Source organism: Betaproteobacteria bacterium, assembly GCA_016713305.1.
GTDB lineage: Bacteria > Pseudomonadota > Gammaproteobacteria > Burkholderiales.
Window position 1 is genome coordinate 397,501 of sequence record JADJPK010000007.1, and the last position, 41,518, is coordinate 439,018.

Annotated in this window: 28 protein-coding genes, 2 rRNA genes and 7 pseudogenes (1 of these 37 cut by a window edge); 26 read left to right on the top strand and 11 right to left on the bottom strand. The window is 63.0% G+C overall.

The window, feature by feature from the left end; translation table 11 throughout:
- The 15 genes and pseudogenes from IPK20_09945 to IPK20_10015 form a co-directional block, all read left to right on the top strand.
- Positions 1–1,718: ribosomal RNA gene (locus IPK20_09945) — 23S ribosomal RNA — on the top strand; it begins 1,167 nt to the left of the window's first position.
- Positions 1,719–1,840: 122 nt separating this feature from the next.
- Positions 1,841–1,953 (top strand): 5S ribosomal RNA (rrf, locus tag IPK20_09950).
- 511 nt (positions 1,954–2,464) lie between these two features.
- Entirely contained in the window at positions 2,465–3,553 is a 1,089-nt protein-coding gene (locus tag IPK20_09955) for a glycerol dehydrogenase (GenBank protein MBK8016984.1), read from the top strand.
- A gap of 243 nt (positions 3,554–3,796) precedes the next feature.
- The gene (locus IPK20_09960) at positions 3,797–4,462 is read left to right on the top strand and encodes a GntR family transcriptional regulator (GenBank protein MBK8016985.1); all 666 of its coding nucleotides are present in this window, start codon (positions 3,797–3,799) and stop codon (positions 4,460–4,462) included.
- Between the two features lie 99 nt (positions 4,463–4,561).
- A complete protein-coding gene (locus IPK20_09965; GenBank protein MBK8016986.1) occupies positions 4,562–5,362 on the top strand; it encodes a phytanoyl-CoA dioxygenase family protein in 801 nt (266 codons plus the stop codon).
- A gap of 24 nt (positions 5,363–5,386) precedes the next feature.
- On the top strand, positions 5,387–6,268 hold the full coding sequence (locus tag IPK20_09970; GenBank protein ID MBK8016987.1) for a TauD/TfdA family dioxygenase: 882 nt from the start codon (positions 5,387–5,389) through the stop codon (positions 6,266–6,268).
- A 126-nt stretch (positions 6,269–6,394) separates the two neighbouring features.
- Positions 6,395–7,714: a sensor histidine kinase gene (locus tag IPK20_09975; protein MBK8016988.1), complete on the top strand. Its 1,320-nt coding sequence runs from the start codon at positions 6,395–6,397 to the stop codon at positions 7,712–7,714.
- 19 nt (positions 7,715–7,733) lie between these two features.
- Complete coding sequence (locus tag IPK20_09980; protein MBK8016989.1) at positions 7,734–8,417, top strand: response regulator transcription factor; 684 nt, start codon at positions 7,734–7,736, stop codon at positions 8,415–8,417.
- 381 nt (positions 8,418–8,798) lie between these two features.
- Positions 8,799–9,365, top strand: coding sequence for a TRAP transporter small permease subunit (locus IPK20_09985; GenBank protein ID MBK8016990.1), 567 nt, complete (start codon positions 8,799–8,801; stop codon positions 9,363–9,365).
- A pseudogene (locus IPK20_09990) lies at positions 9,365–10,803 on the top strand (TRAP transporter large permease subunit). The gene IPK20_09985 and the pseudogene IPK20_09990 overlap by 1 nt, the downstream one beginning before the upstream one ends.
- A 4-nt stretch (positions 10,804–10,807) precedes the next feature.
- Complete coding sequence (locus IPK20_09995; GenBank protein ID MBK8016991.1) at positions 10,808–11,914, top strand: TRAP transporter substrate-binding protein; 1,107 nt, start codon at positions 10,808–10,810, stop codon at positions 11,912–11,914.
- A 157-nt stretch (positions 11,915–12,071) separates the two neighbouring features.
- Positions 12,072–12,542: a (2Fe-2S)-binding protein gene (locus tag IPK20_10000; protein MBK8016992.1), complete on the top strand. Its 471-nt coding sequence runs from the start codon at positions 12,072–12,074 to the stop codon at positions 12,540–12,542.
- The gene (locus IPK20_10005; GenBank protein MBK8016993.1) at positions 12,535–12,705 is read left to right on the top strand and encodes a twin-arginine translocation signal domain-containing protein; all 171 of its coding nucleotides are present in this window, start codon (positions 12,535–12,537) and stop codon (positions 12,703–12,705) included. The genes IPK20_10000 and IPK20_10005 overlap by 8 nt, the downstream gene beginning before the upstream one ends.
- A 20-nt stretch (positions 12,706–12,725) precedes the next feature.
- On the top strand, positions 12,726–14,993 hold the full coding sequence (locus tag IPK20_10010) for a xanthine dehydrogenase family protein molybdopterin-binding subunit (GenBank protein MBK8016994.1): 2,268 nt from the start codon (positions 12,726–12,728) through the stop codon (positions 14,991–14,993).
- A gap of 121 nt (positions 14,994–15,114) precedes the next feature.
- On the top strand, positions 15,115–16,551 hold the full coding sequence (locus tag IPK20_10015; protein MBK8016995.1) for an amidase: 1,437 nt from the start codon (positions 15,115–15,117) through the stop codon (positions 16,549–16,551).
- A 41-nt stretch (positions 16,552–16,592) separates the two neighbouring features.
- On the opposite strand, the gene IPK20_10020 is transcribed toward IPK20_10015, so the two are convergent.
- From IPK20_10020 to IPK20_10045, 6 genes and pseudogenes are all read right to left on the bottom strand, one after another.
- Positions 16,593–17,012: a YciI family protein gene (locus IPK20_10020; protein MBK8016996.1), complete on the bottom strand. Its 420-nt coding sequence runs from the start codon at positions 17,010–17,012 to the stop codon at positions 16,593–16,595.
- A gap of 17 nt (positions 17,013–17,029) precedes the next feature.
- Positions 17,030–17,443 (bottom strand): VOC family protein, encoded by a 414-nt coding sequence (locus IPK20_10025; protein MBK8016997.1) that lies wholly within the window; start codon positions 17,441–17,443, stop codon positions 17,030–17,032.
- Between the two features lie 88 nt (positions 17,444–17,531).
- Positions 17,532–17,907, bottom strand: a pseudogene (locus IPK20_10030) (hypothetical protein).
- A gap of 13 nt (positions 17,908–17,920) precedes the next feature.
- Positions 17,921–18,217 (bottom strand): hypothetical protein, encoded by a 297-nt coding sequence (locus IPK20_10035; protein ID MBK8016998.1) that lies wholly within the window; start codon positions 18,215–18,217, stop codon positions 17,921–17,923.
- 137 nt (positions 18,218–18,354) lie between these two features.
- Complete coding sequence (locus tag IPK20_10040; protein MBK8016999.1) at positions 18,355–18,717, bottom strand: YciI family protein; 363 nt, start codon at positions 18,715–18,717, stop codon at positions 18,355–18,357.
- Complete coding sequence (locus tag IPK20_10045) at positions 18,714–19,955, bottom strand: RNA polymerase sigma factor (GenBank protein ID MBK8017000.1); 1,242 nt, start codon at positions 19,953–19,955, stop codon at positions 18,714–18,716. Before IPK20_10045 ends, IPK20_10040 begins: the two co-directional genes overlap by 4 nt.
- A 371-nt stretch (positions 19,956–20,326) precedes the next feature.
- Between IPK20_10045 and IPK20_10050 the strand changes: the two genes are divergently transcribed.
- A complete protein-coding gene (locus tag IPK20_10050) occupies positions 20,327–20,965 on the top strand; it encodes a carbonic anhydrase (protein ID MBK8017001.1) in 639 nt (212 codons plus the stop codon).
- 70 nt (positions 20,966–21,035) lie between these two features.
- Here the strand turns inward: IPK20_10050 and IPK20_10055 are convergent, their stop codons facing one another.
- Positions 21,036–21,599, bottom strand: a complete 564-nt coding sequence (locus IPK20_10055; protein ID MBK8017002.1) for an NAD(P)H-dependent oxidoreductase — start codon at positions 21,597–21,599, stop codon at positions 21,036–21,038.
- A 299-nt stretch (positions 21,600–21,898) separates the two neighbouring features.
- On the bottom strand, positions 21,899–22,162 hold the full coding sequence (infA, locus tag IPK20_10060) for a translation initiation factor IF-1 (GenBank protein MBK8017003.1): 264 nt from the start codon (positions 22,160–22,162) through the stop codon (positions 21,899–21,901).
- 524 nt (positions 22,163–22,686) lie between these two features.
- On the opposite strand from infA, the gene IPK20_10065 reads away from it, so the two are divergent.
- Positions 22,687–23,037: a hypothetical protein gene (locus tag IPK20_10065; GenBank protein MBK8017004.1), complete on the top strand. Its 351-nt coding sequence runs from the start codon at positions 22,687–22,689 to the stop codon at positions 23,035–23,037.
- Between the two features lie 300 nt (positions 23,038–23,337).
- Here IPK20_10065 and IPK20_10070 read toward each other — a convergent pair whose 3' ends face one another.
- Positions 23,338–24,126, bottom strand: a complete 789-nt coding sequence (locus tag IPK20_10070; protein ID MBK8017005.1) for a glutathione S-transferase family protein — start codon at positions 24,124–24,126, stop codon at positions 23,338–23,340.
- A gap of 646 nt (positions 24,127–24,772) precedes the next feature.
- Between IPK20_10070 and IPK20_10075 the strand changes: the two are divergent.
- Positions 24,773–25,964, top strand: a pseudogene (locus IPK20_10075) (Fic family protein).
- A 56-nt stretch (positions 25,965–26,020) separates the two neighbouring features.
- On the opposite strand, the gene IPK20_10080 reads toward IPK20_10075, so the two are convergent.
- Positions 26,021–26,455, bottom strand: a complete 435-nt coding sequence (locus IPK20_10080) for a helix-turn-helix transcriptional regulator (GenBank protein ID MBK8017006.1) — start codon at positions 26,453–26,455, stop codon at positions 26,021–26,023.
- A gap of 104 nt (positions 26,456–26,559) precedes the next feature.
- Here IPK20_10080 and gstA point away from each other — a divergent pair, with 104 nt between their 5' ends.
- Genes gstA through IPK20_10095 form a run of 3 tightly spaced genes read left to right on the top strand, consistent with a single transcriptional unit; the run spans position 26,560 to position 29,060 of the window.
- Complete coding sequence (gene gstA / locus IPK20_10085; GenBank protein ID MBK8017007.1) at positions 26,560–27,177, top strand: glutathione transferase GstA; 618 nt, start codon at positions 26,560–26,562, stop codon at positions 27,175–27,177.
- A 12-nt stretch (positions 27,178–27,189) separates the two neighbouring features.
- On the top strand, positions 27,190–28,254 hold the full coding sequence (locus IPK20_10090) for an alkene reductase (GenBank protein MBK8017008.1): 1,065 nt from the start codon (positions 27,190–27,192) through the stop codon (positions 28,252–28,254).
- Positions 28,254–29,060 carry a dioxygenase gene (locus IPK20_10095; GenBank protein MBK8017009.1) on the top strand — a complete coding sequence of 269 codons (807 nt, stop codon included), beginning with the start codon at positions 28,254–28,256 and terminating at the stop codon, positions 29,058–29,060. Before IPK20_10090 ends, IPK20_10095 begins: the two co-directional genes overlap by 1 nt.
- A 312-nt stretch (positions 29,061–29,372) precedes the next feature.
- On the opposite strand, the pseudogene IPK20_10100 reads toward IPK20_10095, so the two are convergent.
- Positions 29,373–30,354 (bottom strand): annotated as a pseudogene (locus IPK20_10100) (DUF3800 domain-containing protein).
- A gap of 105 nt (positions 30,355–30,459) precedes the next feature.
- Here IPK20_10100 and IPK20_10105 point away from each other — a divergent pair.
- From IPK20_10105 to IPK20_10125, 5 genes and pseudogenes are all read left to right on the top strand, one after another.
- Positions 30,460–31,356: a WYL domain-containing protein gene (locus IPK20_10105; protein ID MBK8017010.1), complete on the top strand. Its 897-nt coding sequence runs from the start codon at positions 30,460–30,462 to the stop codon at positions 31,354–31,356.
- Between the two features lie 2 nt (positions 31,357–31,358).
- Positions 31,359–34,892 (top strand): annotated as a pseudogene (locus IPK20_10110) (DUF3883 domain-containing protein).
- Positions 34,893–35,094: 202 nt separating this feature from the next.
- On the top strand, positions 35,095–35,712 hold the full coding sequence (locus IPK20_10115; protein ID MBK8017011.1) for an NYN domain-containing protein: 618 nt from the start codon (positions 35,095–35,097) through the stop codon (positions 35,710–35,712).
- A 12-nt stretch (positions 35,713–35,724) separates the two neighbouring features.
- Positions 35,725–38,605, top strand: a pseudogene (locus IPK20_10120) (DUF1156 domain-containing protein).
- A 12-nt stretch (positions 38,606–38,617) separates the two neighbouring features.
- A pseudogene (locus tag IPK20_10125) lies at positions 38,618–41,466 on the top strand (ATP-binding protein).
- Positions 41,467–41,518 lie beyond the last annotated feature (52 nt).

Sequence of the window (41,518 nt, forward strand, 5' to 3'; positions counted from 1 at the left end):
ATGTGCGCGGTAGGAGAGCGTTCCGTAGGCCTGTGAAGGTGTTCCGTGAGGGATGCTGGAGGTATCGGAAGTGAGAATGCTGACACGAGTAGCGATAAACAGCGTGAAAAGCGCCTGTCGCCGAAAGCCCAAGGTTTCCTGCGCAACGTTCATCGGCGCAGGGTGAGTCGGCCCCTAAGGTGAGGGCGAAAGCCGTAGCTGATGGGAAACAGGTCAATATTCCTGTACCAACGTGCAATGCGATGGGGGGACGAAGAAGGTTAGGTCAGCCGGGTGTTGGATGTCCCGGTTTAAGCCTGTAGGCATGCTGCGTAGGCAAATCCGCGTGGCTAAGCCGAGAGGTGATGACGAGGTCTCATTGAGACTGAAGTGACTGATACCCCGCTTCCAGGAAAAGCCTCTAAGCTTCAGTTGTACGTTGACCGTACCGCAAACCGACACAGGTGGGCAGGGTGAGAATCCTAAGGCGCTTGAGAGAACTCGGGTGAAGGAACTCGGCAAATTGGCACCGTAACTTCGGGAGAAGGTGCGCCCCGGTAGGTTGTAGTCCCTTGCGGACGAAGGCCGATGGGGTTGCAGTGAACTGGTGGCTGCGACTGTTTAATAAAAACACAGCACTCTGCAAAGATGATGAATCGACGTATAGGGTGTGACGCCTGCCCGGTGCCGGAAGGTTAAGTGATGGGGTGCAAGCTCTTGATCGAAGCCCCGGTAAACGGCGGCCGTAACTATAACGGTCCTAAGGTAGCGAAATTCCTTGTCGGGTAAGTTCCGACCTGCACGAATGGCGTAACGATGGCCACACTGTCTCCACCCGAGACTCAGCGAAGTTGAAATGTTTGTGATGATGCAATCTACCCGCGGCTAGACGGAAAGACCCCGTGCACCTTTACTGTAGCTTTGCATTGGACTGTGATGGGATCTGTGTAGGATAGGTGGGAGGCGTTGAAGGGCGGTTGCTAGATCGCCTGGAGCCGACGTTGAAATACCACCCTGATGTCATTGCGGTTCTAACCTTGGGCCCCTGAATCGGGCTTGGGGACAGTGCATGGTAGGCAGTTTGACTGGGGCGGTCTCCTCCCAAAGTGTAACGGAGGAGTGCGAAGGTACGCTTGGCGCGGTCGGACATCGCGCTGAAAGTGCAATGGCAAAAGCGTGCTTGACTGCGAGACTGACAAGTCGAGCAGCTACGAAAGTAGGTCATAGTGATCCGGTGGTTCTGAATGGAAGGGCCATCGCTCAACGGATAAAAGGTACGCCGGGGATAACAGGCTGATTCCTCCCAAGAGTTCACATCGACGGGGAGTTTGGCACCTCGATGTCGGCTCATCACATCCTGGGGCTGTAGCCGGTCCCAAGGGTATGGCTGTTCGCCATTTAAAGTGGTACGTGAGCTGGGTTTAAAACGTCGTGAGACAGTTTGGTCCCTATCTGCCGTGGGCGTTGGAAGTTTGAGGGGGGCTGCTCCTAGTACGAGAGGACCGGAGTGGACGAGCCTCTGGTGTACCGGTTATGACGCCAGTCGTATTGCCGGGTAGCTAAGCTCGGAAGAGATAACCGCTGAAAGCATCTAAGCGGAAACTTGCCTCAAGATGAGACTTCCCGGAGCCTTGAGCTCCTTGAAGGGTCGTTGAAGACCACAACGTTGATAGGCGCCGTGTGCAAGCGTGGTAACACGTTGAGCTAAGGCGTACTAATTGCCCGTACGGCTTGATCCTATAGCCTTGAATGAAAGGCCCGATCTTGCAGCCACAAGCGAAACACTCTGCAACCCAGACACTTCTTCCCCATCGCATGTCGTGATCCAGCCGCTTGGCGACACCACGACATCCAAGCTTTGCCTTGCGGCCATAGCGTCTTGGTCCCACCCCTTCCCATCCCGAACAGGAGCGTGAAACGAGACTGCGCCGATGATAGTGCGGCAACCCGTGCGAAAGTAGGTCACCGCAAGGCTCCCCAAAACACAATGCCCCGTCGATCCCTTCGACGGGGCATTGGCGTTTCTATTGCCACAACTTCAGCCACCCCTCCACCATCCCACTCCGCCCAAACCTCACCCCATCACACCCCCTATCCAGAACGCCTCTTACCCCACCTTCAACGACACAAGCGCTTAGCAGCACGGTATCGAACGCTGTCTCGGTGTTAGATTCTGCCTGCCGAGCGGGGGCTCGTCGGAACCCGATTCGCCAGTCGTTTTTCTCGGCGGGGCGATGAATGGCCTTCGGTCTCCCAGGAAAGCCGCACTCGATCCACTCCTCTACAGTGGTCGGCAGGTCGAATAGGGTGACTGGTATGAGTGCGACGGAGAACGCTGTGGTGACCGGGGCTTTGACGCAAGTTCCTGCGCGATTCGATCCGTAGTCCCTGTGGGACCGTTCACGTCGGACCTTCCGAAGTCGGACCATCGCCAACTACCGTGTTTCGTCGGACGATCTCGTTCGCATCCACAGGAGACCATCACATGCTTCGCATCTTCGGCGCCCCGAATCGTTATCTCCAGGGAGAGGGTTTGGTGGAACGTCTTGGGACGGAGGTTGCCGCGTACGGCCGGAGTGTCATCGTGGTCGCCGATGATATGGTCCGGTCGCTGCTGGGTGAACGTATCAGGACAACTCTGCGCGCATCGGATCTGGAAATGTCATTCGCTGCGTTCGGTGGAGAGTGCACTGCCGCCGAGATAGATCGATTGAGTGTGGAAGCCTCTGCAGCGAAGGCACAGGTGATTGTGGGTGTGGGTGGGGGAAAGGCGATCGACGCTGCGAAAGGGGCTTGCATCGCAACCGGAGCGCGCTTGGTGATCGTGCCCACGATCGCTTCGAACGACTCGCCGACGAGTCGGCTCTCCATCGTTTACGACGAACATCATGTACTGCGTGAAGTGCGTCGATTGAAGGTCAACCCGGACGTGATTCTGGTTGATACGTCCATCATCCTTCGTGCACCTGAACGATTCTTCGTGTCGGGTATCGGAGATGCCATTTCCAAGAAGTTCGAGGCTGCGCAATGTTTTGCAGCGGGGGGCGAGAACTTTTACGGGGGCCAGCCTCCCTACGTCGCAGCGGTTCTTGCCGACGCTTGTTACGGGGCGATCCGGCAACACGCCGAGGCTGCGCTCCTGGCCATACGCGCAGGGCAAGGCAATGAGGACTTCGAGAGGACGGTAGAGGCAACGATTCTTCTGTCGGGCCTCGCCTTCGAGAATGGAGGGCTCTCGATTTCGCACGCCATGACCAGAGGCTTGTCCGCAGTACCGGAAACGGGTCGCGCGCTGCATGGAGAACAGGTAGCGTTCGGTCTCATGGTCCAGCTGGTTGCGGAAGGTCGTCCAGCGTCTTTCGTCGAGGATATGGCGGAGTTCTACCGCCGGGTGGGACTTCCTCTCTCGCTCCGTGATCTGGGCTACGAGGGCGATCCCGCTTCAGTGATTCCGACGATTGCCCAGGTCTCCTGGGCTCGTGCGGCGTACGTGCAGAACATGGTGCCGCCGAGTAGCGAAAGCGCCTTGGCGGCTGCCATAGAGAAGGCGGATCGATTCGGCAGAGGTGGCTGACAGATCGGCCAGCCCAGCGGGTGGGCAAGCGGCAGGCGAGAATGTGCCCTCCAGCAGTCCTTCGATCCATGGCGCATCACCGCGCCTACCTGAGACTTTTCGGGAGACGTCCTATTCTCGTCCGCATCTTGGTATGGTCGGACTTCACCAGCATTCCCGCGGGACTTGACTACGGAACCTCCGGATCCTCGCGCGACCGAGGCCGGAGTCGTCCGGTAAGGCCGATGGAGGACGACCCCATTCATGAATCTTCTTGACGGCGCAGCGGACGAAGTCACTCTGAACGAACAGGCGCATCGTCGCCTCGAGGAACTCATCGTCACGCTGGAATTGGCACCAGGCAGCGTGGTTTCCGAATCGATCCTGAGTTCGCTGATCGGTATCGGCACCACGCCTATCCGGGAAGCTCTTCAGCGACTTTCGAGAGAGTACTTGGTGCGCATCTTCCCGCGGCGCGGAGTCGTCATCACAGCCATCGACGTCCAGCAGCAACTCCAGGTCCTGGAGACCCGCCGAGAATTGGATCGGCTGATCGCGCGCCTTGCGGCCCGCAGGGCGAGCACGTCCGAGAGGCAGGGGATCGCGCTGCTGGCGGATCGTTTCGACGTCATCGGACCCGGCAACGACGATCTCAAGGCGTTTCTCAGGCTCGACGCCGAAATGAATTCTCTGGTGGCCAGAGCAGCGCATAACGACATTGCCGCGGATGCTGTCCTCTCCCTCCATTCGCTCACACGGCGCTTCTGGTTCTTTCATCATCACGATCGTTTGTCCGGTCAGTCCACGGCGGTACTGCACAGCGCGCTGGCGCGGGCGGTGGCTTCAGGCGACGAAGACAGCGCGGCACGGGCCTGCGATGTTCTGATCGATGAGGGAGTCGCATTCGCAAAGCGGACGCTGCCCGGTTGAGGCATTGAGACTGGAATCGGACTGGCATACTATTCCTGCGCCAGAATCAATCCAGCTTTTCCCAGAGAACACCCGTTTCCAGATCCTTTCGGACGCTCCATGCTCACGCCGGAACAAATTTCACGCTACCGCACCGAGGGTTTCGTTGTCGTTCCGCAGTTGTTCACCGCGCGAGAAATCGATGCGATGAAAGGCGAACTGACGCGTGTCCAATCGATCGATACGGATCACCTGGTGCGAGAACGCCAAGGCGGTACAGCCAAGACGATCTACCGTGTTCACGATGCCGAAAGTCCCACTGCCTCGCCCGTGTTCCACTCTGTTGCCCGGGGGCCGCGCCTCTTGCGGGCGGCGCAGGAGCTGCTGGGCACCGAGGCGCTCTACATCCATCACACGAAGTGCAACCTCAAGTCGGCGATAGACGGGTCCGTGTGGCAGTGGCATCAAGACTACGGCGCATGGAAAAGGGACGGCATCGCTCGTCCGGACATGCTGACGGCTCTGGTCATGCTCGATCCGGCGACCGAATTCAACGGCTGCCTGTATTTCATACCGCGGAGCCAGAACGTGGGCGACATGGCGTCGGAGATGGACGATCGCACCACGTCCTACAAGCTGTGGGTAGTGCCAAAGCCGGATCTGATCCGCGCCATGGAGCGGTATCCGGAACCGGTGCCCATCGTCGGGAAGCCGGGGGATGTGGTGTTCTTTCACTGCAACATCCTGCACGCGTCAGGACACAACCTGTCCCGACACGACCGATGGCACGTGTACTACGTCTACAACCGCTGTGACAACCCGCCGCTTGACGTTCCCAATCCTCGCCCCGAGTACGTGCGTTCCGTTCGGACCACGCCATTGGTTCCGGGCGCCGATACCTTTATGGGCGTCACCTCCTGATACCTGCCTCGGACCGGAGCCTCCATGAATCTGCAGCTCAATCCTCTGCATCCCTTGTTCGGCGCGGAAGTCACCGGGGTGGATCTTCGCCGAGTTCCCAGCGATGCCGTATTGGCGGACATCGAGGAAGCGATGAACGAGTATGCAGTGCTGGTGTTCAGGAACCAGCAGATCGACGACGATCAGCAACTGGCATTTGCCTCGGCGCTGGGTCCGCTCGAGCCGACGCCGGCGGTCGTCAGCTCCCACATTCACCGTCTGAAGCACAAGCAGATGGTCGACATCTCGAATCTCGATGTCGACGGGACGATTCTGGAGCGCAGCGATCGACGGAGGATGTTCAATCTGGGCAATCTGCTGTGGCATAGCGACAGCAGCTTCAAGGCTACGCCCGCGAAGCATTCCATGCTCCATGCGCGCGTGGTTCCGCCTAGCGGCGGCAATACCGAGTTCGCGGCCATGCGCGCAGCCTGGGACGCCTTGCCCGAATCCACGCAGACGCTGATCACGCCGCTCGTCTGCGACCATTCCCTCATCTATTCGCGTGCTTTGCTCGGCTTCGATGACTTCACGGAGGCGGAATTGCACGAGTTCGCACCTGTTCCGCAGCGGCTCGTGCGCCGCCATCCGGGTTCGGGGCGCCGGAGCATCTATCTTTCGTCGCACATCGGCACCATTCACGACTGGCCGCGCCCGGAGGCCATGGTCCTGATTCGTGAACTGACCGAACACGCAACTCAACGTCAATTCGTCTACAGCCACCCGTGGCGCCTGCACGACCTGGTGATGTGGGACAACCGATGCACGATGCACCGTGCGCGGCCGTTCGACGACAGGACGTTCAAGCGGGACATGCGTCGCCTGACGCTCGAGGACTGCGCTCCGACCCTGCAGCAGGCTGCCTGAGCCGACGGCTCTCCGGCCGGGGGAGTCCGGGCCAAGTCGTTCTTCGGTGCACTGCTTTTCCGGCCGCGGAATTCCGGCGCATACTAAATGCGCATCGATGAATCGTGGCAGCGAGGCGAGCACACAATGAACGGCGGGCGCAGGGAGCCTTCATACCGGTTGCGCCGGCAATCGCTGGAAGGCACACGCACCCGGACTGCCGCGTTGCGTTCGCAGGTTCAGGCGCTGGAGGAGGCCAACCGCGTCCTGAAGCAGGATGCCGAACTGCACAGGCGCTCCGAACAGCGGGCCCGCAGCCAGGCCCAGATGCTCATCGAATCCGTGGGATTCCTGGCGACGGAACCTGACATCGACCGGTTCCTGGGCCACGTGCTGAGAGTCACGGTCGAGCAGATCGACGGCGTTGGCGGCACCCTGTGGTTTCCCGATCCGGACACGGGCAATGTCCGCCTCCATCTGGAGTACCTCGACTCCAGGATCATTCCAGCGCACGAGTCGCATCATCCCGCGGTCTTGTGTCCGCTTCCTATCGGAGGACGCGGGGTCTCTACCTTTCCCACCATGCGCGCCGAGACCTACGTGATGCAGCAGCAGGTCGCGGGAATGCCGGAGGTCAATCGCGCCTATATCAACTCGCTTGGGGTGCGTATCCTGCTCACCGTTCCCATGATGTTCGGCAACGAAACGGTCGGGTGGATCTGTGTGCGCAGCACACGTGCCGATCCGAGGGAGGTCGAGAAGACGACCCCTCTGGCGGAAGCCCTGGCGAGCCAGGCCACCTTGGCGGTGCACATGGCGCGCCTGGGGGAGCGTGCGCGGCAGGCGGCCATTCTTCAGGAACGCAATCGCATTGCCCGGGACATCCACGACACGCTCGCCCAGGGATTCACCGGCGTACTGGTCAATCTGGAAGCTGCGAGCCGCGCGCTGCGAAAGGAACGGTCCGATCTGGCCACCAGCCATCTTCACCATGCGCGGAGCCTGGCGCAATCCTGCCTGGACGAAGCGCGGCAGTCGGTGAGTTCGTTGCGGCCCGAATCCTTCACGCGGCTCGACTTCTCACGGGCGCTGGAGCAACAGGTCGAGCGGCTGGAGGCGAGCGGGGCGTCCGGCCGCGCGCTCATTACCGGCGATCGCCTCGTGACGCCCGCGGAAGTGGAGGCGGAACTGCTGCGTATCGCCCAGGAATGCATCACGAATGTACTCAAGCATGCGCGCGCGTCGAGCGTGGAGATCGTGCTGGACTATGGTCCGCGATCGATATCGCTGAGTGTCAACGACGACGGAGCCGGATTCGATTCCTCGACCCGTCGAGATGGATTCGGTCTTGTCGGCATGAGGGAACGCGCGGCCCGCATCGGAGGTGTCCTGACCATCGAGTGCCCACCGTCGGGCGGAACCCATGTCATCACGCGAGTGCCCATCGGTGCGAGCGTCCATTCCTGAGCAGCGGGAGAACGCGCGAATGCCCACCACACGCCAGGTTCGTACCGTGGAGAAATCGACGGATGCGAGGCACGCCACGCCGTCGGATCCAATACGCCTCCTCATCGCGGAGGACCATGTCCTCGTCAGACGAGGCCTCGCGGCCATCCTCGACATGGAGGAAGACATGGCAGTCGTGGGTGAAGCAGACGACGGAGAGGTGGCGGTACGGCTATGGCAGGAACTGCGGCCCGACGTGGTTCTCATGGATCTGCGCATGCCGCGCATGGAAGGCGTGACAGCCATCCGCCAGATTCGGACGGCCGATCCGAAGGCCAACATCATCGTGCTCACCACCTTCGATCACGACGAGGACATCTACTCCGGTCTGAGGGCTGGCGCGAAGGCGTATCTCCTGAAGGACGCCGAGCCGGACGAGCTGTTCCGTTGCATCCGATCGGTGTTCGCGGGAGAAGCCTATCTCCAGCCCAAGATCGCCGCGCGGCTTGTCAATCGGGTCCAGGAAGAGACGCTCACCGAGAGAGAGGAGCAGATTCTCAAGCTCGTTGCCGAAGGGTTGAGCAATCGCGGCGTCGGGTTGTCGCTCGGAATTTCTGAGAGCACCGTGAAGACTCATCTCAAGAGTCTGTTCGCAAAGCTCGACGTCACCAGCCGGGCCGAGGCGATCGCACTTGCGGCCAAGCGAGGCCTCGTGAAGTTCTGACAGGGACTCGAGGCCGTGTTCGAGCGTCCCTCCCTCGAAAGAGGGAGGGCCTTCTGACTCCATCCGGTCACGGGCAATCCTCCTTCTGCGCGATGTGAGCGGAGTTCTCGCGGCGCACAATCCTTTCTGCTTCGGGGGGTGTTCACGCGACGTCATGGCCGGCACTCCTGCACCGTGCCGGCGCAGGACAACCGGCGTTCGCCCTCGAGGAGAGCACCATGTCGATCGTCCTCGGCGGCATCGCGCCTGATGCCAAAGGCCTTTTCCGTTCCGGCGGGAAACCGAGACGCGGGCATCGATGGTGCTGTGCCATTGGCGTGATCCCGTGCGATCGAACGTGGGTGCGCGCGGAATCCTGGACACGGCGGGAGGCGGAAGGCGATGACGTTCTGGCTCGGGTTCGCCCGGATCGTCGATGAGCTCAATGCGCGGGTCGCCCAAGCCGTGAGTTGGCTTGTGTTGGTCATGTCGCTGGTGAGCGCCGGGAACGCAGTTTCGCGGAAGGCCTTCAACTTGAGTTCCAATGCGTTTCTCGAGGCGCAGTGGTACCTCTACGCCGCCGTCTTTCTGCTCGCAGCCGGCGCCACGCTCCAGCGCAACGGGCATGTGCGCATCGACCTCATCACCGCGCGGTTGAGTCTACGGACCCGGCTCCGGCTGGAAGTCATCGGGACAGTGTTCCTCCTGGTTCCGTTCGTATCCCTCGTTCTCTATTACTCCTGGCCATACTTTCTCGACGCGTTCGCCAATCGGGAGGTCTCGCTCAACGCGGGTGGCCTCCCCGTGTGGCCGGTGAAGTTGCTGATCCCGGCAGGCTTTGCGCTCCTCCTGTTGCAGGGGGTGGCCCAAACGATCAAGGCCACCGCAGCCCTGCGTGGACAGTTGTCGGATGACGCGGTCTTCGCGTCTTCGCCCGAGCGGCGCCCCGATGTCGATGCGAAACGGTGATGGCCGAATGGATCGCCGTCTGGGTAGGTCCGCTCATGTTCGGCGGACTGGTGCTGGTCCTGCTGCTCGGCTATCCGGTCGCCTTCGCACTCGCCGCGGTGGGGCTGGCCTTTGGATTCGTGGGCATCGAGGCAGGACTGTTGCGAGTCGAACTGCTGCAGGCGTTGCCCCAGCGCATCTACGGCATCATGCAGAACGAGACTCTGCTGGCGATCCCCTTCTTCACCTTCATGGGTCTCATCCTCGAGCGCAGCGCCATGGCCGAGGACCTGCTGGAAACCATCGGTCAGTTGTTCGGTCCGCTTCGCGGGGGCCTCGCGTACGCCGTCATCTTCGTGGGGGCACTGTTGGCGGCGACAACCGGAATCGTGGCGGCATCCGTCATCTCCATGGGGCTGATCTCGCTTCCGGTCATGATGCGCTACGGGTACGACCGGCGGCTGGCCACCGGCGTGATCGCCGCCTCGGGTACGCTCGCTCAGATCATTCCTCCGTCCCTGGTGCTGATCGTCATGGCCGATCAGCTCGGAAGACCTATCGGAGACCTGTACAGCGGGGCGCTGGTCCCCGGGCTGCTGCTCACCGGCTGCTACGCCCTGCATGTGTTCGTGATGTCTATCGTGCATCCGATGGCCGCGCCCGCACTTCCTCGGGAGGCTCGCCAGAGCGCCGGACGCGCCATGGTCGTGCGGATCCTCAGTTCCCTGATCCCGCCTCTCGTTCTCATCTTTCTGGTGCTCGGCACCATCTTTCTCGGGGTGGCGACGCCTACGGAAGGCGGTGCGATGGGCGCCTGCGGTGCTCTTGTGCTGGCGTTCGCCAGGGGCCGGCTCGACACCACGATGTTGCGTTCCGCGATGGACGGCACCGTCAGGCTGTCGTGCTTCGTGATGTTCATCCTGATCGGGTCCACGGTCTTCGGCCTCGTCTTCCGCGGCGTCAACGGCGACCTCTGGGTCGAGGGAATGCTCACGGCGCTTCCCGGCGGAGCGATCGGATTTCTCGTGGCCGTGAACCTGCTGGTGTTCGTGCTGGCCTTCTTCCTCGACTACTTCGAGCTTGCGTTCATTCTCGTGCCACTGCTGGCACCTGTCGCCGACAAGCTGGGAATCGACCTTGTCTGGTTCGGTGTCCTGCTGGCGGTAAACATGCAGACGTCGTTCATGCATCCTCCGTTCGGATTCGCCCTGTTCTATCTGCGCAGCGTGGCACCGAAGTCTGTGCGCACGAGCGACATCTACCTTGGGGCCATTCCTTCGTGGTCATCCAGATTGCCATGGTGGCGCTCCTCATCGCCTTTCCCGGAATTGCGAAACCGCGCCTGCAGACGTTCGATCCGGTCGAGTCCTCCCAGGGCACGCCCGCTTTCCTGGACAACCCGGAATATCCGCCGACGATCTTCGAGCTGAAGCCGGACGGGAACGGCGGGGGGCAATAGGGTCATGAGTGCGCAATCGCGGGAACGCCGCCGATTTCTCGCCTGCGGGTCCGTGGGAACCGCGGCGCTTGCGCTGAGCGGGTCCGCTCGGGGGGACGGTGAGCCGAGGGTGCGCTGGCGGATGGCGTCGAGTTTCCCGAAGAGCCTGGACAACATCTTCGGCGCAGCAGAGATGCTTGCACAACGCGTTCGCGCTCTGACCAACGGCGGCTTCGAAATCCGCGTCTTCGCGGCAGGCGAGATCGTTCCGGGGCTGCAGGTTCTCGATGCCTGCCAGCAAGGCACGGTGGAGTGCGGTCAGACTCAGGGGTTCTACTACATCGGCAAGAACAAGGCGTTCGCGTTCGATGCCGCGATGCCGTTTGGCCTGAACTCGAGACAGCACAACGCGTGGATGTATCAGGGAGGCGGGCTCCAACTGGTCCGTGAACTGTACCGCGAGCACGGCTGCATCCTGTTTCCTGCCGGAAACTCTGGCGCCCAGATGGGAGGATGGTACCGGCGCGAGATCGGCAGCCTTGCCGACTTCAGGGGCCTCAAGGTGCGTATCCCCGGAATCGCCGGTGAGATCATGGCAAGGCTCGGCGCGGTTCCTCAGACCATTCCGGGCGCGGATATCTATCCTGCCCTGGAAAAGGGAACCATAGACGCCGCGGAATGGGTCGGGCCCTACGATGACGAGAAGCTCGGCTTCTATCGCGTCGCGCCGCACTACTACTTCCCGGGTTGGTGGGAAGGCAGTTCCTGCATCTCGTTCATCGTCAATCTGCAGCATTGGAATGCTCTGCCGGGAGCCTATCGCGAAGCGTTCGAAGTGGCTTCAGCCGAAGCGAATGTGCGCATGGTCGCCGCCTACGATGCGCGGAATCCACAGGCGCTCGCGCGTCTCGTGAGTCACGGCGTTCGTCTGCATCCCTATCCCAAGGACGTCCTGGTCGCTGCGCACGCCGCCGCGGAGGCGCTCTACGACGAGGAAGCGTCGCGCAACCCCGTATTCAAGAAGTTCCTGCTTTCGTGGCGCAAGTTCCGCTATGAGCAGACACAGTGGTATCGGATGTCCGAGGCCACCTTCAATAACTTCATGGCCAGCCAGAAGCTTCCTCCGGCATGAGAACGCATCCCTCAGACCCTTCGTCGAGCCGGATGCCGGGTGTCCGGAAGGAACGATGTCACGGGTGTTTCATCGGGTATTTCATCGTTGGTGGCGGCATTCGGCTCGCGACCGCCGTCATCACCGGTCCCTGGAGTTTTTCAAAGGAGAACCATCCATGATGAACTTGAGCGTCAATGGTCAGAGTCGATTGTCCGACTCGCCGCCCGACACCCCTCTGCTCTGGGTGTTGCGCGAGGAGCTGCGGCTGACAGGTACTCGATACGGCTGCGGCATGGGCCTGTGCGGGTCCTGCACCGTGCACATCAACGGTCAGGCCGTGCGTTCCTGTCAGATCAAGGCAGGAGATGTCGGGGCAGGGGCCGTGACCACCATCGAGGGCCTCCATCCGGCGAATGCGCACCCTGTCCAGCAGGCCTGGGTGGAGATCCAGGTTCCCCAGTGCGGCTACTGCCAGTCGGGACAGATCATGCAGGCGGCAGCGCTGCTCTCGCAGAATCCGAATCCCACGGACAAGGAGATTGTCGAGGGCATGAACGGCAATCTGTGCCGTTGCGCCACCTATCCGCGCATCGTCGGTGCCGTGAAGCGCGCCGCGAAACTCATGAAGGAGAGCCGCAATGCCTGACGACACCCCTGTGACGCCGTCGCGTCGCGACTTCCTTGTGCGATCGGCCACCCTCTCGGGTGCCGCTTTCCTGAGCATCGCCCTGCCGCCTGCGCTCGGGACCCGGGATGCTCAGGCTGCGCTGGCCACCCCGCCTACACACCCGCCATCTGGTTCACGATGACGCCGGATGGTGTGACGACGATGCACATCGTCAAGGCGGAGATGGGTCAACACATCGGAACGGCACTGGCGCAGATCATCGCTGAAGAACTTGAAGTGCCCTGGGACAAGGTCCGGCTGGACATGCCGCTGGAAAGCGCAGAGAACTTCGGCATCTACGGTCTCGCCTACACCGTGAACAGCGGCAGCGTGACCACGGAATTCGACCGCGTCGCTCGCGCTGGCGCGCTGGGCCGCATCGCGCTGACGGAAGCGGGCTGCAAGGTTCTGGGGGCCAGGATTGCCGACTGTTACGCCCTGGAAGGTCGCGTCCATGACAAGGCGAGCGGACGCTCGGTGGGCTATGGGGAGATCCTCCAGAAGGTGAAGCTGGAGCGGAAGTTCTCGTATCCCGATGACTTCCGGAAGGTCAAGCTCAAGGACCGCAGCCAGTACCGCATCATCGGCAAGTCCGTCGCCGCTTTGGACATTCCGGCCAAGACGAACGGTCAGGCCAAGTACGGCATGGATGTCTTCCTGCCGGGCATGGCTTACGGCGCGCTTGCCATTCCGCGATCGCGGTATGGCGCCAAGGTCCTGAAGGTCGACGACACCGAGGCCCGCAAGATCCCCGGCTTCCTCAAGGCCGTGAAGATCGACGACTCCATGGGCAAGTGCACCGGCTGGGTGGTCGCGCTGGCCGAGACCTTCCCCGCGGCGATGAGAGCGGCGAAGGCGCTCAAGATCGAATCCGATCCGGGTCCCTACGGGAACCTCAGCCTGAGCGACATCATGGAGGAGTTCTCCGAGAAGTCGAAGCACGCCGAGGAGAGCGCCGCGTGGGTGCTGGAAGGTGATGTCGATGCCGCGCTGCCGGCCGCCGACAAGCGCCTGGAGGCGGAGTACACGAGCGACATGGTGTGCCACGCGTTCATGGAGCCCATCAACTGTGTCGTGCAGCACGCGTCCGATGACAGCTGGCACGTGCACATCGGTACGCAGAGCACCTCGTTCCTGCGCATGACGCTCACCGCCTACCTGTCGAAGGTTCTCGGCAAGAAGGCCGAAGACCTCAAGGTATACGTCCATCAGTACCTCGTGGGCGGCGGTTTCGGCGGAAAGCAGGACTACGACGACGCGCTCGCTGCGGCGTATTGCGTGAAGGAGCTGGGGCGGCCCGTGAAGCTCATCCACACCCGGGAATCACAGTTCGCCACGTCGTTTCCCCGCACGCCCACGTTCCACAGGCTTGCTGCGGGTGTGAAGGACGGTCAGGTCACCGCGATCAACCACGATATCGTGTGCGGCTGGATGGGCCCCAGGTTCGCCGTCGGCAAGCAGTTCAACAACGGCACGGATTGGCTGCAACTCGATTCCGTGGATGGCAAGAAGGCGGACATCGACCAATGGTCCATCGGCGGCAGCGATCACTGGTATCACGTACCCAACCACCGGGTGCGGGCATGGAACAGCGATCGCACCACCTGGGCGGTGCAGGCAAGCGCGCTGCGCACGGTGTCCAACTCGTACAACATGTTCGTCGTCGAGTCCTTCATGGACGAGATCGCGCACGCTGCGGGCCGTGACCCGGTGGAGTTCCGCCTTTCGATCCTCAATGGCAAGGGCGGCAACCGCGGCATTCCCAACACCGGCTATCCCGCGGGTACGCCGTCCGACTACTACATGGATCAGCTCTGGATATCGCTGCCGTGGCCCAAGGACGGAAGCTGGCCGGCGTACGAGTCGGGCACCGTCGGCGGTGCTTTGCGGCTCGCCAACTGTCTTCGAGTGGCGGCGGGCAAGGCCGGCTGGGGTGTCAAGAAACTGCCGCCCAATACCGCGATGGGTATCGCTCTTTCATCGGCGGAGGAACGGCAGAGTCCGACCTGGGTGGCGGGCGTCGCGGAAGTGACGGTCGATCCGGCCACCGGCAGATACCGCATCAACAAGCTGACCATTGCGATGGACATGGGGATCGCCATCAACCCCGACAACGTGCGGGCCCAGATCATGGGGTCGGCCCTTTGGGGCGCGAGTCAGGTGATGTCCGAGCGTCTTACGTACCGCAACGGTGCCATCGAGCAGACGAACTACCACGAGTACCGGCCGATCCGGCAGGTGGACGTACCGGATTTCGACATCGAACTGATCGAGTCGGGACGGCACCCCGTGGGTGTGGGAGAACCTGCTTCCACCGTGGTGGCGCCCGCCGTGGCGAACGCGATCTTCAATGCGGTGGGGGCGCGGGTGCGTCACATGCCGATCACGGCGGAAGCAGTGCTCGAGGCAATCAAGGCGAAGAAGACGTAAGGAGGTTTCCGGACCGCGCGCGTGGGGCCGTGCGGTTCGGACTTTCCCTGGTTCCTTCCGGTTGGAGTGCGGGCCGCGGGCCCGCACTCGTTTTCTTCGATGCCACCGCGAGGCCGCAACGATGAGCGACGACATCCTTTCACTGTCCGCGCGCGATCTGCTCGAACACTATCGTCGCAGGACGCTTTCTCCGGTCGAAGTCACCCAGGCCGCGCTCGATCGCATCTCCCTTCTGCAACCGGAATACAACGCGTTCGCCTGGGTGGGCGCGGAAGAGGCGCTGGACGCCGCGTTCGAATCCGAACAGCGCTGGTTCCGGGGAGAGCCGCTGGGGCTCACCGATGGATTGCCGACCACGGTCAAGGATCTGCTGCTGTGCAAGGGGTGGCCCACTCGACGAGGGTCGCGCGCCGTCGTTTCCGATCCACCCTGGGAGGAAGATAGTGCCTCGGTGGCGCGGCTGCGTGAACAAGGTGCGGTGATCCTGGGCAAGACCACCACACCCGAATTCGGCTGGAAGGGTGTCACCGACAGTCCGCTGACGGGAGTGACACGCAATCCCTGGGACAGCAGGCTCACCCCCGGGGGAAGCTCCGGCGGTGCGGCAGTGGCCGCGGCATTCGGGATGGGTGTGCTGCACGTGGCCACCGATGGAGGCGGTTCCATCCGCATCCCTGCAGGTTTCTGCGGCATGTTCGGCTTCAAGCCCACGTTCGGAGTCGTCCCGGTGCATCCCCATCCGCCACCCTGGACACTGTGGCATCAGGGCCCCATTGCGCGCACCGTGGACGATGCCGCGCTGATGCTGAACGTGATCAGCCGCCCGGACGATCGCGACTTCTATGCGGCGCCTCCGTTGAGTGTCGACTATCTCGAATCACGGGACGACGGACTGCGCGGTTTGAGAATCGGCTACAGCCGCACGCTCGGCTACGCGCGTGTCGATGCGGACGTCGCAGGATGCGTGGACGCTGCGGTGGAGGGGATGGCGAGCCTAGGCGCGCACGTGGAGGAAATCGATCTCGCGTTGGACGACCCGATCGACATCATGCAGCCCATGTGGTCCGTCGCACTGGCGATGGCCGTGGAGCCCATGCCGGGTGATCGGCGTGCATTGGTCGAACCTGCCTTGCTGGATCTTTCCGCGCAAGGCTTCACGCTTTCCGCGCTCGAATACCGGGCACTTGAGCGCCGCCGCGAAACGCTTGGCCGGCGATTGAACCAGCTATGCCATCGGTACGATCTTCTGGTCACCCCCCAACTCGCTACCACGGCGTTCGCGGTCAATTGCGAGGTGCCGCCGGATCGCGGCATGACCCGCTGGTGGGAGTGGTCGCCTTTCACTTACCCGTTCAATCTATCCCAACAGCCTGCGGCCACGATCCCCTGCGGATTTGCCGCCAACGGTCTCCCCGTGGCGATGCAATGGGTGGCCGCCAAGTTCGAAGACGCCAAGGTCATCCGAGCGGCCCGCGCCTACGAGGCCCGGCACCCGTTTCGACGGCCTTCCTTGCCCCAGCGGCGCGCTTCCATGGGGCATGCCACCACCGGCGTCTGAAGGGAGGGCGCCTGATGCGAGGCGCCCGGAACACCGTCGTCTCAGCCAGGCCGGGCGGCCGCCTGCATTTCGGAGAAGCCCGCGGCCGCCTGTTGCACGTCCTCGGGGAAGTCCTCGAATTCCTGCACCTGCCGGACCTCGATGATCTCGTTGTCCGACGCGGGGCACTTGCTCGCCCACTCGATGGCCTCCTCGCGCGAGTTCACGCGGATCATCCAGTAGCCACCCAGCACCTCCCTGGCTTCCGGAAACGGTCCATCCGTCACGACAGGCTTGCCACCGATGAAAGACACGCGCGCGCCCATCGAGGGCGGATGCAGGCCGTCGAGCGTCAGCAACACCCCTGCCTTCTGCAGTTCTTCGTTGTATTTCATCATCGCTGCCACGGCCTCGGCCTCCGGCATCGTTCCGGGCGCGGCCGCTTCGTAGCCCTTGGGAATCATCAGCATCATGAACCGCATCATTCTTCTCCTCGCCGTCATGCCGCCACGTTGATCATCCACCCGAGCCCGAAGCGGTCGGTCAGCATGCCGAAGCACGGCGACCAGAAGGTCTTGCCGAGCGGCATGATGATCTGTCCACCTTTGGCGAGGGCGTCGAACAATGTCTGCGCGCGCGATGCATCCGGCAGCGCGATGGACAAGGACACGCCCTTGAAGCGGGTGCCTCCCTGACAGTCGCCGTCCGACATCATCAACGGCGTGCCCTCTACATCGAGTTCGGCGTGCATGATCTTGTTCTCCGCTCCGGGCGGAAGCATGCCCGGCGGAGGCGGATCGGGGCTTTCGCTGAAGCGCATCACCATCACGACCTTCGCCCCAAGGGCTTCGCGGTAGAACGCGATGGCCTCGTCACAACGGCCGTCGAAGAAGAGGTAAGGCTGAATCTTCATGATCTGCTCCTTTTGGCGTCGAAGACGCAATCGAGGGAGGGTGCATTTGATGACTGCCGATCGTTCGTGCGGGTGGTCGAGGCGATCTTCAGGCGCTGAGTTCGAAGAAGTCGATGGGGCGCACTTCGATGCCCCAGCCGACCGACTCTCCCAGTGTTGCGGCAGGGTGTTCGGAGGCGATGCGCAGCGCGCCCTCCATGGACTCTGCCTCGATGACGAAGAATCCGCCCACTTGTTCGCGCGTTTCGACGAAGGGTCCATCCGTGACGGCGGGCCAACCGTTCTTCGGACGTATGCGGCGGGTTTCCTTGGTGTCGCCCAGGGATGCGCTGAGCATCAGTGCGCCGGTAGCGTGCAAAGCTTTGTCCCGCGCAGGGCACTGGCTGACGAGTGTCTGCAGTTCGGCAGGTGACAAGGGCGTCGAACTTCCCCGTGGCGTAGTAGGCAAGGCACAAGTACTTCATCGAACACTCCGAATCAGGGGTTGGGAATCCGTCCCGGCAGGTCTTCGCGGGCGGGACGGGTCGGACGTATCTCCACGCAGTCGCCACTGCGATCGAGAAGCGAGCAGGCGAACGACACCGTCTGTGCCACAGTGCCGGCTTCGACGACGTGGAGTGCAACCAGCGACGCATGTCCGGGTTCTGCCGGACCGGTCCGTGGTTCCAGCACCCCGCCCGAGCGGGTGAAGGTGAACGCGAGATCGGGCCCGGCGGGCGTCGCTGCCAGGAGCCGTTCCACTTCTGACAGCCGTTCCTCCTTGACATTCGTCACAGGGGTTCTCTGTATTCCAGCTTCCGGGCCGGGCCGGTACACGAGGCAGACATATCGCATGTGTTTCACCAGATCTGTCGCATCCGATGTCCTTGGTCGAACGTCCAGAACGGAAATCGAGATGTCGTCCGGGAATTTCACTCGAGTTCCTGGTCGAGGCTGCGAATGGGACGAACCTCGATGCTGCCCAGCCGAGCCGGCGGAATGCCCGAGGCCACCCGAATGGCCTCGTTCAGGTCACGCGCCTCGAGAAGATAGAAGCCGGCCAGTTGCTCGCGCGTCTCCGCAAAAGGGCCGTCGGTCACCACCGCCTTGCCATCCCGCACGCGCACCGTCTTACTGGTGGAGACGGGGAGCAGGGCTTCTCCACCGATGAAGTGACCGGCGTCACGGACACGATCGCCGAAGCTCATGCATTCCCGGACGAGCGACTTCCAGTCCTCGGCCCCCATCGAATAGACCTTGTCCTCCTCGTAGTACACCAGGCACAGATACTTCATCGATAGTCTCCATGGTTGATGCGAAAGCGCCGCGTGCGAACACTGGTCGAACGGAACGTGCGCGCTTCGACATGAAAAAGCACCGGCATGTCCGCTCGGGCCGAGTGCGCGAGGTGATACTGGCCAAGCTGGCCGCCGGTCAGCAACGAATCCACGACGGCGAGGCCTGCGGCAGGGCCTGCCCACATGGACAGCGCCACGGACCTGTTCAGTTCCACCACCGGCGAGGGAGTCATCCTCAGCAGCACGTCGTACAAGCCTACAATCTGCGCCCAGTCGGTTGCCTCGGCCGAGGGGGCCTCCGCATGCACGGCTGAAATCGCAGCTTGCAGGCCATAGGGTCCGAAACGTCGAGAGCGCAGGGCCTCCTCGACGAGACCCGTTCCTTCCCGGATCAGCTCCCGATCCCAGACAGCGCGATCCTGGTCGGCCATGAGCACCAGTTCCCCGCCCGGCGTCGTGCGCGCCGCCCGGCGGGATTCGTGCAGGAGCATCAGCGCCAGCAGCCCGGTCACTTCCGCCTCGGGAAGCATCTCGCGCAGCAGGCGCGCGAGCCGGATGGCTTCGCCCGACAGGTCCGAGCGCGTCAGCGTTTCGCCGGATGACGCGGCATAGCCTTCGTTGAACACGAGATAGACGACCTGCAGAACGCTCTCCAGCCGCGCCGGAAGTTCGTCCGGTTCCGGGACCCGGTAAGGGATCCTCGCCTCGCGGATTTTCGACTTGGCGCGGACGATGCGTTGCGCCAGCGTAGGCGCCGGCACCATGAAAGCGCGAGCAATCTCTTCGGTGGTGAGGCCACACACCTCGCGCAGCGTGAGCGCGACACGCGCCTCGGGCAGCAGAGCGGGGTGGCAGCAGGTGAAGATCAGCCTGAGGCGGTCGTCCTCGATCTCGTCGGGCTCCGGCGATGTGCGGTCGTCGGCGATCGCGTCAGCATCCATCGCAACATCGTCGAAGTGGGAGACGCGCGCACGGCGCCGGATGCCATCGATGGCCTTGAAGCGGCCGGCCGAGACCAGCCAGGCCCGGGGGTTGGCCGGCATGCCTTCCCGTGGCCATTGTTCCATCGCGGCCCGGAAGGCGTCGTGCAGCGCTTCCTCCGCCAGGTCGAAGTCACCGAGGAGGCGGATCAGCGTCGCGAGCACGCGGCGCGACTCGCTTCGATAGATGGCATCAATCGCATCGGGATGTCTGCCATCGACGTTCGTGCTTGGATCCGATGGATCTACGTTCATGTGCGAGACGTCGGGTGCGGTGCGCATGGCGTCAGCCGTGCATTCAGGAATAGCGAAGTGTAGCGGGCGCCCACGCGAACGATGTCTACGGGCCCCTGGCGCAGTGCCGGGTGGAAGTCTTTCCAGCGGCTGGGACCTTCACTCGCCCGGCCGGACTCTGCCTGGCTGGCGGGAGCAAGCCGTTTGTGGTGTCGCACGAGACAGCACAAGAGGGAAGGAGGCGCGGCGGGGTGGGCGGTCGTGCCCACATGGACCGACGCCTTGGTTGACGCTGCGGCCACCGACCTGCAGCATGTGTAGGGGACTCCGGTTGCACGACGTCTTGGCCGAACCGGCGAGTCCTGCTTCGTTCATCACCCGGTTCATTCGCCATGATCAATGCCCAGGAAGCCCTCGAACGACTGCGAGAGGGCAATGCCCGTTATCTATCGGACGCGCCCCGCAACGAAGACGTGCCTGGCGCGAAGCGGCGTTCCGCTGTCGTCGCAGCACAAAGGCCGTTCGCGATCATTCTCGGATGTTCCGACTCGCGGGTACCCGCCGAGATCATCTTCGACCAGGGGCTGGGCGACCTGTTCGTCATTCGTGTTGCCGGCAACATCGTGGCACCCTCCCAGGTGGGCAGCGTCGAGTTCGCAGCTTCGCGATTCGGCACCCGATTGGTCGTCGTACTCGGCCATACGCAATGTGGAGCCATCCAGGCCACCATCGAGGAGCTCTCGCAGCCCACGTCGGAGCAGTCGCGCAACGTGTATTCCATCGTGGACCGCATCCGACCCTCCGTCGCATCGCTACTGGAGACGGAACTCAGGAACGACCCGCAGGCTTTGGTCGAACGCGCTGTACGGGCAAACATCCGCGCCTCGGCCAACCATCTTCGTCACGGATCGGAAGTGCTCGAACTTCTGATTCAGCGGGAAGGGTTGCGCGTGGTCGGCGCCGAATACTCGCTGGAGACGGGCGCGGTGGAATTCTTCGATGGACTGCAGGATATCGGCAGCCCGGTCTGATCGGACCGGACTCTCGAGCATGTCCGAGCATGCAGCCCGTGGACCGGAGCGTTCCGTGGGCGCAGCCGGGTCAGCCGACGTTGCGCACCGCCTGTATCCATTGCAGAAAGGATTCCATGAACGTCCGCAGGAGCTTCTCGGTGTCAGGCTTCGAGATACCGCCATGTTCATCGAAGAGGTCACCCGCGTTTCCGATGTAGGCTTCGGGCTGCGCCAGAACCGGCATGTTCAGGAAGACGAGACACTGACGGAGATGATGATTGGCACCGAAGCCGCCGATCGCTCCTGGCGAGACGCTCACCACGCCGGCAGGCTTGCCCTCCCACGCGCTGTCGCCATAAGGCCTTGAGGCGATATCGATCGCGTTCTTGAGTACGCCCGGGATGGAACGGTTGTACTCCGGGGTGATGAAGAGCGCCGCATCACAATCGCGAATCGTTTGCTTGAAGGTCACGGATCTTTCCGGTGGACTGGCATCGTCGTCCTGATCGTATAACGGCAGGTCTCGGATTTCGATCACGTTCAGTTCGAGTCCCTCGGGGGAGAATTTCTTCAGTGCGAATGCCATCCTTCGATTAAGCGATTCACGGCGAAGACTTCCCACGAGAACTGCGACGTCGATGATCGTTGCCATGCGTACACCTTGAGAGGCGGAACCCGACGCGCGGTTGCGTGCGGCGCAGTTCGACAGGGGCAAGTGCTGTGCCGCCCAAAGGGATGCAGTGCGGACCTGCCTGACGAAGGCATCCTTGTTCGCGGGGCTTCCTGCCTCGTTCCCGGTCGCCGCCCGGGGCAGCCCGATCAGTGGCGACCCACGGGGAGTATCAAAGGATGTTCTCGCTCGCGATCAGGCACCGACATATCTGTCGACGCTTCCGCCCCCTGGACAGGGGAATCGTGGGGACGAGACGGTTGCGGACGCGGCTACGAAGGTCAGTGCCGGCGCTGGACCGGGGCAGGGGCAGGGGCACCACGGCGATCAAGGTGCCTGAAGGTGATCCGGCCCTTGCTGAAATCGTAGGTGGAAAGTTCCAGAGAGACCTTGTCACCCATGAGAATCCGGATGTGATGCTTGCGCATCCGGCCGGACGTATAGGCCACCACCTGATGGCCGTTCTCCAGCGTCACGCGATAGCGCGAATCCGGAAGCACGTCGGTTACGACGCCATTCATTTCTATCAGTTCTTCTTTCGCCATGTAGGCTCCCTGAAGGGACTTCATTGAAAAAGACGGTGCCGCGGCCAATGACCCATTGGGTGAATGGCAGCAGGTCCATGGCCAAGTACGTCAACCGCACACGACAAGGCCGTCGCCGAGCTAGGGAGACGGGTCATGGGAACTTCGCGCAGACATCCTTCGAAACACACGCCGCGCAGGCGCTTGGTCCGGTCTCCGGCACCCGGGGTTGGTCGGAGGCAGGGGGCGAGACCACTCGGCGCGTCGCAGAGCGATGACTCCTGCACGTGCCTGTGAGGACGGGAAAAGCGGGATCGGCGTGTCACGGTCCGGTCCGTCGACGGGACCATCGGAAATCCGGATAAACGATCCCCGACTTCGAACTGCCCATGCGCCGCCCGGCACTATGACCGATTTGGGACGTTTGTGCTCGTGTTTCTGCAGATAGTCAGGAAATGCCGGCCTGAACTTCCAGTGGGCAATGGCAAATTGTTCCCGGCCCGGTCGCGCTTGCGCGTACCATGACTGCTTGAACAGGGGCGAGCATGATCAAGAAGCAGTATGGCGATGTGATGATGGTGGGCCAATCCGGTAACAAGTACCGCTTTGGCACTTGGCCCCTGGGGACGCGCTTCCGTTCCGTAGCGGCGGTGTATTTCGTGTCGAAGCGCTTCGTTCAGGAAACGACGTTTCGGCGTGCCCGACATGAAGTGATCTTCATCGGCGAGACGGAGAACATGTCGGAGGTTCCAGGGGCCCATGTCGAAACGCGTGATTTCGAGAAGTTCGGCGCCAATTGCATCTGCCTCTTCGCGAACGAAGACAAGGACGTGCGCATGGATATCGTCCGGGATCTCGTGCTGAGCAACAGGCCGTTGATGCGGCAGACGGCCTGAGGAGCAGTCTGTTCGACCCACTCGTACTTTCAGCGCATCAGGACGCATGACTCCGCAATGACGTCGCGCGACTCCGACGAACTTTGCCGTGTCAGTTCCCGGTTCTGGAGAGACGCTGCACTGCTGCTTGATTGGCGCCCTTCGTCGCTTCGGCGAAGCATGGGAGACTTGAGGCTAGAAACAAGATGGGCCCACTCCTGCGAGTGAGCCCGATGACTCCTCTGCTCGTCAGCGCTTCAACGGCAACATGCACTGCCTGAAACCGGCGCAGGGTCGTTGGGGCGCCGCAGACCGATGCGATCACGCGCCCGGCAGTCGACCGAAGCGGATCGTGCCTTTCTCGATGCCTTCGCGCACCACTTCCAGACCGCCGCCGGCGATCATCCATTCCAGGCGGTGATCGCGGTACTGGCGCTTGATCTTGCCGTCGGCGATGAGCGTGGGGAAGTCGGGCAGACTCCCGAACACCTTGAGCATCTCGTCGACCGTTTGAGCGACTGAGGGACGGGCACGGCAGCGGTCGAGCCACGCTGCAATGCGCGGCGTCGCGGGCTCATAGCCCCAGTTGAGTGTGGTGCGGGCCACGTAAGGCGCGGTCACGATGTCCCCCCAGCCGAAGTTCGCGCCATTCATCCAGGGCGAGTCGCCCAGTTGCACGTCGAGCCAGCGCTGCAATTGAGCCATGCGATCCCGGCCGAAGTTCACCAGTTGTTCCGCCAGCGCCCCGGTAGCGCGTCGCGCCTTGAGTACTTCCATCGTGCCCCAGTTGTTGGCCTCGTACTGGGTGTCCATCACGTCCTCGAGCATACGCACTCGGGCCCGAGCGGCTGGGCTGGCTGGCAGCAACGCGGGCGACGGCCACTTGTCCTCCAGATACTCCAGGATCACCGTCGAATCGAAGACCTCGGTATCGCCGTCGATCAGCGAGGGCACCTCGGCCCGTGGGCTGGCCTCGACGAAAGCGCCCGACGCGGTCCCGTTGGCCATGCCGTCCGGAATGATCGACTGGAATTCCAGTCCCTTTTCGCGAAGCGCGATCTTGACCTTCATCGCATAGGTGGACAGCGGGTGTTCGTAGAGCGTGAGCATCATCGTCTCCGGTCAGGGGCGTGGGCAATGCCTTGGGACACAAGCGGCATCGCAATCAATGTATACAAGGGCGGCGGTGGTCCGACTCGCTGCCTGCAGAACTGAGGAATGGCATCGATGCCCGATGTTAGCAATGGCGGGAATGGAGAGGAACGGTCGGACCGGTTCTGACGGGACGACATGCTGCTGACGGAGTTGCCAGGACCTTCCATGTGAGCGCACCGGCCCCACCAAACAAAACGGGCCCACCCTTGCGAGTGAGCCCGTCCTGTTCGATTGGTGGTGGGATGGTACCCCGCACCAAACGACTATTGAAAGTACGGAATCGAAGCGCTGCGGGTTGCTGCGAACCAGTGCGAACCGGAGCGAAAAGCCTGCCGGTACGCCCGTCGGCAGCGGACGATCAAACAGGTTTTTCGGACTGATTGGTAGTCGGAATACGGACTCAACCTCGTCTGCTTTCCGTGGCCAGTTCAATTCCCTAAACGGGAACTGAACCCGCGTCCGTTGCCACAGCCAATAACACACCTATTTACACCCATTCCTGGGCGCGGCGACCCACCATGCGGCGAATGATGCTCACATTCACCGCAAAACGCGCGGCGATTGACTTGCGCATGCGGAGATTGCGGCTCATAATCTCCGCATGAAAAGCGGCGATTACAAGTACATCTGGCAGGCCACGGACTGGCCGAACTGGCGCTTCGACCTGGCGGCGTTGGCTGGCCCCATGGTCGAAGTCAGTCGTGCCCAGGGGCTTTTGATGGGGCGTCTGACTGACGTCGGCATGGCCTTGCGTGACCAAGCGAGTCTCGCGGCGCTCACCGAGGACGTGGTCAAGACCAGCGAGATCGAAGGCGAGCAGCTCAACGTCGAATCCGTGCGCTCGTCCATCGCCCGAAGGCTGGGCGTCGACATCGGCGCGCTCGCTCCGGTCGATCGCCATGTCGAAGGCGTGGTCGAGATGGTGCTCGACGCCACCGCCAACTGTCAGGTGCCGGTGTCGCGGGAGCGTCTGTTCGGCTGGCATGCCGCACTGTTTCCCACCGGCTACTCCGGCCTTTCCAGGATCAAGGTCGGCGGCTGGCGCGACGATGCCACCGGCCCGATGCAGGTGGTGTCCGGCCCCATCGGCCGGCAGCGTGTGCATTTCGAAGCACCGCCGGCTGATCGCCTCGAAGACGAAACCAGCCGTTTCCTCGACTGGCTGAATGCCGCGTCGAACGAACCGCCGCTGCTCCAGGCAGGGCTCGGCCATCTGTGGTTCGTCACCTTGCACCCGTTTGACGACGGCAATGGCCGTATCGCCCGGGCCATCGGCGACCGGCTGCTGGCGCGTGCCGATGGCAGCCCGCAGCGCTTCTACAGTTTGTCGGCGCAGATCCAGCGCGAACGCAATGCCTACTACGACATCCTGGAGCGGACCCAGAAAAATTTGCCGGGAGCAAATTTTCGCGGCAGCCCCGAAGGGGGCAGGCACAGGGATGTGCCTGACAACCGGTCGATGGATGTCACCGGAGTGGCTTGCGTGGTTCCTCGACACGCTTCATCGTGCGGTGGACCAGGCCCAGCACACGCTGGACGCTGTCCTGACGAAAGCGCGCTTCTGGCAGCGCTGGGCGACGACCCCGTTGAACGAGCGGCAGGTGAAGTTGTTGAACAAATTGCTCGATGGTTTCGAGGGCAAGCTCACCAGCAGCAAGTGGGCGGCCATCGCCAAATGCTCGCCGGACACGGCACTGCGCGACATCAACGATCTGCTGATGCGTGGCGTACTACGGAAATCGAATGCCGGCGGGCGTAGCACCAGCTACGAACTGAATGAACTGCCGGAGTAGCAGCGCTTCCTGGAATCAGTTTGGGGCCGACAAAAACGATGACGGGCTGGCCTCGTTCACCCTCGATTGTCGGGCCCGTTCTTGCCGGCCCGTGCATCGTAGGCCGCTCGGGCGGCAGCGATCCTGGGCTGGTTGTCTTCCGCCCAGCGGATTAGCGCCGTAAGCGGCGGCATGAGGGATGCGCCGAGCGGGGTGAGCCCGTAGCGCACGGCGGGCGGTGTGGAGGGCGTGACCTCGCGCCAGACGAGGCCATCGCGTTCCAGGCTGCGCAGCGTCTCGGTGAGCATGCGGCGGGAGATGTCGGGCACGGCGCGCGCCAGGGCGTTGAAGCGTTGCGGGCCTTTCGACAGGGTCACCAGAATCAGCGTGGACCACTTGTCGCCCAGGCGGTCGAGCACGTCGCGCACCGGACAACTGCGGTGGCCCGCGACCGGCGCGGTCTTGCCACCGGCGCTCTCCACCTCGGCTGGCAGGGCGTCGTCGTCGATCATATCGGTTCCCTCGGAGTAACCATGGGCGGCATACCATCCTTCTTGTTCTCTTATGAAGGTTACTATATAAAACCTGCTCCCGTAAATGAACCTGGAGGAGGATCATGAAGCTCTACTACAGTCCCGGCGCCTGTTCGCTCTCGCCCCACATCGTGCTGCGCGAAGGCGGCTTTGACTTCGCCCTCGAGCGTGTCGATCTCAAGACCGGCGTGACCGAAGCCGGCCGCGACTACAAGACCATCAATCCCCTGGGCTACGTCCCGGCTCTGGAACTCGACGACGGCGAGGTGCTCACCGAGGGCCCGGCCATCGTGCAGTACCTGGCCGACCGGGTGCCCGACAGGCGCTTGGCCCCGCCGGCCGGCACCCTGGCGCGCTACCGGCTGATGGAATGGCTCAATTTCATTTCCACGGAACTGCACAAGGGCTTCGGCGCGCTTTTCAACCCGGCGTTTGCGGACGCAGCGAAGACCATCGTCCGCGCGCAGCTCGAGCGGCGCATCGGTGAGGCGGAAAGGCGGCTGGGCAGTCGCAGCTATGCGCTGGGCGAGGACTTCACGGTGGCCGATGCCTACCTCTTCACCGTGCTCGGCTGGGCCAAATACGTGAACGTGGATCTTTCCCCCTGGCCGGGACTGGGTGCCTATCTCGGCCGCGTCGCGGCCCGCCCGGCGGTGCAGGCGGCACTCGCGGCCGAAGGCCTGATTCCAACCTCACAATAAGGAGAAGCGCACGTGACCATCCTGTTTACTCCGCTCACCCTCGGGCCCCTCACACTGCCCAATCGCATCGTCATGGCGCCCATGACCCGCTCCCGCGCCATTGGCAACGTGCCCAACGATTTGATGGCCAAGTATTACGCGCTGCGCGCCGAGGCGGGGCTGATCATCACCGAAGGCACTTCACCCTCGCCCAACGGTCTGGGCTATGCGCGCATCCCCGGCCTCTATTCCGAGGCACAGGTCGCCGGCTGGCGCAAGGTGACGGATGCCGTGCACGCGGCCGGCGGGCGCATCTTCGTGCAGCTCATGCACACCGGCCGGGTGGGGCATCCGGCCAATCTGCCGGCGGGCACGCGCCTGCTGGCACCGTCTGCCCTGGCCGCGCCCGGCGAGATGTGGACGGACAGTGCAGGCATGCAGCCTCACCCGGTGCCGGAGGCAATGACCGAGGCCGACATCGAAGCCGCCATCGGCGAGTTTGCCAAGGCGTGCAGCAACGCCATCGCAGCGGGTTTCGACGGCGTGGAGCTGCACGGCGCGAACGGTTATCTCATCGATCAGTTCCTCAACACCGCCTCCAACCGGCGCACGGACCGCTGGGGCGGCTCCATCGAAAACCGCCTGCGCTTTGCCCTGGAAGTGGCCCGGGCGGCCGCTTTCGCCATCGGCGCCGAGCGGGTCGGCATGCGCATCTCGCCCTACAACACCTTTAACGGCATGGCGCCCGATGCGGACATGGACGCGCTCTACCTGCGGTTGGCCGAAGCCTTGAGCGACATGGGTCTTGCCTATCTGCACATCGTCGATCACAGCTCCATGGGCGCACCGGCGCCGAGCGACGAACTGAAAGCCAAGCTTCGCGCGGCCTTCAAGGGTCGCACCATCCTCTCCGGCGGCTATGACGCGGCGCGCGCCGAGGCCGATCTCGCTGCGGGCAAGGGCGATCTGGTCGCCTTCGGCCGGCCCTTCATCGCCAATCCGGACCTGGTGCACAAGCTCAGAACCGGCGCCGCGCTCACACCCGCCGACCCGGCCACTTTCTACACGCCGGACGCGAAGGGCTACACGGAATTCTGATGCGCCAGCCCACGCTGTTCATCCCCCACGGCGGCGGGCCCTGCTTCTTCATGGACTGGGACCCGCCCGACACCTGGGTTCGGCATCGCGAATTCCTGGAAATGCTGCCCACACTGTTGCCGGAACGGCCGCGGGCCCTGCTGGTGATTTCGGCCCACTGGGAGGCGCCGCGCTTCACCGTGCAGAAACAGGCCGCGCCGGCACTGCTGTTCGATTACTACGGCTTTCCGCCGCACACCTACCATCTCACCTGGCCCGCGCCCGGTGCGCCCGAACTCGCCGAACGGGTGGCAAGCCTGTTGACCCAGGGCGGCATGAGCTGCGGTTTCGATGCGACGCGCGGCTTCGATCACGGCGTCTTCGTGCCGCTCAAGGTCGCTTTCCCGGCCGCCGACATTCCCTGCGTGCAACTGTCGCTGCGCGCCGATCTCGACCCGGCCGCCCACCTGGCCGCAGGCCGGGCCCTGGTGCCCCTGCGCGAGGCGGGCGTGCTCATCATCGGTTCCGGCAACAGCTACCACAACATGAGGGTGATGATGGCGGCGATGCGCGCGGGCGCGACGCAGACACACGGGCTCGATTTCGACCAGTGGCTCACCGAGGCGGTTTGCCACCCGGATGCCCGCGAGCGCGAGCGACGCCTCGCTGCCTGGATCACTGCCCCGGGTGCCCGCGACGCCGCGCCGCGCGAAGAACACCTGATACCGCTCATGGTCGTCGCCGGCGCAGGCGGGGCCGATCCCGGTGCGAAGATTTTCGAGGACCGTGTCCTGGGCGCGGTGCAAAGCGCCTTTCGCTTCGGCTGAGATTGTCGTGGAGCATCAAGATTGCTCCAGTTTCGCTCCACGCTTCCTTCCCACACTCGGTCGCCCTCATGCAGTTGCGCTTCGCTTCGTTCGCTGTGATCAACTTACGGTGGGACTTTCACCCACAGGAGTGCGCCCATGCCGGGCGCACAGAAAAAAGGCCAACCGAGAGTGGTTGGCCTTTATATTGGTGGTGGAGTGCTTGCGCAAAGAGAACCTGTCGCTACAACGGTCGCGGCTTTGCGAGGAAACCTTGAGATCAGTGAGCGTTCCGTAGGCAATCGTACGCTCCCCGCAGACGCCCGCTGCACGCTACCAGTCAATCAGATGCCGGCGGCTGCTCGACGGGAGCTGCATCCCCAGGAGGGCAGGCCGCTCCCGACGGATTCCGCTGTTGGGTGCAGCACGATTGAGTCGGTGGATGAAGTACTTCGCCGTCCAGTCAAGATCAGCGTACGCGTCGGGCAGCACGGTGACAACCGACGCGGCCAATCAGCCCGCACAACCAGTCGGCGCATTGAAGCGTCTGGAACAGATGGCTCTCGGCCTGGATCGGGGGCTCGATCATCGTTGCGCGTGCCTCGCCGAACATCTGAATAGACGCCTCAGAGACGATCTGCCCTCGAAAGTCATCCTGGTTCTTTAGCTCATCCAGGATGATCTGAAAGTGGGCCCCGCGTGCATCGCAGAATTGATCGATGCGCTTGATGGACTCGCGCAGCACTGCCCGGTACAAGCTCTTCGGGTTGTGAGTTTCGGGCGGGTGCGTCTTCTGAAGGCCGACGTAGAAGACCATCCCGCCATCACGCTCGATCCTGTTCATCAGACGGAAGGTCGCGTTGCGCAACTCCCGGTACTTCAGTACGTTCGTCGTGGTGTAGAGGGCAGCGCCCTTCTTCTCCCACTGATAGGCTGGGATGCCATCGCGGTCGATCTCGAACTGAAGGAGATTGCACTTCAGCTGGTAGAACCAGGTCGCAAAAGCCCGGACCTTGCTGGATGGCAGCACAAACCCACCCAGCCCGAAGACGGGGCTGGTGTTGTGCTGCGGATGTTGCCGGCTCACGAAAGGGCCGATGTGGCCGAACTCATCCAGGTACGCGATGTAGTGAATACTGACCCCCAGAAACGCGAAAGCCCGCACTTTCGTACGGGCCTCGGAATTAGAGCTCCCGCAGCAAGGCTGGAGCGTCTGAGACGAAGTATACGCGAAGTGCGTGATGGGAGCAACGAGGGGGGGCAAGTCGTGACCTGACGCGACACCCAAGCGGATCGCCGCTGGTCCATGCTGCATGTGCTAATCATTTTGCAACGCACATCAGCGCTTTTTACGACTGCTTGACGTTCGTTTTGGATATCCGTATGCTTCCGCAAAAGCTACGGAAACTAGCACACGAACATGTCGAGCGACCGACTCCCGGAGATGACCCAGGCGCAACGCGACCGGCTCGCGTTCGTCGAGTTGCGCCTGCGGTTCGTCGGCGAGATCCGCCGGCAGGACTTGGTGACGCGCTTCGGTATCCAGGCCGCTGCGGCCACGCGGGACATCGCCCAGTACAAGGAGCTGGCCCCAGGCAATATGGAGTACGACACCAAGGGCAGGGTCTACGTCCGCGCCCCTTGGTTCCGCCCCCTGTTTGACTTCCCCGCCGAGCGGATCCTCACTTGGTTGTCCCAGGGCTACGGTGACGGCGAGCCCATCCGCTGGAAGGGTGTCGTGGCACAGGAGGGCACCAGCCTGCCGGGCAAGATTGATCTGGATCTGCTGTCCGTCCTGACCCGCGCCATTCACCAAGGCGCCGCTGTTGAGGTCGCCTATCGCGCACTGTCGAGCGGGCTGACGACCCGGGAGATCGTCCCGTTCGCACTGGCCGACAGCGGCCTTCGTTGGCACGTCCGCGCCTTCGACCGGCGCAGCGGTGAGTTCCGCGACTTCGTGTTGGGCCGCCTCGACGCCGCCCGCATCCTGCCCGGCCCTGTGGCCGACCACGAGAAGCCCGATCAGGACATCCAGTGGAACCGGATCACCGAGCTCGAGCTCGTGCCGCATCCGGCCAACGTGCAGCACCCCGACACCCTGGAGGCCGAATACGGCATGGACGGCGGCGTGCTCAAGGTGCGGACCCGTGCGGCGATGGCCGGCTACCTGTTGCGCCGCTGGAACGTGGACTGCACCGAAGATCACAGCCTCAAGGGTGGCGAGCACCACCTGTGGCTGCGCAATCGCCAGGCGCTGTACGGCGTCACGAACCTGGTGCTCGCCCCGGGCTACGACACGACAAGCAAGGAGGGTTGAGCGTGCTGAAGCTCGAACAGATCCAGAAGAGCGCGGCCATCTCGGGCTTGGAGCCCGGGCAGGTCGTGCGCATCGTCACGACAGAGCCGGTCGGTGACAACGCCCTCACCGTTTACTACAAGACCGCCGACGGCTCGCTGCGCGAGCGGATGCTGTTCCGCACCGACGAGGCCAACCTGTCGTTGGCCGAAGCCGGCCGCCCATGGGCCTTCGACGCCCCAGGCGAGGACTTCAAACTTGCCACCGAGGCCTACCGGATCAACCTGGCCCACCTGTTCGATCCGATGATGGCGGTGCACACGTCGAACGTGGAGCCGCTGCCGCACCAGATCACGGCGGTCTACGAGTCGATGCTGCCGCGCCAGCCGCTGCGCTACGTGCTCGCCGACGACCCCGGCGCTGGCAAGACCATCATGGCAGGCCTCTTCATCCGCGAGCTGCTGATGCGCGCGGATGCCAAGCGCGTGCTGATCGTCGCCCCCGGCAGCCTGGTCGAGCAGTGGCAGGACGAAATGTTCGACAAGCTCGGCCTGTCGTTTCCGCTGTTTTCGCGCGAGCAGGTCGAACAGTCGCGCAGCGGAAACCCCTTCGACGACCACGACCTGCTGGTCGCCCGCGTCGACCAACTGTCCCGCACGGACGACCTGCAAGAGAAGCTACGCCTGTCGCGCTGGGACCTGGTGGTGGTCGATGAAGCCCACAAGCTCTCGGCCAACTACTTCGGCAACAAGGTCAACAAGACCAAGCGCTTTCAGCTGGGCGAGCTCCTGGGTTCGGTCACGCGCCACTTCCTGCTGATGACGGCCACGCCGCACAACGGCAAGGAAGAGGACTTCCAGCTGTTCATGTCGCTGCTGGACGCCGACCGCTTCTACGGAAAGTTCCGTGACGGCGCGCACAAGGTGGACGTGTCCGACCTCATGCGCCGCATGGTCAAGGAGGAACTGCTCAAGTTCGACGGTACCCCGCTGTTCCCCGAGCGCCGGGCCTACACCGTCAACTACAAGCTCTCCGATCCCGAAGCTGCCCTGTACGCGGCCGTCACCGACTACGTCAAGGAGCAGTTCAACAAGGCCGACCAGTTGGCCGACAGCGGACGCAAGGGCACGGTGGGCTTCGCCTTGACGGCGCTGCAGCGCCGCCTGGCTTCCAGCCCGGAGGCCATCTATCAGTCGCTCAAACGGCGGCGCAACAAGCTCAAGCGCCGCGTCGAGGAAGAGAAAACTCCGTCAGCGCGGCCAGTCACTGGCCGAGACCCTGGGTGGCAACAACGGCCTGCCAGACGACATGTGGGAAGCTGCCGACGCCCTGTCGCCCGAAGACTATGAGAACTTCGAAGAGGCCGTGGTCGACCAGGCCACGGCGGCCCAGACTATCCAGGAACTGGAGGCCGAGATCATCATCCTCGAAGGCCTGGAAGAGCAGGCCCGCCAGGTGGTGCATTCCGGTCAGGATCGCAAGTGGGATGAGCTCTCCCGCCTGCTGCAAGACACGCCGGAGATGCGCGACGCCGAGGGGCGACAGCGCAAGCTCATCATTTTTACTGAGCACCGCGACACGCTGAACTACCTGGCGGTGAAGATCCGCGGCCTCATCGGCAGCGAAGAAGCCGTGGTGATGATCCACGGTGGGGTCAAGCGCGAAGAGCGCCGCAAGGTGCAGGAGCTGTTCCGCAACGACCCCACGGTGCGCGTCCTGCTGGCCACAGACGCTGCTGGCGAAGGCGTCAACCTGCAAAACGCCAACCTCATGGTCAACTACGACCTGCCCTGGAACCCCAACCGGATGGAGCAACGCTTTGGCCGCATCCACCGCATCGGCCAGCGTGAGGTCTGCCATCTGTGGAACATGGTGGCCGCCGAGACCCGCGAGGGTGACGTCTTCCAGCGCCTGTTCGAGAAGCTGGAGGTGGAGCGCGAAGCCCTTGGTGGTCGAGTGTTCGACATCCTGGGCGAGGTCTTCGAGGACAAGCCAGCCTCAAGGACCTACTAATCGAGGCCATCCGCTACGGCGCGGACCCTGAAGTCCGTGCCCGCCTGCTCAAGAAGGTGGAAGGCGCGCTGGACACCCAGCACCTTGAAAACATCATCAAACGCAATGCACTGTGCGAAGAGGTGATGAGCACCGAGCGCCTGTTTGCCGTCAAGGAAGAAATGGAAAAGGCCGAGGCTCGCAAGCTGCAGCCCTTCTTTATCCGCGCCTTCTTCAAGCAGGCTTTCCAGCAGTTGGGCGCCGAGCTGCGCCCGCGTGAGCCTGGGCGCTACGAAATCACCAACGTCCCGGCCATCATCCGCGAGCGCGACCGGCAAATCACCGGCCGCGACCGCCGCACTGCCGACCCGGGGCTACGCCGCTACGAGCGCGTCTGCTTCGAGAAGCAGTACGTGCGGCTGACCGACCGTGTCGGCGCCCCGATGGCCAGCCTCATCCATCCCGGTCACCCCTTGATGCAGGCGGTCACCGACCTTGTGCTGGAAGCTCACCGCAACAAGCTCAAGCAAGGGGCGGTATTGGTGGACCCGAGTGATATGGGCATCACCCCGAAGGTGATGTTCATTGTCGATCACGCCGTCAAGGAAGGGGCAGACCCCGCGCGCATCGTCTCGCGTCGCATGCAGTTCGTCGAGATCGACCCGCAGGGACACGCCATCAACGCCGGTTGGGCGCCTCACCTGGACCTGGAGCCCATTGCGCCTGCCGACCTCACGTTGATCGAAGACGTGCTGGCCGCCCCGTGGATCGCCAAAGACCTCGAGCAACAGGCCTTGGCCCATGCCGGAAGCTTCCTGGTGCCCGAACACTTCGATGAAGTTCGCACCCGCCGCGAGAAGGCGGTGGACAAAACCCTGGCCGCCGTGCATGAGCGTCTGGTCAAGGAAATCAACTTCTGGTCCGACCGTTACATCAAGCTGCAAGACGACCTGGCTGCCGGCAAGGATGTGCGTCTGACGCTGGAGAACGTGCGCCGCACCATCGACGACCTGACCGCACGCCGCGAATCGCGCGAGAAGGAGCTGCTGGCCATGCGTCATGTGGTCTCCGCCACACCGGTCGTGCTGGGCGGTGCGCTGGTGATCCCGGCGGGCCTGTTGCTGCAGCGCAAGGGTCAGCCCGGCTGGTCGGCGGATGCCGACGCGCGCACCCGCATCGAGCGCATCGCCATGCAGGCGGTGATGGATGCCGAGCGTGCGCTGGGCCATGAGGTCATCGACGTCTCGGCGCAGAAATGCGGCTGGGACGTCACCAGCATCCCCAAAGCCCTCGACGGCCGTCTGCCCACCTCGCGCCACATCGAGGTCAAAGGTCGCGCCAAGGGTCAGACCACGATCACGGTCACCCGCAACGAGATCCTCTATGGCCTCAACCAGGCGGACAAGTTCATCCTGGCCATCGTGCTCGTTGACGGCGACGGCTACGCCGGGCCGTTCTACATCCGCAAGCCCTTCACCCAGGAGCCCGACTGGGCGGTGACCAGCATCAACCTGGACCTGGACGCGCTGCTCGCGCGCGCCACGGCGGCGGAGGGCTCGCTGTGAGCCCGATCTATGCCCAGAAACAGAAACGCCCTCACGGGGAGGGCGTCGGGCCAGGGCTGCTCACCTTGGCGGGGCTGCAAGAAGAGACGCCTCCCGAGGGAGGCGTCGGGCCGGAGATGCTATCTCCGGCGGGGTTAATGCGCCATATTGTCGTCAGACCAGGCTCTGCTGTCAAGCCGAGCAGCGTTTCCGGAGGCCAGCCATGCAGCGCGTGACGGCCTACGTGGACGGCTTCAACCTCTACTTCGGGTTGAAGGATTCCAGCTTCAAGCGCTACTACTGGCTCGACGTCTCAGCGCTTGCACAGAGCCTCCTCAAGCCTGGGCAGCAACTGCTGGCCACGCACTACTTCACGGCCCGCATCCGCGCCAATGGCCGCAACTCGGCTGACCAGAAGCGGCAGAACGACTACCTCGAAGCCCTGGCCCTGCGCGGCGTGCGCTGCCAGTTCGGCCACTACCTGCAGAAGACACGCCAGTGCCGGCAGTGCGGCTCGAGCTGGCCCGACTACGAAGAGAAGATGACGGACGTGAACATCGCCATTCAGTTGCTCGGCGATGCCTTTGACAACGCCTTCGACACAGCGCTCGTCATATCTGGTGACAGCGATCTGACGACACCCATCCGCAGGGTGCGCGAGCGCTTTGCCCAAAAGCGCATCGTCGTCGCCTTTCCGCCCAGTCGTTATTCGAACGAACTCAAGCGCTGCGCCAACGGCTACCTCACCATTGGTGAAGACAAGCTGCGGGCCAGCCAGCTGCCCGAACAACTCGTCAAGCCCGATGGCTACGTGCTCGCACGCCCTGCCACCTGGCGCTGAAGGACTTCAAGAATGACCAGCATCAAAGCCCCCAAGAAACTCATCGAAGTGGCGCTACCGCTCGACGCCATCAACGAAGCTGCGGCGCGCGAGAAGTCCATCCGCCACGGCCACCCCAGCACCCTGCACCTGTGGTGGGCGCGCCGGCCCCTGGCGGCGGCGCGCGCAGTGATCTTTGCGCAGATGGTCAATGACCCCTCCGAAACCATCAAGGGCGATCGACGTACCCGCGCCTGGAAAGACGCAGTGAGCCTCGAGCGCGAGCGCCTGTTCAAGATCATGGAAGATCTGGTGCTGTGGGAGAACACCAACAACGAGGAGGTGCTGGAACGCGCCCGCGCCGAGATCCGCCGCTCCTGGCGCGAGACCTGCGAGCTCAACAAGAACCATCCGCAGGCGGCCAAGCTGTTCAACCCGGAGAATCTCCCCGCCTTCCACGACCCCTTCGCCGGCGGCGGCGCCATCCCGCTGGAGGCGCAGCGCCTGGGGCTGGATAGCTACGCGTCGGACCTGAACCCGGTCGCGGTGACGATCAACAAGGCGATGATCGAGATTCCGCCGCGCTTTGCGGGGATGAGGCCAGTAGGTCCCGCTCTTGGAGATGCTCGACAGTCGAACCTGCATGAAGATTGGTCCCGAGCACGTGGCCTCGCCGAGGATGTCCGACGTTACGGTGCGTGGGTGCGTAATTCTGTCGAAAAGAAGATTGGCCACCTCTATCCAAAGGTGAGAATAACCACGGCGATGGTCAAGGACCGACCCGAAATTCAGCATTTGGTCGGCCAAGAGTTGACTGCTATTGCATGGCTTTGTGCCCGCACAGTGAAGAGCCCAAACCCCGCATTGAATTCCGTCGATGTTCCACTGGTTCGATCATTCTGGGTATCGGCCAAAGAAGGCAAAGAAGCCTGGGTTGATCCCGTAGTTGATCGCGAAAACGGCAGCTACTCGTTTGTCGTCCGGACCACGGGCTCACCGAAGATTGAGCAGACGGTGGGTCGAAAGGGGCGATGTGCATCATGTCGGACACCCCTATCCCTCTGAGCTACATCCGCTCAGAGGCAAAAGCTGGGCGATTGGGGCAGAAGCTCTTTGCAGTTGTGGTCGATGGTCCCTCAAGGACGACTCTACTTATCTCCGAGTGACGAAGTGGCAGCGATCGCTGCACAGGCAGAACCGGCAGAGCCGATCCCTTCGGCGGCAATCGATCACTGGGCGGGGTGCACAAACTGCGTGGTTTATGGCTTGGAGAACTTCGAGCAGTTGTTTTCGAAGCGGCAACTCACTGCATTGACGAACTTCTCTGACGCAGTTATTTCGGTCCGTGAGAAGGCTTTCAATGACGCTCTCGCCCAAGGCATGCCAAACGACGACAGGCCTCTCGCGGAGGGCGGAGCAGGGCGCGAGCTTATTCAGAAGCCATTTCGGTATTGCTGGCCTTCGTCGTGGACAAGTGCGCGGACTATTGGTCAACAATGTGCACTTGGCACAACACGGGGAGAAGATCGGCCATACCTTCGGGCGGCAAGCAATCCCGATGAGTTGGGATTATGCGGAGACAAATGTCTTCTCCGATTCATCTGGCAACTGGCTGGGGATGGTGCAGTGGGTAGCTAAGGTTGTCGAAGCACTGCCGGCGATGGGAGGCGGCGTCGCTGTTCAGCATGATGCCGCAACCTCATTCGATAAAGCGACTCTTCCCGTTGTTTCTACAGACCCCCTACTACGACAACGTCCCTTATTCCAACATATCCGACTACTTCTATATTTGGTTACGTCGCTGTATCCGGGACATCTACCCAGGCTTGTTTGCAACCATCACAGTTCCGAAGATGCCGGAGCTAGTCGCCAATCAGTTTCGACATGGAGGCAAGGAGAAGGCATTCGCATTCTTCATGAATGGAATGCAGGCCGCCATTTCGCAGCTTCGCAGCTCCGCCCATCCGGCTTTTCCGGTGACGATCTACTACGCGTTCAAAGCGTCGGAGACGGAAGACGGTGAGGGAACCTCTAGCAGCGGGTGGGAGACTTTCCTCCAGGCAGTAATTGCCTCCGGGTTTTCGATTACCGGAACGTGGCCTATGCGCACGGAGATGGGGGCACGGCGTATGGCTGTGGGCAACAACGCCCTGGCTTCCAGCGTGGTGCTGGTGTGCAAGAGGAAGGAGGCCGAAGCGCCGACGGTCTCACGCCGAGAGTTCATCCGCGAGCTCAATGCCAACCTTCCGGATGCGTTGGCGGAAATGACTCGAGGCGGAGTTAACTCACCTGTCGCGCCGGTCGACTTGTCACAGGCAATCATCGGTCCAGGCATGGCCATCTTCAGCCAGTACGCAGCAGTGCTCGAAGCGGACGGCACCCCGATGCGCGTCAAGACGGCGTTGCAGTTGATCAATCGGTTCCTAGCGGAAGACGACTTCGACCACGACACGCAGTTCTGCCTGCACTGGTTCGAGCAGCAGGGATGGGCCACGGGCAAGTTCGGTGAAGGCGACGTGCTGGCCCGCGCCAAGGGCACCAGCGTGGCTGGCCTGCAGGCAACGGGTGTGGTGGAGTCAGGCAAGGGTGACTTGCGGCTACTGCGCTGGGCAGAGTTGCCGCGTGACTGGGCGCCAGAAACGGACTCCCGTCTGTCGGTCTGGGAGGCGTTGCACCACCTCATCCGCGCGCTGAATCAGGACGGCGAGTCGGGCGCCGGGCCCTGCTGGCGCGCATGATGCCCCGCGCCGAAGCCATCCGCGCACTGGCCTACCGCCTTTACACCCTCTGCGAGCGCAAGGGCTGGGCCGAGGAGGCCCGCGCCTACAACGAGCTCGTAACGGCCTGGAGCGCCATCGAGCAAGCGGCCAGCGAAGCGGGCGTGGTCGGCTCGCAAGCGCAACTGGATATTTGATTGGGGAAGATCATGACACTGAAACCCTGGCGCGAGATCGCAGAGCCGCATTCCGATGTGCGGGAGGGCAAGTTCCAGCAGGCCGAGTTCGCGGCGGACCTGTCGCGGGTGCATGCGCGTACGGCCAACGAGGAGTACCAGAACCCGGTGCTGTTCTTCCAGCGCACCTTCATCACCGAGGGCATGCGCCTGCTGCTGGACTCAGTAGTCAAGCGCCTGGCCGGCAAAGGTGGCGATCCGGTCATTCAGCTTCAGACCGCATTCGGCGGCGGCAAGACACACACGATGCTGGCGGTCTACCACCTCGCCAAGGGGGCGGCGCCGGCGAGCGAGCTCCAGGGCGTGCCCCCGATTCTGGATGCAGCCGGCGTGACGGAGTTGCCCAAGGCCCGTATCGCCGTGCTCGATGGCGTGGATCTGCTGAGCCTGGCCAGCAAGCCCCGTGTCCATGACGGCTGCACGGTGCGCACACTCTGGGGTGAGTTGGCCTGGCAGCTGGGCGGCGAGGCCAGCTACGAGCACGTGAAAGAAGCCGACCTGACCGGTACCGCGCCGGGCAAGAAGGAGCTCGCGGACATGCTGGCGGCCAGCGCTCCGTGTGTGATCCTGATGGACGAGCTGGTGCGCTATGTGTCGCAGTTCGAGGAAGGCAAGACCCTTTCGGGGGGTACCTACGACACCCAACTTTCCTTCGTGCAGGCACTCACCGAGGCCTTGAAGGCGGTGCCGACGGCGGTGCTGCTCGCCTCGCTGCCGTTCTCGGATCGCGAGGCGGGCAGCCAGCAAGGCGTCAAGGCCCTGCGTGCGCTCGAACACTACTTCGGCCGCGTGCAGGCGTTGTGGAAGCCGGTGGCCACTGAGGAGGCGTTCGAAATCGTCCGCCGCCGCCTCTTTACCAGCATCAACGACAAGCTGGCGATGGAGTCAGTGTGCCGCGCTTTCGCGGACTACTACATCGCCAACCGCGAGGACTTTCCCCAGGAGACGCAGGACAGCAAGTACTTCGAGCGCCTGGTCCACGCCTATCCCATCCATCCCGAGGTGTTCGACCGCCTGTACGAGGACTGGTCCACGCTGGACAACTTCCAGCGCACCCGCGGCGTGCTGAAGCTGATGGCCAAGGTTATCCATCGCCTGTGGAAGGACGGCAACAACGACCCGTTGATCATGCCTGGCAGCGTGCCGCTGATGGATGCCGACACGCGCAACGAGGCCATCTACTACCTGCCGCAGGGCTGGGACCCAGTGATCGAGCGCGACGTGGATGGCGAGCGCTCCGAGACTTGGGAGATCGAAAACAAGGACACCCGTTTCGGCAGCGTGCAGGCCTGCCGCCGCACTGCCCGCGCGATCTTCCTCGGCAGCGCGCCCAGCACATCGAACCAGCTCGTGCGCGGCCTCGAACTGGAACGTGTGCTCCTCGGCGTCGCCCAGCCCGGCCAGCAGGTCAACCTTTACAAGGATGCGCGGAGGCGCCTCTCCGACCGACTGCACTACCTGAACCACGCCAACAACCGCTTCTGGCTCGACACGCGGCCCAACTTGCGGCGCGAGATGGAAGAACGCAAGCGCCGATTCCAGGACAAGGAGGATGTGTTCCCGAGCGATCCGCGAGCGCGTGCAGCGCAGCTTTGCCAGCGGCGTGTTCGGCGGCATCCACATCTTCACTGGCAGCGGCGACGTTCCGGATGACTGGGCATTGCGGCTGGTGGTGCTGCCGCCAGATGCGGCCTTCAGTAAAAGCGGCCAGAGCCTGGCAGTGGAGCGCGCCACCGAGATCCTGAAGAAGCGCGGCGACCAGCCCCGCTTCAAGCAGAACCGCCTGATCTTTGTGGCCGCGGACTACGACAGCGTGAGCCGCCTGAAGGACCACGTGCGCTCGTACCTCGCATGGCGCAGCATCGCCGGCGACTACAAAGACAACCGCATTGTCCTCGACAACCTGATGGCCAAGCAGGCGCAAGAGAGCCTTTCGCAGGCCGAGGAAACCGTGCGGCGGATGATTCGTGAGACCTATAAGTGGCTGCTGGCCCCGGTGCAAGAGGCACGGCCGGGCAAAGGGCTGTCTGAGGTGATGTGGGAGCACTTTCCGCTCAACCCAGGCGCCCAGAACTGGTCGCAGGAGATCGAACGCGTCCTCAAGGAAAACGAGCTGCTCATCAGCGAATGGGCTCCGATCCACTTGGCCAAAGTGCTGAAGGACTGGTTCTGGAAGGATGACGTCAAGGATGTTCCGGCGCTCACCGTCTGGCAGCAGAGCTGCCAGCAGCTCTACCTGCCGCGCTTGAAGGATGACACCGTCTTCCAGATGACGATGGCCGCAGGCGCCGAGAGCCGTGAGTTCTTCGGCTTCGCGCAAGGCAAGGAAGATGGTCGCTACATCGGCTTCAGCTACGGCAAGCGCACGTCGCTCATCATGGACGCGTCGCTGTTGCTGATCGAGCCTGTCGCCGCAGCAGCCTACATGGAGGCGCTGCGCGCGGCGGAAGAAGGCCTCCCGTGCGAAGGCCGCCGACGCCAGCGGCGGTGGGGCAACGACGACCGTTCCCACCGGCGGCGGCATGCCCCGCGCGGAGGACTCGGCCAAGGGTGGCTATGCCACGGGCGGCGGCATCGCGGGGCAATCGATCAAGAAGCAGTTCTACGGTAGCATCGAGCTCGACCCGTTCCTGGCGAAGAAGCAGTTCGCCGATCTGGTCGACGAGGTCGTTCAGCAGTTCACCATGCGCCCCGGCGTCAAGGTGAAGATCGCCATCGAGATCCAGGCCGAGTCTCCCTCCGGATTCGATGACGGCCTGCAGCGCGTGGTGAAGGAGAACTGCAACGTGCTCAAGTTCAAGAACGCGGAGTTCGAGGAATAGAGGAGGATGGCGAAATGGCAGGCCTTGGTTACGAAATTGATTTCTTACCCGT

Bases quoted from the DNA above. Each gene is read 5' to 3' on its own strand.
- IPK20_09955 (MBK8016984.1), top strand. From the start codon at position 2,465: ATGCTTCGCATCTTCGGCGCCCCGAATCGTTATCTCCAGGGAGAGGGT.
- IPK20_09960 (MBK8016985.1), top strand. From the start codon at position 3,797: ATGAATCTTCTTGACGGCGCAGCGGACGAAGTCACTCTGAACGAACAG.
- IPK20_09965 (MBK8016986.1), top strand. From the start codon at position 4,562: ATGCTCACGCCGGAACAAATTTCACGCTACCGCACCGAGGGTTTCGTT.
- IPK20_09970 (MBK8016987.1), top strand. From the start codon at position 5,387: ATGAATCTGCAGCTCAATCCTCTGCATCCCTTGTTCGGCGCGGAAGTC.
- IPK20_09975 (MBK8016988.1), top strand. From the start codon at position 6,395: ATGAACGGCGGGCGCAGGGAGCCTTCATACCGGTTGCGCCGGCAATCG.
- IPK20_09980 (MBK8016989.1), top strand. From the start codon at position 7,734: ATGCCCACCACACGCCAGGTTCGTACCGTGGAGAAATCGACGGATGCG.
- IPK20_09985 (MBK8016990.1), top strand. From the start codon at position 8,799: ATGACGTTCTGGCTCGGGTTCGCCCGGATCGTCGATGAGCTCAATGCG.
- IPK20_09995 (MBK8016991.1), top strand. From the start codon at position 10,808: ATGAGTGCGCAATCGCGGGAACGCCGCCGATTTCTCGCCTGCGGGTCC.
- IPK20_10000 (MBK8016992.1), top strand. From the start codon at position 12,072: ATGATGAACTTGAGCGTCAATGGTCAGAGTCGATTGTCCGACTCGCCG.
- IPK20_10005 (MBK8016993.1), top strand. From the start codon at position 12,535: ATGCCTGACGACACCCCTGTGACGCCGTCGCGTCGCGACTTCCTTGTG.
- IPK20_10010 (MBK8016994.1), top strand. From the start codon at position 12,726: ATGCACATCGTCAAGGCGGAGATGGGTCAACACATCGGAACGGCACTG.
- IPK20_10015 (MBK8016995.1), top strand. From the start codon at position 15,115: ATGAGCGACGACATCCTTTCACTGTCCGCGCGCGATCTGCTCGAACAC.
- IPK20_10020 (MBK8016996.1), bottom strand. From the start codon at position 17,012: ATGCGGTTCATGATGCTGATGATTCCCAAGGGCTACGAAGCGGCCGCG.
- IPK20_10025 (MBK8016997.1), bottom strand. From the start codon at position 17,443: ATGAAGATTCAGCCTTACCTCTTCTTCGACGGCCGTTGTGACGAGGCC.
- IPK20_10040 (MBK8016999.1), bottom strand. From the start codon at position 18,717: ATGAAGTATCTGTGCCTGGTGTACTACGAGGAGGACAAGGTCTATTCG.
- IPK20_10045 (MBK8017000.1), bottom strand. From the start codon at position 19,955: ATGAACGTAGATCCATCGGATCCAAGCACGAACGTCGATGGCAGACAT.
- IPK20_10050 (MBK8017001.1), top strand. From the start codon at position 20,327: ATGATCAATGCCCAGGAAGCCCTCGAACGACTGCGAGAGGGCAATGCC.
- IPK20_10055 (MBK8017002.1), bottom strand. From the start codon at position 21,599: ATGGCAACGATCATCGACGTCGCAGTTCTCGTGGGAAGTCTTCGCCGT.
- infA (MBK8017003.1), bottom strand. From the start codon at position 22,162: ATGGCGAAAGAAGAACTGATAGAAATGAATGGCGTCGTAACCGACGTG.
- IPK20_10065 (MBK8017004.1), top strand. From the start codon at position 22,687: ATGATCAAGAAGCAGTATGGCGATGTGATGATGGTGGGCCAATCCGGT.
- IPK20_10070 (MBK8017005.1), bottom strand. From the start codon at position 24,126: ATGCTCACGCTCTACGAACACCCGCTGTCCACCTATGCGATGAAGGTC.
- IPK20_10080 (MBK8017006.1), bottom strand. From the start codon at position 26,455: ATGATCGACGACGACGCCCTGCCAGCCGAGGTGGAGAGCGCCGGTGGC.
- gstA (MBK8017007.1), top strand. From the start codon at position 26,560: ATGAAGCTCTACTACAGTCCCGGCGCCTGTTCGCTCTCGCCCCACATC.
- IPK20_10095 (MBK8017009.1), top strand. From the start codon at position 28,254: ATGCGCCAGCCCACGCTGTTCATCCCCCACGGCGGCGGGCCCTGCTTC.
- IPK20_10105 (MBK8017010.1), top strand. From the start codon at position 30,460: ATGTCGAGCGACCGACTCCCGGAGATGACCCAGGCGCAACGCGACCGG.
- IPK20_10115 (MBK8017011.1), top strand. From the start codon at position 35,095: ATGCAGCGCGTGACGGCCTACGTGGACGGCTTCAACCTCTACTTCGGG.